General features: G+C 72.0%; 49 protein-coding genes, 1 tRNA gene and 2 pseudogenes (2 of these 52 running past the window's edge). 25 read left to right on the top strand and 27 right to left on the bottom strand.

Annotation, left to right across the window (positions count from 1 at the left end; translation table 11 throughout):
* A protein-coding gene (locus ACH4N1_RS05715) for a DUF6458 family protein (protein ID WP_366062451.1) crosses the window boundary here: on the top strand, positions 1-241 show its 3' portion. It extends 11 nt beyond the left edge of the window; only the last 241 of its 252 coding nucleotides appear in the window; its start codon lies off the left edge, out of view; the stop codon is at positions 239-241.
* Between the two features lie 13 nt (positions 242-254).
* Here ACH4N1_RS05715 and ACH4N1_RS05710 read toward each other — a convergent pair whose 3' ends face one another.
* Positions 255-2072 carry an NHL domain-containing thioredoxin family protein gene (locus tag ACH4N1_RS05710; protein ID WP_398094726.1) on the bottom strand — a complete coding sequence of 606 codons (1818 nt, stop codon included), beginning with the start codon at positions 2070-2072 and terminating at the stop codon, positions 255-257.
* 87 nt (positions 2073-2159) lie between these two features.
* Between ACH4N1_RS05710 and ACH4N1_RS05705 the strand changes: the two genes are divergently transcribed.
* Positions 2160-2654, top strand: coding sequence for an LURP-one-related/scramblase family protein (locus ACH4N1_RS05705; protein WP_398094724.1), 495 nt, complete (start codon positions 2160-2162; stop codon positions 2652-2654).
* Between the two features lie 192 nt (positions 2655-2846).
* Here the strand turns inward: ACH4N1_RS05705 and ACH4N1_RS05700 are convergent, their stop codons facing one another.
* The gene (locus ACH4N1_RS05700) at positions 2847-3674 is read right to left on the bottom strand and encodes a carbon-nitrogen family hydrolase (RefSeq protein WP_398094722.1); all 828 of its coding nucleotides are present in this window, start codon (positions 3672-3674) and stop codon (positions 2847-2849) included.
* Between the two features lie 178 nt (positions 3675-3852).
* Between ACH4N1_RS05700 and ACH4N1_RS05695 the strand changes: the two genes are divergently transcribed.
* Complete coding sequence (locus ACH4N1_RS05695) at positions 3853-4677, top strand: maleylpyruvate isomerase family mycothiol-dependent enzyme (RefSeq protein ID WP_398094721.1); 825 nt, start codon at positions 3853-3855, stop codon at positions 4675-4677.
* Positions 4678-4776: 99 nt separating this feature from the next.
* Here the strand turns inward: ACH4N1_RS05695 and ACH4N1_RS05690 are convergent, their stop codons facing one another.
* Entirely contained in the window at positions 4777-5679 is a 903-nt protein-coding gene (locus ACH4N1_RS05690; RefSeq protein WP_398094719.1) for a D-alanyl-D-alanine carboxypeptidase family protein, read from the bottom strand.
* Positions 5680-5908: 229 nt separating this feature from the next.
* On the opposite strand from ACH4N1_RS05690, the gene ACH4N1_RS05685 reads away from it, so the two are divergent.
* Both ACH4N1_RS05685 and ACH4N1_RS05680 read left to right on the top strand, forming a co-directional pair.
* The gene (locus ACH4N1_RS05685) at positions 5909-6571 is read left to right on the top strand and encodes a GntR family transcriptional regulator (RefSeq protein WP_398094718.1); all 663 of its coding nucleotides are present in this window, start codon (positions 5909-5911) and stop codon (positions 6569-6571) included.
* Complete coding sequence (locus ACH4N1_RS05680; RefSeq protein WP_398094716.1) at positions 6568-7881, top strand: nitrate/nitrite transporter; 1314 nt, start codon at positions 6568-6570, stop codon at positions 7879-7881. The genes ACH4N1_RS05685 and ACH4N1_RS05680 overlap by 4 nt, the downstream gene beginning before the upstream one ends.
* Positions 7882-8028: 147 nt before the next feature.
* Here the strand turns inward: ACH4N1_RS05680 and ACH4N1_RS05675 are convergent, their stop codons facing one another.
* The 3 genes from ACH4N1_RS05675 to pdhA (ACH4N1_RS05665) are packed head-to-tail and all read right to left on the bottom strand — an operon-like array spanning position 8029 to position 11765.
* Entirely contained in the window at positions 8029-9522 is a 1494-nt protein-coding gene (locus ACH4N1_RS05675) for a dihydrolipoamide acetyltransferase family protein (RefSeq protein WP_398094715.1), read from the bottom strand.
* A gap of 10 nt (positions 9523-9532) precedes the next feature.
* Positions 9533-10510, bottom strand: a complete 978-nt coding sequence (locus tag ACH4N1_RS05670; RefSeq protein WP_398094714.1) for an alpha-ketoacid dehydrogenase subunit beta — start codon at positions 10508-10510, stop codon at positions 9533-9535.
* Between the two features lies 1 nt (position 10511).
* Positions 10512-11765, bottom strand: a complete 1254-nt coding sequence (gene pdhA, locus ACH4N1_RS05665) for a pyruvate dehydrogenase (acetyl-transferring) E1 component subunit alpha (protein ID WP_366062462.1) — start codon at positions 11763-11765, stop codon at positions 10512-10514.
* A 733-nt stretch (positions 11766-12498) separates the two neighbouring features.
* Between pdhA (ACH4N1_RS05665) and ACH4N1_RS05660 the strand changes: the two genes are divergently transcribed.
* The gene (locus tag ACH4N1_RS05660; RefSeq protein ID WP_398094711.1) at positions 12499-13503 is read left to right on the top strand and encodes a phosphotransferase; all 1005 of its coding nucleotides are present in this window, start codon (positions 12499-12501) and stop codon (positions 13501-13503) included.
* Positions 13504-13594: 91 nt separating this feature from the next.
* Here ACH4N1_RS05660 and ACH4N1_RS05655 read toward each other — a convergent pair whose 3' ends face one another.
* Positions 13595-15211 (bottom strand): protein kinase, encoded by a 1617-nt coding sequence (locus tag ACH4N1_RS05655; protein WP_398094709.1) that lies wholly within the window; start codon positions 15209-15211, stop codon positions 13595-13597.
* A 345-nt stretch (positions 15212-15556) separates the two neighbouring features.
* Between ACH4N1_RS05655 and ACH4N1_RS05650 the strand changes: the two genes are divergently transcribed.
* Entirely contained in the window at positions 15557-17185 is a 1629-nt protein-coding gene (locus tag ACH4N1_RS05650) for a protein kinase (RefSeq protein WP_398094707.1), read from the top strand.
* Positions 17186-17282: 97 nt separating this feature from the next.
* Here ACH4N1_RS05650 and ACH4N1_RS05645 read toward each other — a convergent pair whose 3' ends face one another.
* Positions 17283-17831: a bacterial proteasome activator family protein gene (locus ACH4N1_RS05645; protein ID WP_366062467.1), complete on the bottom strand. Its 549-nt coding sequence runs from the start codon at positions 17829-17831 to the stop codon at positions 17283-17285.
* A gap of 696 nt (positions 17832-18527) precedes the next feature.
* Here ACH4N1_RS05645 and ACH4N1_RS05640 point away from each other — a divergent pair.
* Complete coding sequence (locus ACH4N1_RS05640) at positions 18528-18872, top strand: hypothetical protein (RefSeq protein WP_398094705.1); 345 nt, start codon at positions 18528-18530, stop codon at positions 18870-18872.
* A gap of 72 nt (positions 18873-18944) precedes the next feature.
* On the opposite strand, the gene ACH4N1_RS05635 is transcribed toward ACH4N1_RS05640, so the two are convergent.
* A complete protein-coding gene (locus ACH4N1_RS05635; protein WP_398094703.1) occupies positions 18945-19925 on the bottom strand; it encodes an NAD(P)H-quinone oxidoreductase in 981 nt (326 codons plus the stop codon).
* A 148-nt stretch (positions 19926-20073) separates the two neighbouring features.
* Here ACH4N1_RS05635 and ACH4N1_RS05630 point away from each other — a divergent pair, with 148 nt between their 5' ends.
* Positions 20074-21078 (top strand): ATP-binding cassette domain-containing protein, encoded by a 1005-nt coding sequence (locus ACH4N1_RS05630; protein WP_398094701.1) that lies wholly within the window; start codon positions 20074-20076, stop codon positions 21076-21078.
* Positions 21075-21923, top strand: a complete 849-nt coding sequence (locus tag ACH4N1_RS05625) for an ABC transporter permease (RefSeq protein ID WP_398094699.1) — start codon at positions 21075-21077, stop codon at positions 21921-21923. Before ACH4N1_RS05630 ends, ACH4N1_RS05625 begins: the two co-directional genes overlap by 4 nt.
* Before the next feature lie 90 nt (positions 21924-22013).
* Here the strand turns inward: ACH4N1_RS05625 and ACH4N1_RS05620 are convergent.
* A pseudogene (locus ACH4N1_RS05620) lies at positions 22014-22682 on the bottom strand (potassium channel family protein); the annotation flags it as partial.
* Positions 22683-22795: 113 nt separating this feature from the next.
* Between ACH4N1_RS05620 and ACH4N1_RS05615 the strand changes: the two are divergent.
* The gene (locus tag ACH4N1_RS05615) at positions 22796-23911 is read left to right on the top strand and encodes a potassium channel family protein (RefSeq protein WP_398094697.1); all 1116 of its coding nucleotides are present in this window, start codon (positions 22796-22798) and stop codon (positions 23909-23911) included.
* Between the two features lie 122 nt (positions 23912-24033).
* On the opposite strand, the gene ACH4N1_RS05610 is transcribed toward ACH4N1_RS05615, so the two are convergent.
* From ACH4N1_RS05610 to pdhA (ACH4N1_RS05590), 5 genes are all read right to left on the bottom strand, one after another.
* Positions 24034-25437, bottom strand: coding sequence for a molybdopterin molybdotransferase MoeA (locus ACH4N1_RS05610; RefSeq protein ID WP_398094696.1), 1404 nt, complete (start codon positions 25435-25437; stop codon positions 24034-24036).
* Positions 25434-26336: an NTP transferase domain-containing protein gene (locus ACH4N1_RS05605; RefSeq protein WP_398095253.1), complete on the bottom strand. Its 903-nt coding sequence runs from the start codon at positions 26334-26336 to the stop codon at positions 25434-25436. Before ACH4N1_RS05605 ends, ACH4N1_RS05610 begins: the two co-directional genes overlap by 4 nt.
* 177 nt (positions 26337-26513) lie before the next feature.
* Positions 26514-27917, bottom strand: a complete 1404-nt coding sequence (locus ACH4N1_RS05600; protein ID WP_398094694.1) for a dihydrolipoamide acetyltransferase family protein — start codon at positions 27915-27917, stop codon at positions 26514-26516.
* A complete protein-coding gene (locus ACH4N1_RS05595) occupies positions 27917-28921 on the bottom strand; it encodes an alpha-ketoacid dehydrogenase subunit beta (RefSeq protein WP_398094693.1) in 1005 nt (334 codons plus the stop codon). Before ACH4N1_RS05595 ends, ACH4N1_RS05600 begins: the two co-directional genes overlap by 1 nt.
* Positions 28921-30054 (bottom strand): pyruvate dehydrogenase (acetyl-transferring) E1 component subunit alpha, encoded by a 1134-nt coding sequence (gene pdhA / locus ACH4N1_RS05590; protein WP_398094692.1) that lies wholly within the window; start codon positions 30052-30054, stop codon positions 28921-28923. The genes ACH4N1_RS05595 and pdhA (ACH4N1_RS05590) overlap by 1 nt, the downstream gene beginning before the upstream one ends.
* A 277-nt stretch (positions 30055-30331) precedes the next feature.
* On the opposite strand from pdhA (ACH4N1_RS05590), the gene ACH4N1_RS05585 reads away from it, so the two are divergent.
* A complete protein-coding gene (locus ACH4N1_RS05585; RefSeq protein ID WP_398095251.1) occupies positions 30332-30811 on the top strand; it encodes an Lrp/AsnC family transcriptional regulator in 480 nt (159 codons plus the stop codon).
* Positions 30812-30813: 2 nt separating this feature from the next.
* On the opposite strand, the gene ACH4N1_RS05580 is transcribed toward ACH4N1_RS05585, so the two are convergent.
* Complete coding sequence (locus ACH4N1_RS05580; RefSeq protein WP_398094691.1) at positions 30814-31401, bottom strand: TetR/AcrR family transcriptional regulator; 588 nt, start codon at positions 31399-31401, stop codon at positions 30814-30816.
* Positions 31398-32912 (bottom strand): 3-hydroxyacyl-CoA dehydrogenase, encoded by a 1515-nt coding sequence (locus ACH4N1_RS05575; protein WP_398094689.1) that lies wholly within the window; start codon positions 32910-32912, stop codon positions 31398-31400. Before ACH4N1_RS05575 ends, ACH4N1_RS05580 begins: the two co-directional genes overlap by 4 nt.
* A gap of 160 nt (positions 32913-33072) precedes the next feature.
* On the opposite strand from ACH4N1_RS05575, the gene paaN reads away from it, so the two are divergent.
* Entirely contained in the window at positions 33073-34764 is a 1692-nt protein-coding gene (paaN, locus tag ACH4N1_RS05570) for a phenylacetic acid degradation protein PaaN (protein ID WP_398094688.1), read from the top strand.
* Positions 34765-34842: 78 nt separating this feature from the next.
* On the opposite strand, the gene ACH4N1_RS05565 is transcribed toward paaN, so the two are convergent.
* Genes ACH4N1_RS05565 through ACH4N1_RS05555 form a run of 3 tightly spaced genes read right to left on the bottom strand, consistent with a single transcriptional unit; the run spans position 34843 to position 37684 of the window.
* Positions 34843-35601, bottom strand: coding sequence for a TrmH family RNA methyltransferase (locus ACH4N1_RS05565; RefSeq protein ID WP_398094687.1), 759 nt, complete (start codon positions 35599-35601; stop codon positions 34843-34845).
* Positions 35598-36815, bottom strand: a complete 1218-nt coding sequence (locus ACH4N1_RS05560) for an HTTM domain-containing protein (protein ID WP_398094686.1) — start codon at positions 36813-36815, stop codon at positions 35598-35600. The genes ACH4N1_RS05565 and ACH4N1_RS05560 overlap by 4 nt, the downstream gene beginning before the upstream one ends.
* Positions 36812-37684, bottom strand: coding sequence for a DUF5819 family protein (locus ACH4N1_RS05555; protein ID WP_398094685.1), 873 nt, complete (start codon positions 37682-37684; stop codon positions 36812-36814). The genes ACH4N1_RS05560 and ACH4N1_RS05555 overlap by 4 nt, the downstream gene beginning before the upstream one ends.
* Positions 37685-38076: 392 nt before the next feature.
* Here ACH4N1_RS05555 and paaA point away from each other — a divergent pair, with 392 nt between their 5' ends.
* The 6 genes and pseudogenes from paaA to ACH4N1_RS05525 form a co-directional block, all read left to right on the top strand.
* Positions 38077-39117 (top strand): 1,2-phenylacetyl-CoA epoxidase subunit PaaA, encoded by a 1041-nt coding sequence (paaA, locus tag ACH4N1_RS05550; protein ID WP_398094684.1) that lies wholly within the window; start codon positions 38077-38079, stop codon positions 39115-39117.
* Entirely contained in the window at positions 39114-39401 is a 288-nt protein-coding gene (gene paaB / locus ACH4N1_RS05545; protein WP_398094682.1) for a 1,2-phenylacetyl-CoA epoxidase subunit PaaB, read from the top strand. The genes paaA and paaB overlap by 4 nt, the downstream gene beginning before the upstream one ends.
* Complete coding sequence (gene paaC, locus ACH4N1_RS05540) at positions 39398-40120, top strand: 1,2-phenylacetyl-CoA epoxidase subunit PaaC (protein ID WP_398094680.1); 723 nt, start codon at positions 39398-39400, stop codon at positions 40118-40120. The genes paaB and paaC overlap by 4 nt, the downstream gene beginning before the upstream one ends.
* Positions 40114-40635, top strand: coding sequence for a 1,2-phenylacetyl-CoA epoxidase subunit PaaD (gene paaD, locus ACH4N1_RS05535; RefSeq protein WP_398094679.1), 522 nt, complete (start codon positions 40114-40116; stop codon positions 40633-40635). The genes paaC and paaD overlap by 7 nt, the downstream gene beginning before the upstream one ends.
* Positions 40635-41696, top strand: coding sequence for a 2Fe-2S iron-sulfur cluster-binding protein (locus ACH4N1_RS05530; protein ID WP_398094677.1), 1062 nt, complete (start codon positions 40635-40637; stop codon positions 41694-41696). The genes paaD and ACH4N1_RS05530 overlap by 1 nt, the downstream gene beginning before the upstream one ends.
* Positions 41697-41880: 184 nt before the next feature.
* Positions 41881-42000: pseudogene (locus tag ACH4N1_RS05525) on the top strand (acyl-CoA dehydrogenase); the annotation flags it as partial.
* 57 nt (positions 42001-42057) lie between these two features.
* On the opposite strand, the gene ACH4N1_RS05520 reads toward ACH4N1_RS05525, so the two are convergent.
* From ACH4N1_RS05520 to ACH4N1_RS05500, 5 genes are all read right to left on the bottom strand, one after another.
* Positions 42058-42387, bottom strand: coding sequence for a rhodanese-like domain-containing protein (locus tag ACH4N1_RS05520; RefSeq protein WP_398095249.1), 330 nt, complete (start codon positions 42385-42387; stop codon positions 42058-42060).
* Between the two features lie 215 nt (positions 42388-42602).
* Complete coding sequence (locus ACH4N1_RS05515) at positions 42603-43400, bottom strand: J domain-containing protein (protein ID WP_398094675.1); 798 nt, start codon at positions 43398-43400, stop codon at positions 42603-42605.
* 36 nt (positions 43401-43436) lie between these two features.
* Positions 43437-43748 (bottom strand): hypothetical protein, encoded by a 312-nt coding sequence (locus ACH4N1_RS05510; protein WP_398094673.1) that lies wholly within the window; start codon positions 43746-43748, stop codon positions 43437-43439.
* Positions 43749-43952: 204 nt separating this feature from the next.
* Entirely contained in the window at positions 43953-45422 is a 1470-nt protein-coding gene (locus ACH4N1_RS05505; RefSeq protein ID WP_398095248.1) for a DUF2252 domain-containing protein, read from the bottom strand.
* A 398-nt stretch (positions 45423-45820) separates the two neighbouring features.
* A tRNA-Leu gene (locus ACH4N1_RS05500) sits at positions 45821-45904 on the bottom strand.
* Between the two features lie 422 nt (positions 45905-46326).
* Here ACH4N1_RS05500 and ACH4N1_RS05495 point away from each other — a divergent pair.
* The 6 genes from ACH4N1_RS05495 to pknB all read left to right on the top strand — a co-directional run bounded on the left by ACH4N1_RS05495 (position 46327) and on the right by pknB (position 54507).
* Positions 46327-47187, top strand: a complete 861-nt coding sequence (locus tag ACH4N1_RS05495; protein WP_398094672.1) for an FhaA domain-containing protein — start codon at positions 46327-46329, stop codon at positions 47185-47187.
* A gap of 10 nt (positions 47188-47197) precedes the next feature.
* On the top strand, positions 47198-47713 hold the full coding sequence (locus ACH4N1_RS05490) for an FHA domain-containing protein (RefSeq protein ID WP_073495160.1): 516 nt from the start codon (positions 47198-47200) through the stop codon (positions 47711-47713).
* 140 nt (positions 47714-47853) lie between these two features.
* Positions 47854-49407 (top strand): Stp1/IreP family PP2C-type Ser/Thr phosphatase, encoded by a 1554-nt coding sequence (locus tag ACH4N1_RS05485; RefSeq protein ID WP_398094669.1) that lies wholly within the window; start codon positions 47854-47856, stop codon positions 49405-49407.
* A gap of 27 nt (positions 49408-49434) precedes the next feature.
* The gene (locus tag ACH4N1_RS05480; RefSeq protein WP_398094668.1) at positions 49435-50886 is read left to right on the top strand and encodes an FtsW/RodA/SpoVE family cell cycle protein; all 1452 of its coding nucleotides are present in this window, start codon (positions 49435-49437) and stop codon (positions 50884-50886) included.
* A complete protein-coding gene (locus ACH4N1_RS05475; RefSeq protein ID WP_398094667.1) occupies positions 50883-52355 on the top strand; it encodes a peptidoglycan D,D-transpeptidase FtsI family protein in 1473 nt (490 codons plus the stop codon). Before ACH4N1_RS05480 ends, ACH4N1_RS05475 begins: the two co-directional genes overlap by 4 nt.
* Positions 52356-52524: 169 nt before the next feature.
* Entirely contained in the window at positions 52525-54507 is a 1983-nt protein-coding gene (pknB, locus tag ACH4N1_RS05470; RefSeq protein ID WP_398094665.1) for a Stk1 family PASTA domain-containing Ser/Thr kinase, read from the top strand.
* Between the two features lie 97 nt (positions 54508-54604).
* On the opposite strand, the gene ACH4N1_RS05465 is transcribed toward pknB, so the two are convergent.
* Both ACH4N1_RS05465 and ACH4N1_RS05460 read right to left on the bottom strand, forming a co-directional pair.
* Positions 54605-55372: a class E sortase gene (locus tag ACH4N1_RS05465; protein WP_398094664.1), complete on the bottom strand. Its 768-nt coding sequence runs from the start codon at positions 55370-55372 to the stop codon at positions 54605-54607.
* A gap of 29 nt (positions 55373-55401) precedes the next feature.
* On the bottom strand, positions 55402-56285 hold the 3' portion of the coding sequence (locus ACH4N1_RS05460) for a class E sortase (protein WP_398094663.1). It continues 145 nt past the right edge of the window; only the last 884 of its 1029 coding nucleotides appear in the window; its start codon lies off the right edge, out of view — the gene reads right to left on this strand; it ends in the stop codon at positions 55402-55404.

The raw sequence follows: 56285 nt of genomic DNA, 5'->3' as shown, positions 1-56285 counted from the left end.
CGGGTGCATCATCCTCATCGCCGTGGGAGCCATTCTCACATTCGCGACCGACTGGGACATGCAGGGCGTCAACGTCGACCTGGTCGGCGTCATTCTGATGATCGTCGGCCTGATCGGCGTGACGACCTTCAGCAGCATCGCCCGGCGTCGCCGCGTGATGGTCCCCCCGGCCTCGACGACCGTGGTCGAGACGGAACGGCACCACCACCGCGACGGATACGGCGACGGCTACGGCGTGTGACCGCTCTCCGGGATCAGGCGTCCAGGCCCGCCAGCACCAACGGCAGCCGGTCGGCGCCGCTCCCGGTGAGCGTCACCGGAACACCCCAGTCCTGCTGGTGGACATGGCAGGCGGGATACTCGACCGACGGGTCGTCGTCGCAGGACGCGGCCATCGCGGAGACGTGCAGGACCCCTTCGGCCACCGCCGGGTTCAGCTCGAGCGCGCGCGAGAGGTCGGTGCCCGCGCCCTCCCCGGCGAGCAGCAGCTCGGGCGGGGTCGCGGAGACCAGCAGGCGGGTGGCGGGGCCGTACCGGGTGTCGAGCTTCTGACCTGCGGGCGCCCGGAAGATCACGTCCAGCCGCAGGCCGCCCGGCGCCACCTCGGTGGCGGCGCGCCGCGTGCGGTGGGCGACGGCGTCGACCTCGACCGCCTCCTCGGGCAGCCGGAGCCGGGTCAGCCGGTGCCGCGCCGACTCCACGACGACGATGTCCTCCCCGACGAGGACGGCGCCGCTGGGCTCCCTCAGGTCGGTCGCCAGGGTGGTCACCTCTCCCGTCGCCGGGTCGTAGCGGCGCAGGGCGTGGTTGTAGGTGTCGCAGACGGCGACCGAACCGTCCGGCAGCGCGGTGACGCCCAGCGGATGCTGCAGGAGTGCCTGGCCGGCGGCGCCGTCCCGGTGCCCGAAGTCGAACAGGCCGGTGCCCACGGCGGTGCGGACGACGCCGTCCCGGTCCACCCAGCGCAGGGCGGAGGTCTCGGAGTCGGCCAGCCAGAGCCGGTCGGCGGTCGCCGCGAGCCCCGAGGGCTGTGCGAACCAGGCCTCGGCGGCGGGGCCGTCGACCAGCCCCTCGTTGGTGGTGCCGGCGGCGACGGAGACCGTCCGGTCGGCGGGGTCGTACGTCCACAGCTGGTGGATGCCGGCCATGGCGATCCACACCTTGCCCCGCCACCAGGCGACGTCCCAGGGGGAGGAGAGGTCGACCTCGCGCGCGGGGCCGGCGTCCGGCGCGCCCTGCATCCACTGCCGTCCGGTGCCCGCGAGGGTGGTGACGCGGCCGGATTCCGGGTCGAGGCGCCGCAGGGCGTGGTTGACCGTGTCGGCGACGACCACGGAGGAGTCGTCCAGCAGGGCCAGGCCCTGCGGCTCGTTGAAGGCCGCCGTCCCCGCCGGACCGTCGGCGAAGCCGCGCGCGCCTGACCCGATCCGCCGCACCACGCTCTCCCCGTCGGCCGCCAGCTCCACGAGCTGATGCCGTGTGGTGTCGCTGACCAGGAGGTTCCCGGACGGCAGCAGCACCGCCTTGCCGGGGAAGCGCAGATCCGTCGGCTCCGGCTCCGGCGCCACGTACGGTCCGTCGCCGCGCCGCAGCGTGCCCTTCGCGGCGTGCTCCGCCTCCAGCTCCGTCACGAGGCGCTCGATGGCGTGCACATGTCCCTCACCGGCGTGCTGGGCGACGACGTACCCCTCCGGGTCGACGACCACCAGCGTCGGCCAGGCCCGCACGGCGTACTGCTTCCAGGTGGCCAGCTCCGGATCGTCCAGCACGGGGTGCTCCACGCCGTACCGCTCCACGGCGTCGACCACGGCCCCGTGCTCCGCCTCGTGGACGAACTTCGGCGAGTGCACCCCGATGACGACCACGGTGTCCCGGTGCTTCTCCTCCAGCTCCCGCAGTTCGTCCAGGACGTGCAGGCAGTTCACACAGCAGAACGTCCAGAAATCCAGCACGAGAATGCGTCCCCGCAGGTCGGCGAGGCTGTACTGCCTGCCACCCGTGTTCAGCCAGCCGCCCCTGCCGACGAGCTCGGGGGCGCGGACACGGACACGGCGGGGTGCGGAGTCGGTCATGGATCAAGGGTGCCACCCGGCTGCGGCACTCGGCCCGTCGGGCTACTGACGGCGTTCCGCGCGGCCCCGCGGGGAAGCCGTAGTGCCATGAGATTCCTCGTGCGCGACCGCATCCTCGGCTTCGGCGACGACTACTGGATCGAGGACGACCGGGGCAACAAGGTCTTCCTCGTCGACGGCAAGGCGATCCGTCTGCGGGACACCTTCGAACTGAAGGACACCCAGGGGCGGGTCCTGATCGACATCCACCAGAAGATGTTCGCGCTGCGCGACACGATGGTGATCGAACGGGACGGCGAGCCCCTGGCCACCATCCGCCGCAAACGGCTGTCCCTGCTGCGCAACCACTACCGCGTCTCCCTGGCGGACGGCCGCACCGTGCTGGACGTCAGCGGCAAGATCCTCGACCGCGAGTTCGCCGTCGAGTACGACGGCGAACTGCTCGCCGTCGTCTCCCGGCGCTGGCTGCACGTGCGTGAGACGTACGGCGTCGACGTCGTCCGGGACGACGCCGATCCGGCGCTGCTGATCGCGGTCGCGGTGTGCGTGATCCACCTGGCGGAGAAGGAACGCGAGGACTGAGGGGACGGGAGGGAGGAGGGACAGGGGGACGGGAGAGCTGAGAAGGCCGGGAGGTACGGGGGCGGGAGGACCGGGAGGACCGAGGCGGTCGGGAGGGCCGACGCGGACCGGAGGGCCAGGGGTGGGGGCTGGGGGCGAGGGCTGGGGCGGGGGCGGGCCGAGGCGTCCGGGCCCCCGGGCTCGTCGGCGTCGTCAGCGGCGCGATGGCGGTGGCCGCAGCCCCAGCACCCGGTCCTTCAGGGCCGGGAACTGCTCCCTGGTCGCCGCGACCTTCGCCGGGTCGAACTCCACGGTGAGGACCTCCTCGCCGGGCCCGGCCTCGGCCAGCACCTCGCCCCACGGATCGACCACGATCGAGTGACCCGCCTGCGGAACCCCGGCGTGCGTCCCGGCCGTTCCACACGCGAGCACGAACGCCTGGTTCTCCACCGCCCGCGCCTGGGCCAGCAGCGTCCAGTGCGCCCTGCGGCGCTCCGGCCAGCCCGCGGGGACGACCAGGATCTCGGCGCCGGCGTCGACGAGACCGCGGAAGAGTTCGGGGAAACGGAGGTCGTAGCAGGTGGCCACGCCCAGGGTCGTGCCGGGCAGGCGTACCGTCACCAGGTCCTGGCCCGCGCCCATCAGCACGGCCTCGCCCTTGTCGAAGCCGAAGCGGTGGATCTTGCGGTACGAGGCGGCCAGCTCACCGGAGGGGGAGAAGACCAGCGAGGTGTTGTACAGGGCGCCCTGGCCCGCGGCGGAGCCGCCGTCGGAGGGAGCCCGTTCGGGGATCGAGCCCGCGTGCAGCCACACGCCCGCGTCGCTCGCCGCCTCGGCCATCGCCTCGTGCGTCGGCCCGTCCAGCGGCTCGGCCCGGGCGGCGAACTCCTCGTGGGCGAAGGCGCCGGTCGTCCACAGCTCGGGCAGGACCACCAGGTCGGCGACACCGGCCTGATCCCGCACCAGGGCCGCTACCCGGCCCCGCCGCGATTCAGCCGATTCACCCTCATCCACGGCGATTTGGAGCAGAGAGGCGCGCACACTACCACCGTCCTGGCATTCGAGCCGTCCATACGGGCCTACGATCGTCACACGAAAGCACTGCCGGGGTGCCTCACAGCAGCGTAACTTAGCGTTTCGAGACACCGCCGAGAGCCGCCTCCCGCTGGCAACGCCGCCATCACCCGCCCGTGTACCGACCGCCGAGGGGTCCCGTTCCGTGAGTCTGCATCCCACCCTCCAGCCCTACGCCGACGCCTGGACCCACTCCATCGAAGCGATATCCGAGCTGGTGCAGCCGCTTGTCGAGGGTGAGTGGAACAGGCGGACGCCGTGCCCCGGCTGGTCGGTCCGCGACCTCGTCTCGCACGTCATCGGCCTGGACAGCGAGATGTACGGCGACCCGCGCCCCATCCACACGCTCCCGCGCGACCTGTTCCACGTCACGAACGACTTCCAGCGCTACATGGAGATGCAGGTCGACGTCCGCCGCCACCACACGGCGCCGGAGATGACCTCCGAGCTGGAACTCATGATCATCCGCCGCAACCGCCAGCTGCGGAACGAGACGCGTCAGCCGGGCACCATGGTCCGCGGCCCCCTCGGCACCGAGCTGACCCTCGAGGAGTCGATGCGCAACCACGCGTTCGCCGTGTGGGTGCACGAGCAGGACCTGCGCGCCGCCCTCGGCCACCCCGGCAACCTCGACTCCCCCGGCGCGCACGTCGCCCGCGACGTGCTGCTCGACGCGCTGCCGGCCGTCGTCGCCGAGAAGGCCGACGCGCCGCGCAGCTCCGCGATCGTCTTCGACGTCCACGGGCCGGTCGAGTTCCTGCGCACGATCCGCGTCGACATCCAGGGCCGCGGCACGCTGGAGACGGCCCCCGCGCTCGGCCCGGCCGCCTCCTTCTCCCTCGACTGGGAGACGTACGTCCGCCTGGCCTGCGGCCGGGTCACCCCGGAGGCGGTGGCGGACCGCGTGAAGGCCGAGGGCGAGCCGGAACTGACGGCGGCGATCCTCAGGAACTTCGCGGTGACCAGGTAGCCGCCGGGGCGGCCGCGGACGAGGTGGCCGCCCGGCGGCCGCAGAGGAACGGGCCCGCCGTGGGGATCACGGCGGGCCCGTCGCACAGATGTGCCGGCGTCAGCTGATCTTGGCGTAGCCGTAGTTGATGAGCTTCTTCACGTCGTTCGTGCGGTTCACCGCGTCGGGGGCCGTGAGGACGGTGCCCACGACCGACTCGCCGTTGAGCGTGGCGGCGAAGATGAGGCAGTACTTGGCCTCGGTGCCGGAGCCGGTCTTGATGCCCAGCGTGCCGTTCCAGCCGAGCAGCGTGTTGGTGTTGGTCCAGGTACCCATGGTGCGGGTGGCGCCGGTCTTGGTGATCGTCTTCGCCGTGTAGGCCTTGGTCTTCACGACCGCCTTGAACGTGGAGCTCTTCATCACGCTGCGGGCGAGCTTGGTCAGGTCGCGCGGCGTCGAGTAGTTGGAGCCGTTGCTGAGGCCGTCGAACGAGTCGAAGTGCGTGTTCGTCATGCCCAGGTTCTTGGCCGTGGTGTTCATCTTGGCGATGAAGTTCTTGGTGCGGGCCGCGACGGTCGTGCCGGTGCCGAACTTGTCGGCGAGGACCATCGCCGCGTCGCAGCCGGACGGCAGCATCATCCCGTACAGCAGCTGACGGACGGTGACCTTGTCACCGACGATCAGCCTGGCCGACGAGGGGTAACCCTCGCGGACCATGTAGTCGCTGACCTCTTTCCTGACCGTGACCCTGGTGTCGAGGTTCAGGTTCGACTGCGAGAGCACGACCTTCGCGGTCATGACCTTCGTGGTGGAGGCGGTGAGCCTCTTGTAGTCGGGCAACTTGCCGTAGAGCGTCGCGCCGGTCGCGCTGTTCATCAGGTACGCGCCCTTGGCGGTGATGGTGGGCGTCGTGACAGCCTGCGCGGGCGCCGCGGTGAGGACGCCGGTCGCGAGCATCGTGCCGGCCGTGACGGCGACGGCTGCGGCCCTGCGAACCCGGAACCCCTTGATGGCGGTTATCAACTGAAATACCCCGATTACGTCGAATGCCCCTGCGGTGCGGCCGAGTTGGAGGGGAAAGCAGAAGGGGCCGCATGTGTGTGACACGTAAGTAGCACAGATGGTTGTGCGTCCGCTGCGAGGAATTCCGGACCCGCCCCTCACCCCGGTCCGCGCGGACACCGGACGGACGTCCGTTCCGCATGCTGGACCCGCCCCCGTCTTGCACACCTGTTGTATCTATGCTGTCCGCATGCCTTCCGCAGCGCCCCCGCCCGTCAAGCAGCCTCCCGCAGCCGAACGCGTCTACGCGCACGTCAAACAGGGTGTCCTGGAACGCCGTTACGAGGGCGGCGCCCTCCTCACCGAGGGCGAGCTGGCCGAGGCCGTCGGGGTCTCGCGGACACCGGTACGCGAAGCACTGCTGCGTCTGGAGGCCGAGGGGCTGCTCAAGCTCTACCCGAAGAAGGGCGCCCTGGTCCTGCCGGTCTCCGCACAGGAGATCAAGGACGTCGTGGAGACCCGGCTGCTGGTGGAGGAGCACGCGGCACGCAAGGCCGTCCCCGCCCCCGCCGGGCTGATCCGGCGGCTCGAGGAACTCCTGGCGCAGCAGAAGGCGCAGGCCGCCGCCGGTGACCTCGCCGGGGCCGCCGTCACCGACCGCTGTTTCCACGCCGAGATCGTCCGCAGCGGCGGCAACGAGATCCTGTCCCGGCTCTACGACCAGCTGCGCGACCGCCAGCTGCGGATGGGCGTCGCCGTGATGCACTCCCACCCCGACCGGATCGCCAAGACCCTCGCCGAGCACGAGGAGATGCTCCGGGCCCTGCGCTCCGGCGACGCGGAGGCGGCCGTGGGGATCGTTCACCGGCACGTCGGCTGGTTCTCGCACCTGGCACGGGGGGAGGTCCGATGAGCACCATCACCCTGCCGGGTGACCCTCCCCCGGAGGGGGCACCCCCAGGCGGACGGCGCGCGGCAGCCGTCTGGGGGATCGGCGTCTCCGTCTACTTCGTCGCCGTCATCTTCCGTACGTCCCTCGGGGTGGCCGGCCTCGACGCCGCCGACCGCTTCGACGTGAACGCCTCCGCCCTGTCGACCTTCTCGATCCTCCAACTGCTGGTCTACGCCGGCATGCAGATACCCGTCGGACTGCTCGTCGACCGGCTCGGCACCAAGAAGGTGCTGGCCATCGGCGTCGTCCTGTTCACCGCCGGACAGCTCGGCTTCGCCTTCTCCCCCACCTACGGCACCGCCCTCGCCTCGCGCGCGCTGCTCGGCTGCGGCGACGCGATGACGTTCATCAGTGTGCTGCGGCTCGGCACCCGCTGGTTCCCGGCCCGGCGCGGCCCCCTCGTCGCGCAGCTCGCGGGCCTGGCCGGCATGGCGGGCAACCTGGTCTCCACCCTGCTCCTGGCCCGGCTGCTGCACGGCATCGGCTGGACGGCCGCGTTCGCGGGCAGCGCGCTCGCCGGGGTCGTCGTCCTCGTCCTGCTCCTGCTGTTCCTGAAGGACCACCCCGAGGGCCACGAGCCCCAGCCGTTCCCGCACCGGGGCGCCGCCTACGTACGGCGGCAGGTCGCCGCGTCCTGGCGGGAGCCGGGGACACGGCTGGGCCTGTGGGTGCACTTCACCACCCAGTTCCCGGCGATGGTGTTCCTGCTGCTGTGGGGCATGCCGTTCCTCGTCGAGGCGCAGGGCCTCAGCCGCGCCACGGCCGGTGAACTGCTGACCCTGGTCGTCCTGTCCAACATGGCCGTCGGACTCGTCTACGGCCAGGTCGTCGCCCGGCACCACGGGGCGCGGCTCCCCCTGACGCTCGGCACGGTCGGGGCGACCGCGCTGCTGTGGGCGGCCACGCTGGCCTACCCCGGCGAGCACGCGCCGATGTGGCTGCTCGTCGCGCTGTGCACGGTGCTGGGCGCCTGCGGACCGGCGTCGATGCTCGGCTTCGACTTCGCGCGGCCCGCGAATCCGCCGGAGCGGCAGGGCACCGCGTCCGGCATCACCAACATGGGCGGGTTCGTCGCCTCCATGTCGACCCTGTTCGCGATCGGCGTCCTGCTGGACGCGACCGGCGACGACTACCGGATCGCCTTCTCCTCGGTGTTCGTGCTCCAGGCGCTCGGGGTCAGCCAGATCCTGCGGTTGCGCTCACGCGCGGCCCGCCGGGAGCGGGAACGCCTGGTCGCCAGCCGCGTGTCGTCCGTCCACGTGCCCGCGTGACCCGAACCGCCGGCGCGCCCTGCGGCTCCGGCCGGGCGTGCCGGCGGTTCGGGTCACGCGGGCACGCTCGCCGCCGTCTCCGCCTCCGCGGGAGGCCGCGCCCCCGTCGTTCGGGTGCGCGGCTCCTGCGGACGGGGTGTGCGCGGGTCAGCCCCAGGTGATCAGTCTCTTCGGCTGCTCCAGGACGGCCGCCACGTCGGCGAGCACCTTGGAGCCCAGTTCGCCGTCGACCAGGCGGTGGTCGAAGCTCAGCGCCAGCGTGGCGACCTGACGCGGCTTCACCTTGCCCTTGTGGACCCACGGCTGGAGCTTGATCGAGCCGACCGCGAGGATCGCGGACTCGCCGGGGTTGAGGATCGGCGTACCGGTGTCGACGCCGAAGACGCCGACGTTGGTGATGGTCACCGTGCCGCCCTGCATGGCCGCCGGGGACGTCCTGCCCTCGCGCGCCGTCGCCACCAGCTCGCCGAGCGCCTCGGCCAGCTGCGGCAGCGTCTTGTCGTGGGCGTCCTTGATGTTCGGCACGATCAGCCCGCGCGGGGTCGCGGCCGCGATGCCCAGGTTGACGTAGTGCTTGCGCACGATCTCCTGGTTGGCCTCGTCCCAGGACGCGTTGACGTCCGGGTTGCGCCTGATGGCGACCAGCAGGGCCTTGGCGATCAGCAGGAGCGGGTTGACCCGCAGGCCCTGCATCCCGTACTTGTCGGGGTCCCGCTTGAGTTCCTCGACGAGCTTCATCGTGCGCGTGACGTCGACCGTCACGAACTCGGTGACGTGGGGCGCCGTGAACGCCGAGCCCACCATCGCCGCCGCCGTCGCCTTGCGGACGCCCTTGATCGGGACACGGGTCTCGCGTGCCGTGTCGTACGAGGCGGCCGGGGCCTGGGCGGGGGCGGTGGCCGGCGCCGGGGCGGCCGCCGGCACGGGCTCCGGTGCCGTCGGCAGGGCCGGGGCCTGCGCGGAAGCCGCGGCGGCGTGGACGTCCTCGCGGGTGACGATGCCGTCCGGGCCGGACGGGACCACCGAGGCGAGGTCCACGCCCAGGTCCTTGGCCAGCTTGCGCACGGGCGGCTTGGCCAGCGGGCGGGACCGGTCGGCGGCCTGGCCCGGGGCGGCGGGAGCGGGGGCGGCCGGGGCGGGGGCGGCCGCGGGGGCCGTGCCGTGTCCGTTCAGTTCCGCCTGGACGGACACGGAGGCCGCCGCCGGCTCCTGGGCCGGGATCTCGGCGCCCTTGCGCGGACGGCGCTTGGTGGAGGACGCGGCCACGCCGTAACCGACGAGAACCGGCTGGCGGCCGGACCCCTCGGCCTTCGGCTCCTCGGGCTGCCGCTCCGCGGCGGGGGTGGGAGCGGGGGCGGGGGCGTCGGCCGGGGCCGACCCGCCCGACACGTCCACCGCGATGATCGACACGCCCACGTCGACCGTGGTGCCCTCGGGGAACCGCAGCTCCCGCACCACACCGTCGTAGGGGATGGGCAGTTCGACGGCCGCCTTGGCCGTCTCGACCTCGCACACCACCTGGCCGTCGGTCACCGTGTCGCCGGGCTGGACGTACCACTTGAGGATCTCGGCCTCGGTGAGTCCCTCGCCCACGTCGGGCATCTTGAACTCGCGCACGGACGCTTCCGTCATCGTCGTCACGACCCTCTCCTCAGTACGCCAGGGCGCGGTCGACGGTGTCGAGTACCCGGTCAAGACCCGGCAGGTACTCCTCTTCCAGACGCGCCGGCGGGTACGGGGCGTGGTAGCCGCCGACCCGGAGCACCGGGGCCTCCAGGTGGTAGAAGCAGCGCTCCGTGATCCGGGCCGCGATCTCCGCGCCCGAGCCGAAGAACACCGGCGCCTCGTGGACGACGACCAGACGGCGGGTCTTCTCCACGGAGGCCTGGACGGTGTCGAAGTCGAGCGGGGAGACCGACCGCAGGTCCAGGACCTCCAGGTTCTTGCCCTCCTCGGCGGCCGCGGCGGCGGCCTCCTGGCAGAGCTTGACCATCGGGCCGTAGGCGACGAGGGTCAGGTCGGTGCCCTCGCGGACGACCCGCGCCTTGTGCAGGGGGCCGGGGATCGCCTCGGGGTCGACCTCGCCCTTGTCCCAGTAGCGCCGCTTGGGCTCGAAGAAGATCACCGGGTCGTCGCTCTGGATGGCCTGCTGCATCATCCAGTAGGCGTCGCCGGCGTTCGACGGGGAGACCACCTTCAGGCCCGCCACGTGCGCGAAGAGCGACTCGGGGGACTCCGAGTGGTGCTCGACGGCGCCGATGCCGCCGCCGTAGGGGATGCGGACGACGACCGGCATCTTGACCTTGCCGAGCGCACGCGCGTGCATCTTCGCGAGCTGGGTGACGATCTGGTCGTAGGCCGGGAAGACGAAGCCGTCGAACTGGATCTCCACCACCGGGCGGTAGCCGCGCAGGGCCAGGCCGATCGCCGTGCCCACGATGCCCGACTCGGCCAGCGGGGTGTCGATGACGCGGGACTCGCCGAAGTCCTTCTGGAGGCCGTCCGTCACCCGGAACACGCCGCCGAGCTTGCCGACGTCCTCACCCATGACGAGTACCTTGGGGTCCGACTCCAGGGCCTTGCGCAGCGACTCGTTGATCGCCTTGGCCAGGGCCATCTTCTCCGCCATCTCAGTTGCCCCCCTCGGGAGAGTCCGCGAACGACGCCTGGTAGGCGGCGAACTGGGCCCGCTCCTCGTCGACGAGCGCATGCCCGTCCGCGTACACGTTCTCGAAGATGGCGAAGTGGTCCGGGTCCGGCATGGAACGGACCGCTTCGCGCACTCTCCTGCCCAACGCCTCGCTCTCGGCCTCGAGTTCCGCGAAGAAACCCTCGTCCGTGTGGTTTGAGGCCTCCAGGTACCGGCGCAGGCGCAGGATCGGGTCCTTCGCCTCCCAGGCCGCCCGCTCGTCGTCGTGGCGGTAACGCGTCGGGTCGTCGGAGGTGGTGTGGGCACCCATGCGGTACGTGTACGCCTCGACGAGGGTCGGCCCCTCGCCCCTGCGGGCCCGCTCCAGCGCCCACTTGGTGACCGCGAGGCAGCCGAGGACGTCGTTGCCGTCGACGCGGACGCCCGGGAAGCCGTAGCCCTGGGCGCGCTGGTAGAGCGGCACGCGGGTCTGCTTCTCGGTCGGCTCGGAGATCGCCCACTGGTTGTTCTGGCAGAAGAACACCACCGGCGCGTTGTAGACCGCGGAGAAGGTGAACGACTCGGCCACGTCGCCCTGGCTGGAGGCGCCGTCGCCGAAGTAGGCGATGACCGCCGAGTCCGCGCCGTCCTTGGCCACGCCCATCGCGTAGCCCGTGGCGTGCAGCGTCTGGGAGCCGATGACGATCGTGTACAGGTGGAAGTTGTTGCCGTTGGGGTCCCAGCCGCCGTTGTTGACGCCGCGGAACATGCCGAGCAGGTTCGCCGGGTCGACACCGCGGCACCAGGCGACGCCGTGCTCGCGGTAGGTCGGGAAGACGTAGTCGTCGTCGCGCAGGGCCCGGCCGGAGCCGATCTGGGCGGCCTCCTGGCCGAGCAGCGAGGCCCACAGGCCCAGCTCGCCCTGGCGCTGGAGGGAGGTGGCCTCGGCGTCGAAGCGGCGGGTGAGCACCATGTCGCGGTAGAGACCGCGCAGCTCCTCGGGCGTGATGTCGGCGACGTACGGGTCGTACTCGGCGTTCTTCACGCGCTCGCCCTCGGGCGTCAGCAGCTGCACGAGCTGGGGCTCGGCGGTGCCTTTCCCGGCGGCGGCGCGGCTGGTGCGGGTGGTGCGCTTGGTGCCGGTGGCCTTGGCCGCCGCGCCGGTGGCCTCGGCCGCCGTCCCGGTGCCGGTGGCGCCGGCCTTGCCTCCGGCGCTGCGTCGCGGCTTGCGCGCGGCAGTGCTCTCCACGGTCACGTGTGCTCCTCCGTCGGTCCGGCCCCCGGGGTTGCCGGGTGACCAGTGCGGCTCACCTGTTCCTCGACCCGTGCACGGGGTGGGTGCCCTCGGCCGGAACAGGCGTGACAGGTGCCCCGGCGAGCGCCCTGCAAGCCTCACGTTACCCAGTGCGACACATTTCTGTGAAACCCCCCTTGACCTGCGTTTTTGCTTGGATTTCCAAGTAAATCGGCAAAGTCCGGAAGGAGCCTGGTCACAGCCTTGCAGGAGGCCGGAGCAACGGCACGTTATCCCGCGCACCCAGGTCACGGGAAGAGTTTCCGTTCGGGAGTGCCTCCGCATGCATATGCGGACAAATAACCACAATTCTTCACGGTTCCCACCCAGGCACGCCTTCCGGAAGGCCGGCCACGGCACTCCGCAGGCCCGCACGCACGCCGTCCGCCGCCCCGCACGCACGCCGTCCGCCGCCCCGCACGCACGCCGTCCGCCGCCCCGCACGCACGCCGTCCGCCGGCCCGCACGCACGCCGTCCGCCGGCCCGCACGCACGCCGTCCGCCGCCCCGCGACGAGCGACCGCACGCGCGACGGGCGACACCCGCCGGGACCGCTTCGCCGCCGAGGCGCACCCCAAGCCGACCACCCGAGATCACTTGTGACAGTCGGTGACTTTCTGCGACAACGCCCAGCTCACAGCCTCGCCGCGTGCCCTACCATCGGCGCGTGCCGCGCTCCTGTGTACCACCCCTGATGACCCACGCGCCCCCCGTGAGCGCCCTGCTCCGGCGTTACGCCGCCGGCTCCGCGCTCGCCTGCGAGCCCGTCGACCAGGGGCTGCTGAACCGCGGCTACCGACTGCGCACCACCCGCGGCCGCTACTTCCTCAAGCACCACTTCGATCCCGACACCGCCGACCCGGCCTCGATCGTCCGTCAGCACCGGGCCACCCAGCGCCTCGCCGACCTGGGTGTCCCGGTCGCACCCCCGCTGCCCGGCCGCGACGGCCGCACGGTCGCCGTCGTCGGCGGCCACGCCTACGCCCTGCACCCCTGGGTCGACGGCCGGCACCGCCACGGCGCCCAGCTCACCCCCGGCGCGTGCGGGCGTCTGGGAGCACTGCTGGGGGTGGTCCACGCGAGCCTGGAACGCGTGATGCCGGCCCACGCGCGGGCCCGCGCCGCTCCCGCCGAGAGCCCCGCACCCGCCGACACCTTCGCCCTGATCGACGACCTCCTCGCGCGCGTGCACCGGCACCGCCCCGCCGACTCCTTCGACGGACTGGCCCGCCACCGGCTCCTGGAACGCCGCACCCTGCTGGAACGGCACGCCGACCGGCGTCCCCCGCACGCCGGCCCGGCCGGCTGGGTGCACGGCGACTTCCACCCGTTCAACCTGCTCTACCGCGGGGAGGCGCCCGCCGCCATCGTCGACTGGGACCGGCTCGGCGTGCAGCCCCGCGCCGAGGAGGCCGTACGGGCCGCCGCGATCTTCTTCGTCCGGCCCGACGGCACCCTCGACCTGCCGAAGGCGCGGGCCTACGCGCGCGCGTACCGGCGCGCCGCCGGGGCCACGTCCTGCGAGCTGGCGGCGGCCGTGCACCGGGTGTGGTGGGAGCGCCTGAACGACTTCTGGATGCTGCGCTGGCACTACGAGCGCGGCGACACCCGCGCCGACCCGCAGTTCCCGGCCGCCTCCGCGCTCGTGGTGTGGTGGACACGGGAGTACGACGCGGTGTGCGACGCGTTCACGGACTGAGGGTCGCGGGCGGGGAGCACCCGGAAACGGTCACGCGCGCGTGAGCCCCGCGAGAAGGAGCTCACGCGCGCGTGCCCGGCGCTGCGGTGGGTCAGCCGGTGGTCGTCCCGGCACTGCCGCCGGTGGTGACGCCGGAGACGGTGCCGCCACCCTGGGACGTGCCGCCGTCGGTCGTGCCGCCGTCGGTGGTGCCGGGATCGGTCGTCACCGGTGGGTCGCTCGACTCCTCCGGTGCCGGGTCGCTCGTCGCCGGTTCCGACGGCTCCTCCGACGGCTTGTTGCTGTAGCTCGGGGACGGCTCGTACGACGGCGTGTACGACGGCGTCCAGTTGGACCCGGAGTTCGAACCGGTGCTGCCGCCCTCGGAGGTGTCCTGCGACGCCTCGTCGGACGGCTCCTCGCTCGGCGACGCGCTCGTCTTGTCGTCCGAGGCGGACGGGGTGGCGCTCGGCGACGTCGAGGTCCCGCTGCCGCCGCCGCTGCCGTCGCCCTTGGTGTTCAGCGCGAGCGCGACGCCCGCGGCGATGGCGATCACCGCGAGGACGGCGAGGATCCACAGCTTGCCGCGGCCGTTGCCCTGGTTGCCGTGTCCCTCGAACCCGCCGTCGTCGCCGTTGCCGTAGCTCGCGGGCAGGATCGGCTGCGGGATCTGCGAGGTGTGGGAACCGGCGGTGCCCTGCGGCAGCACGCTGGTGCTCGCGAAGCCCGCCGCGGCGGCACCCGCGCCGGTGGCCGTCCCGACCGGACCGGTGTTCCAGGTGCCGGTGTGGGCGCCCTGTTCGTACAGCATCTGGAGCCCGTACTGGATGAGGCCGCGCATCTCCTCCGCGGTCTGGAACCGGTCGTCGGGGTCCTTGGCGAGAGAACGCATGACGAGGCCGTCGAGTTCCGGCGGGCACACGCCGTCCGAGGTCCGCGACGGCGGCACCGGGATGTCCTGCACGTGCTGGTAGACCACCGACAGCGGGGTCTCGCCGGTGAAGGGCGGCCGCAGCGCGAGCAGTTCGTACAGCAGGCAGCCGGTGGCGTACAGGTCGGAGCGGTGGTCGACGGCCTTGCCGAGCGCCTGCTCCGGGGAGAGGTACTGCGGGGTGCCCATCACCATGCCGGTCTGCGTCATCGTCGTCGACGCCCCGTGCAGGGCGCGCGCGATGCCGAAGTCCATCACCTTCACCGCGCCGTTGTCGGTGATGATCACGTTCGCCGGCTTGATGTCGCGGTGCACGATGCCGTGCTGGTGCGAGTAGGCGAGCGCCTCCAGGACCCCGGAGACGATGATCAGGGCCTGCTCGGGACCCGGCGCCTCGGCGTTGAGGAGCAGGTCGCGGATCGTCCGCCCCTCGACCAGCTCCATCACGATGTACGGCACGCTCTGGCCGCCGACGACGTCCTCGCCGGAGTCGTACACGGCGACGATCGCGTGGTGGTTGAGGCCGGCCACCGACTGGGCCTCGCGCGTGAAGCGGGCCTTGGACACCGGGTCCTCGGCGAGGTCGGCGCGCAGCAGCTTGACCGCGACGGTACGGCCGAGACGCACGTCCTCGGCGGCGAACACCTCCGCCATGCCGCCCCGCCCGAGTCTGCCGGTCAGCCGGTAACGGCCGTCTCCGACAAGCCCGCCGTTACCCCACATCTCCGGCGCATCTGACATACCGCCGCCAGTCGCCTCGGGGTCGGACGGGCCCTGAGCGCGCTGCTGCTGTGCCATCAGTCCTCGCCGTCGTTTCTGCCCGCGGTGCGCGCGGTGTTGTCACGGTCTCCGTCGGCCACGCTACAGCCTCCGCGCAAGCCGCCGGTCCGGGATCAGCCCGGGTATCGGACCCAGACGGATCGGCCATCAAACCCGCACTCCGCGCCGGCGTGCAAATTCTGTGCACCGGCGGTACGGCACCTGTAACGCTTCCGCGACTCTTCTTGCGCGTACGGTCACGGAACGGGCACCGAGCTTGACGTGTCGGTGCCCTGGGGCAGACTTGGCCGGGAATAGCACTTTCGATCAATGGGCAAGCCACGGCGAGCGGCAGCGCTGAGGGCCTGACGGGGGACGCAGAGAATGAGCCAGGACGGCGCGCAGGGCCGGTACGCGGGGCGGGCGCTCGCCGGCGGCCGCTATCAGCTGCGCGACTTGCTCGGCGAGGGCGGCATGGCCTCGGTCCACCTCGCCTACGACTCGGTGCTCGACCGGCAGGTCGCGGTCAAGACGCTCCACACCGAACTCGGCCGCGAACAGGCCTTCCGCGAGCGTTTCCGCCGCGAGGCCCAGGCCGTGGCCAAGCTCACCCACACCAACATCGTCTCGGTCTTCGACACCGGCGAGGACGACGTCGACGGCCTGACCACGCCGTACATCGTCATGGAGTACGTCGAGGGCCGCCCGCTCGGCTCGGTGCTCGACGAGGACGTACGGCGGCAGGGCGCGATGCCCGCCGACAAGGCCCTGAAGATCACCGCGGACGTCCTGGCCGCGCTGGAGATCAGCCACGAGATGGGCCTGGTCCACCGCGACATCAAGCCGGGCAACGTGATGATGACCAAGCGCGGCGTCGTCAAGGTGATGGACTTCGGCATCGCGCGCGCGATGCAGTCCGGGGTCACCTCGATGACGCAGACCGGCATGGTCGTCGGCACCCCGCAGTACCTCTCGCCCGAACAGGCCCTCGGTCGCGGCGTGGACGCCCGCTCCGACCTGTACTCGGTCGGCATCATGCTCTTCCAACTGGTCACCGGACGGCTGCCGTTCGATGCCGACTCGCCGCTGGCGATCGCGTACGCGCACGTGCAGGAGGAGCCGGTGGCTCCGTCCTCCATCAACCGCGCGCTGCCGCCGGCCGTCGACGCGCTGGTCGCCCGCGCGCTGAAGAAGAACCCGAACGAACGCTTCCCCACCGCCGTCGCCATGCGCGACGAGTGCCTGCGCGTCGCGACCTCCCTCCAGCCCGCGCCGCCGAGCATCGTGCCCGGCACCCCCGCGCAGAGCGGCTCGGGCGTCGGCTCCGCGGTGTTCCCGCCGGTCGGCCAGAACCCCCAGACCCCGGCGGGCAACGTCCAGACGCCGTACCAGCCGGCCCCGACGCCCAACCCGTACGGCACGCCCTCGACGCCCGCCCCGTCGTACGGCTATCCGCAGCAGGGCTACCGGACGCCCGCTCCGGCCTACGGCCACCAGCAGGGTCCGCAGACCCCGCCCGGGTACCCCGTGAACCAGCAGGCCTCGGGAGCGCCGGGCGGCGGGCGCAGGAGCAACGCGGGAGTGCTCGTCGGTTCGGCGATCGTGGCCGTCGCGACCGTCGGCGCCCTGATCGGCACCCTCGCCTCCGACGGCAGCGGTGGCGACGAGGGCGGCGAGCCCGTCACCATCGCCTCCGCCTCGTCGACGAAGGCCTCCGGTTACCGGGGGCCGGACACGTCCAGGACGATCGACACGACCGAGTGCACGGAGCCGCAGGAGTCGTACAACGACCCCGAGAAGATCCGGGTCCCCAGCTTCAAGTTCAAGAACATCGACTCGGTCAAGGCCTGCTTCCAGGCAGCCGGTTGGTCGATCAAGACGAAGGACCAGGACGAGAACACCTACGGCGACGGCACGGTCATGGACCAGTTCCCGTCCGCCGGGACGGACGTCGACCCGGAGGACATGCCGGAGATCGAACTGAGCGTCTCCACGGGCAACCCGCCGTCCTGACCCCCGCGCAACCGAGAAGGGCCCGGCGTCGGTCGCCGGGCCCTTCTCCTCGTCGGTACGGATGTGATCGGTTCGGACCGGATCCTCGGGCGGGGCCCTACAGGTAGGGGCCGCCCGAACGGCCGCCCGCGCGCGGGTCGTCGGGGCCCTCCGGACCGCCCACTCCCGGCGGCAGGGCGCGGCGCATCTGCTCCAACTGAGCCCGCGCGGCCATCTGCTGGGCGAACAGCGTGGTCTGGATGCCGTGGAACAGGCCCTCCAGCCAGCCCACCAACTGGGCCTGTGCGATCCGCAGTTCCGCGTCGCTCGGGGTCGACTCCTCGGTGAACGGCAGGGAGAGCCGCTCCAGCTCCTCGACCAGTTCCGGCGCCAGGCCGTCCTCCAGCTCCTTCACCGAGCTCGAGTGGATCTCCTTGAGACGGACGCGGCTGGCCTCGTCGAGGGGGGCCGCCCGCACCTCCTCCAGCAGCTGCTTGATCATGCTGCCGATCCGCATGACCTTCGCCGGCTGCTCGACCTGCTCGGTCACGGGGATCTCACGGGAGTCGTCGTCCGCGTCGATGCCACCGAGAGCCATGCCGTCCTGGCCTACGACCAGGATCTTCTGGGCGTTCTCCGGCGACCGTTCGTTCCTCGGCATCTCCATGCCGCCATTCTCTCGCACCCGTACACCTCATCACCGTGGCGCCCCCCGTGAAGGGCGATCCCCCGTTTTCCCGTTCAGCGCAGTCCGGAATGCGATGAGCAATCCGTCATGTGAGGCTTGTGGCCTCATTTTGTGACGAATTTCGCGAAGACTGAACACCGGGAGGGGGTCACGGGCGTGACTCCATGGCGGCGGGGGCTGTGCGGGGTGGGAGTGGGGACGGGGTTGCTGGTGGTCGTGCTGCCGTACGGGGGTGTGCGGGCGGACGCGGCGGCACCGGCGTACGGCTCCGGGACGGCGTACGGGAGCAGGGCGGCGGACGGGAACCGGTCGTCGGAGGGAAGCCGGTCGTCGGAGGGAAGCCGGTCGTCGGAGGGAAGCCGGTCGTCGGAGGGAAGCCGGTCGTCGGACGGGAGCAGGGCGGCCTCCGGCCGTGGCTCGACGCACGGTCCCGGAGAGACGCACGGTCCCGGAGGAACACACGGCCCTGGAGGGACGCACGGTCCCGGTCCGGGGCGCGAGACCGATCCGGCGCGCGGGACAGATCCGGGGCGCGGGACCCGTCCGGCGTACGGGCGTCCCGTCTCGACGCCCTCGCAGGCTGCCGGGCACGACCGCGTCCCGCCGTCAGCCGGCCAGCCGTCGTCCGTCCCCGTGGCGGCGTCCCCGACGGCGTCGCCATCCGCCTCGGCCTCGGTGCCCGACCGGGCCGGAAGCCGGGCCGGGGAGGGGCGGGCACGTCCCGGCCGCACCGAGGAGGAGGCCGGAACGGACCCCGAGGCGGTCGACGAGGACTCGGGCTCCGGTGACGAGGAGGGCTACGACGAGGAGCCGGCCGAGACGGCGGCCGGGGGGACGACCGCCCCGGACGAGGCCGGGCTCGTCCCCTCCCCGTCGTCGCGGGCCGTGCGGCAGGCCGAAGCCGCGGAGGAACGGCCCGTCGGACGGATGCTGCGGATCCTGCCCCTCGGCAGCGGTCTGGTCCTCATCGGCATGGGCCTCGGCCTCGCCTTCCTCGGCCTGCGGCTGCGCCGCGGTTAGGGCCTGTCGTGGGGATCGGGCCGGAGCCCGGCCCGATCCCCACGAGAAGCACCGAGGCCCTGCGGTGCCGGTTCAGCGGGCGACGAGCAGGACCTTGCCGACGTGCCCGCTGTCCTCGACGACCCGGTGCGCCGCGGCCGCGTCGCTCATCGGGAGTTCGCGGTCCACGACGGGACGGACCTGGCCGGCGGCGAGCAGCGGCCAGACGTGTTCGCGTACGGCCGCGACGATCGACGTCTTCTCGCCGAGGGGGCGGGCCCGCAGCGAGGTCGCGCTGATCGCGGCACGCTTGCCGAGGAGCGCGCCGATGTTCAGCTCGCCCTTGACGCCGCCCTGCATGCCGATGATCGCCAGCCGGCCGTTGACGGCCAGGCTCTGGACGTTGCGGTCCAGGTACTTGGCACCCATGTTGTCGAGGATGACATCGGCGCCGGCGCCGTCGGTGGCCTTCCCGATCTCGGCGACGAAGTCCTGCTCGCGGTAGTTGATCAGGATGTCCGCGCCCAGCTCGGCGCACCGTGCCAGTTTCTCCGCGCTGCCCGCGGTGACGGCGACCGTGGCGCCGACGGCCTTGGCCAGCTGGATCGCCATCGTGCCGATGCCACTGGAGCCGCCGTGCACCAGCAGCGTCTCGCCGGGACGGAGGTGGGAGATCATGAAGACGTTCGACCAGACCGTGCAGGCCACCTCGGGCAGCGCCGCGGCCCGCACGAGGTCGACCCCTTGGGGCACCGGCAGCAGTTGTCCGGCCGGTACGGCGACCTTCTCGGCGTATCCGCCGCCCGCGAGCAGAGCGCACACCTCGTCGCCGACGGCCCAGCCGGAGACGCCGGGGCCGAGCGCGGCGATCCGGCCGGAGCACTCCAGGCCGGGGTAGGGCGAGGCCCCCGGCGGCGGGTTGTAGAAGCCCTGCCGCTGGAGGACGTCGGCACGGTTGACGGCACTGGCCACCACCTCGACCAGGACCTCGCCCTCGCCGGGTACGGGATCGGGGACCTCGTCCCACACCAGCGCCTCGGGACCACCAGGTTCGGGAATCGTGATCGCATGCATGAGAGCGACGCTACCCCGCGGTGGCCGGTCGCGGCCGTCCCGCCCGCCGGGCCGGTCCGTGGCGAGAACCCGGTGCGCGACCGATGAGTTCGCGCGACGGTGGGGGTCTCCCCTGCATCACCCACATGCGCGGAAGGAACACCCCACCATGAGCCAGCACACCGCCGGCCTGGCGATCGAGACCGCGGGCCTGGTGAAGACGTTCGGCGGGACCAGGGCCGTGGACGGCGTGGACCTCGCCGTCCCCGCCGGCACCGTCTACGGCGTCCTCGGCCCCAACGGCGCGGGCAAGACCACCACCGTGAAGATCCTCGCCACCCTGCTGCGACCCGACGGCGGCCAGGCCCACGTCTTCGGCCACGACGTCGTCCACGAGGCCGACACGGTGCGCGGCCTGGTCAGCCTCACCGGGCAGTACGCGTCCGTGGACGAGGACCTCACCGGCGCCGAGAACCTGGTGCTGCTGGCCCGGCTCCTCGGGCACGCCAAGAAGGCCGCGCGCGAGCGGTCCGCGCAGCTGCTGGAGGCCTTCGGGCTCACCGACGCGGCCTCGAAACAGGTCAAGCACTACTCGGGCGGCATGCGCCGCCGTATCGACATCGCCGCGTCCCTCCTCAGCACGCCCGACCTGCTCTTCCTCGACGAGCCGACGACCGGGCTCGATCCGCGCAGCCGCAACCAGGTGTGGGACATCGTGCGAGCGGTGGTCGCGCAGGGCACCACCGTGCTGCTGACCACGCAGTACCTGGACGAGGCCGACCAGCTGGCGTCCCGCATCGCCGTCATCGACCGCGGCAAGGTGATCGCCGAAGGCACGAAGGGCGAGCTGAAGGCGTCCGTGGGCGCCGGGTCCGTCCATCTGCGGCTGCGGGACGCCGCACAGCGCCGACAGGCCGCCGAGGTGCTGAGCAGGGTCCTGGGCGCGCTGGTGCAGCACGACCCCGACCCGGTGGCCCTGACGGCCCGGCTGGCGGCGACGGCCGGCGACACGGCCGCCGAGCAGGCCGCCCGGGCCTTGGCCGAGCTGGCCAGGGCCGGTGTCACCGTCGACAACTTCTCGCTGGGCCAGCCCAGCCTGGACGAGGTCTTCCTCGCCCTCACCGGACACGACACCCAGGCGGACGACGCCCTGAACGACGAGGTGGCCGCATGAGCACCGCGACGACGAACGAGACCCGCGACCTCGCACCGGTCCGCGCCGACTCCCTCGCGGCACTGCTGGTCGCCGAAAAGCGCCCGCGGCGGCCGAGCGCCTGGTCGGCCTCCCTCACCTTCGGCTGGCGGGCCGGCCTCAAGATCAAACACGTGCCGGAGCAGCTGTTCGACGTCACGGCGTTCCCGATCATGATGGTGCTGATGTACACGTACCTCTTCGGGGGCGCACTGGCCGGGTCGCCCGAGGAGTACATCCAGTTCCTGCTGCCCGGCATCCTCGTGATGTCGGTCGTGATGATCACCATGTACACGGGCGTGTCGGTGAACACGGACATCGAGAAGGGCGTCTTCGACCGGTTCCGCTCGCTGCCGATCTGGCGGCCGTCGACGATGGTCGGCTACCTCCTCGGAGACGCCCTGCGCTACGCCATCGCGTCCGTGGTGATGCTCACCGTCGGCATGATCCTCGGCTACCGGGCGGACGGCGGGGTCCTCGGGGTCCTCGCCGGCGTCGCCCTGCTGATCGTCTTCTCGTTCGCGTTCTCGTGGATCTGGACCATGTTCGGTCTGCTGCTGCGCACCGAGAAGTCGGTGATGGGCGTCAGCATGATGGTGATCTTCCCGCTGACCTTCCTGTCCAACGTGTTCGTCGACCCGAGGACCATGCCGGGCTGGCTCCAGGCGTTCGTGAACAACAGCCCGGTCACCCACCTCGCGTCCGCGGTGCGCGGGCTGATGGCCGGCGACTGGCCGGCCGCCGAGGTCGCCTGGTCCCTGGGCTGGGCGGGAGTGTTCCTACTGGTCTTCGGGCCCGTCACGATGCGCCTCTACAACCGCAAGTAGCGGTTGGGCCCTACCACCCCGACTTGCGGTGGCGCCTCTCTCAGCCGCGGGCCGGGGTGTGCGGCCCGGTCAGAGGGGTGTCCGGCCCGGTCAGAAGCGCAGCGCCTTCGGCGGCTTCGGCGGCACACGCACGATGGTGACGAGACGGTCCGTCAACTCCAGCACTCCGATGGCCGGATCGTCGTAGGCCAGCACCCGGTGACCGCGCACGACGCTCACCACCAGGTCGTCCGTCTCGCGCGGGATGCGCCCCGCCTCGGCCTTGGTGACCGGCCGTTCGACGAGGTCGAGTCCACTGCCCTGGTGGATGAGGTCCTCCATCACCCGGCCCGCCGCGGGGCTGAGCACGGACAGGCCGAGAAGCCGCCCGGCCGCTCCCGCACTGGTGATGACCTCGTCGGCGCCGGACTGCTTCAGCAGCGGCGCGTTCTCCTCCTCGCGCACCGCGGCCACGATCTTCGCCCGCGGGTTGAGCTGGCGGGCCGTCAGGGCCACGAGCACGGCCGTGTCGTCGCGTTCCGTCGCGATGATGATCCGCCCGGCCCGCTGCACCTCCGCCCGCCGCAGGACGTCACTGCGGGTGCCGTCACCGACCACGCCCTCGTAGCCCTCGGCCGTCGCCGCCTCGATCATCCTGGCACCGGGATCGATCACGACGACCTGCTCCTTCCGCAGGCCCGCCGTGCAGGCGGTCCGGATCGCGGACCGGCCTTTCGTGCCGAATCCGACGACGACAGTGTGGTCGCGCAAGGGGGACCTCCGGGTTGCTGGGCGAAAGGTCAGTGGGCGAACGGGTGTCGCGTGCGATGGGCGCAACTCCGCCGGGAACCATGGTGCCCACCGATCGGATCACCACCACAGGGGGCCACGCGATGCGAGACCATGAACGACAGTCGGCCGGGCCGGGACGGCTCTCTCTCTTCCGGTCCCTGTGGTACCGCTCGCGCGCCGAAGCACGGGACGACGCCGAGGCGGGCCGCTCCATCACGATGCCGCTGCAGAGCGCCCTCCCCCCGCTCCAGCAGGTGCTGCGGCGCCTCGCCCTCGGTCTGCTGGTGCTGATGGTCACCACACTGATCGTCTACCTCGACCGAGGCGGCTACAACGACAACTCCGACGGCTCCGTCGACTTCCTCGACGCCGCCTACTACGCCACCGTCACCCTCTCCACCACCGGCTACGGCGACATCACCCCCGTCAGCGACTCGGCCCGACTCGTCAACATCCTCGTCATCACGCCGCTGCGCGTGCTGTTCCTGATCATCCTGGTCGGCACGACCCTCGAAGTCCTCACCGAGCGCACCCGTCAGCAGGTCCGCATCCACCGCTGGCGCAGCCGCACCCACCGGCATGTCGTGGTCGTCGGCTACGGCACCAAGGGCCGGCACGCGGTGAAGACGCTCGTCGGACAGGGCGTTCCCAAGGAGCAGATCGTCGTGGTGGACGCCCAGAGCAAGGCCGCGCACGCGGCCGGGGACGACGGGCTGGTGTCGGTGGTCGGGGACGCCACCCGTTCGGAGACGCTGCTCAAGGCCGAGGTCGCCCACGCCTCCCGGGTGATCGTGGCCCCGCAGCGCGACGACACCGCCGCCCTGGTCACGCTCACCGCCCGCCAGCTGAACAAGCGCGCCACGATCGTCGTCACCGCGAGGGAGGACGAGAACGTGCCGCTGCTCAAGCAGAGCGGTGCGGACACGGTGGTCACCAGCTCCAGCTCCGCCGGCCGGCTGCTGGGCGTCTCCATGGTCAGCCCGACCGTGGCCAGAACCCTGGAGGACCTCATGACGCTGGGCAGCGGCCTGGATCTCATCGAGCGCCCCGTCACCAGGCAGGAGGCGGGCAAGTCGCCGCGCGCGTCCACGGACCTGGTGGTGGCGGTCGTCCGCGGCAAGGACCTGCTGGACTTCGCCGACCCCCGCCTCACGCAGCTTCAGGCGGGGGACCGGGTGATCACGGTGAGCCGGGCGAAGGTGGTCGAGCAGTCGTGAACAGGGCGCCACGCTTCTGACGGCACCCTCTTTCACAGGGATGTTTCACGTGAAACAGGCCGAGGCGAGTCGTCCGGGTGTTTCACGTGAAACACCCGGACGACTCGCCTTCTTCAGGTGTTTCACGTGAAACAGGCGCCGACCCCGGCTGCCGCCCACGGCAGATCGAGCAGTTCCGTCTCCTGGCCGGCCCCCGCACCACCGGGCGGTACGACGGCGAGCGCGTCGGCCGCCGCGATACCCCGCAGCATCGCCGGGCCGTTGTAGTGCAGCGGTACAGCGTGATCGCCTCGCAGGACGACCGGGACGAGCCGGGTGTCCCTCGGATGACCGTGCGCCGCCTCCCGCAGGGGCAACGTGTACGGCTCCGGGGCGGGGCGGCCGGCGAGGGTGCGCAGCAGGGGCTCGGCGAGCGTGAGGAGCCCGGAGACGGCCGCGAGGGGGTTGCCCGGCAGGCCGACGAGGTACCGGCCCTCCGTGATCCCGGCCAGCAGCATCGGATGGCCGGGACGCACCTCGACCCCGTCGACCAGCAGTTCGGCGCCGATGCGGCACAGAATGGGGTGAACATGATCGACGGGCCCTGCGGCCGTCCCGCCGGTGGTGACGATCAGATCGGCCGTGGACGTGGTGAGAGCCTGGTGCAGGGCTTCCGCGTCGTCGCCGAGCCTGCGCAGCGCCACCACCTCGGCGCCCATCGCCCGCAGCCACGGCGGAAGCATCGGTCCGAGCGCGTCCCGGATGAGTCCGTCGTGCGGGCGGCCCTCGGTGAGCAGTTCGTCGCCGAGGACGAGCACCTCGACACGAGGGCGGGGGACCGCGGCGAGCGTGTCGTATCCGGCGGCCGCGGCGAGCCCGAGCACGGCCGGGGTCACCACCGCTCCGGAGGGGAGCAACTGGTCACCGCTGCGGCACTCCTGGCCGCGCGGACGGATGTCCTGTCCGTGCGGGAGATCCCGGTCGGGGTACAGACGGCCCTTCTCGTCGGTGCGGCCGTGCTCGCTGCGCAGCACCGCGGTCGTGTCCGAGGGGATCCGGGCGCCGGTGGCGATCCGGACGGCCTCGCCGTCGACGAGGCGTACGGGTCCGGCCCCTCCGGCCAGAACACCTTGGTCGCGTACGGCCCAGGGACCGGGCCCCGCGACCGCCCAGCCGTCCATCGCGGAGGTGTCGAAGGGGGGCAGGTCGGTCAGGGCGGTGAGGGGAGCGGCCAGGACGAGGCCGAGGGCGTCTTCCAGAGCCACGGAGACGGGCGTGCTGCGGGCGGCGAGGGAACGGGCGGCACGGCCGGCGCGGGCTCGGGCGTCGGCCCAGGGGGTGGCGACGGCCTTCCCGTGGCGTACTTCGCGGGCGGGGGCGGTGTCGGCGTGCGAGCCATGCCCCTCCCCGTGTGTGACCGCCGGGACGGGTGTGGCGCCGGCGGCCGGACGGGCGGGTCGGTTGCCGTGCTTCACGAGGGCGAGCACCTCCTCGACGTCGAGATCCTCTTCGGCGTCCTCACCGTCCCGGATGCCGGGGGCGGTCATCCTGCGTCCGGGCGGGTGTCGGGCGTGGCGTCGGGGGCCACGTCGGGCTGTCCCGGGGTGGACCCGGCACCGGGAGCGGCCCCACCGGTCCCGTCGGCCTCCTCCGCCCAGCGGATCGCCAGGGCGGTGGCCTTGCGGGTCGCCTCGGCGACGGCTTCCGGGCCTCCCCCGGCCCGCCCGGCGACGTAACCCACCAGGAAAGTGGTCAGGGGAGCCGCCGGCCGGGCCACTCCGTGGGCGGCGTCGCGGGCGAGGTCGAGCAGGGCACCGGTGTCGACCTCGAGATCGATGCCCAGCTCGTTCTTGACTGCGGAAATCCATTCGTCCAACACGTGGCCATGCTCCCTGATGCGTGCTCTGGCGGCGGCGATGTCGTCCCAGGTGTCGCAGTCGAAGGACGCGACGGGATCGGGGACGCGGGTGAGGTCGAGACCGGCGGTCAGCCGGCGCAGGGGCAGCCCCGTGAGGCCGCCGTGTTCCTCGCCGAGCGCCGAGAGTTCACGGCGCAGGGCGGACGTGCGGTAGGCGGCGACGAGCGGCTGGTCACGGCCGTCGGCGTCGGTGAGCAGCGCGCCCTCGGCACCCTCCGCGTTCAGGGCGGCCAGCAGCCGCCGGACGGTGTCCGCCGCGAGGAACGGCAGGTCGGCGGAGAGGACGACGACGGAGCCCGCGGTGACCTGGCGCAGCCCGGCGCCGAGTGCCGCCACCGGTCCCACGCCGGGCGGATCCTCGCGTGCCCAGCGCACGGGCCGGACGGTCGGCCGCGGGTCCGCGACGACGACCGTGGTCTCCGCGTCGGCGCAGGCTCCGAGCACCCGGTCGAGCAGGGCGCGCCCGCCCACCCGCACACCGGGCTTGTCGGCGCCGCCGAGCCGGCGGGCGCCACCACCGGCGAGCACGACGGCATCGTGGCCGTCGGCACGGCGGACGAGGGGGACGCCGACGCCCTGCTCGAAAGGCGCGGCGGCGTCCTGGGCGGGGCGATCGCCGGAGGTGACCGCCCGCGGCTCGTTCGGAGTCACCCCCCGAGTATGCGCGGCACTCCGATCACACGGAACGGCGGAGTGCCCACACGGTCACAGGGTGCGCAGCAGCACCGCCGGCTGTTCCACGCAGTCCGCCACGTAGCGCAGGAAGCCGCCCGCCGTGCCGCCGTCGCACACCCGGTGGTCGAAGGTGAGCGAGAGCTGGACGACCTGACGCACGGCCAGTTCACCCTCGTGCACCCAGGGCTTGGGCACGATGCGGCCGACACCGAGCATGGCGGCCTCGGGGTGGTTGATGATCGGCGTGGAGCCGTCGACGCCGAAGACGCCGTAGTTGTTCAGCGTGAACGTGCCGCCGGTCAGATCGGCCGGTGTGAGGGTGCCGGTGCGGGCCGCCTCGGTGAGCCGGGCGAACTCCGCGCCGAGTCCCTCGGTGTCGCGGGCGTGCGCGTCGCGGACGACGGGCACCACGAGACCCCGCTCGGTCTGGGCGGCGAAGCCGAGGTGGACGTGGTCCAGGCGGACGACCTCCCTGGCTTCCTGGTCGACGGTGGAGTTGAGCTCCGGGAAGCGGGCCAGGGCCGCGGTGCAGATCCGGGCCAGGAGCGCCAGGAGGGAGATCTTCGGCCCCCCGGCCGCGTTCATCGCCGTACGGGCACGCATCAGCTCGGTCGCGTCCGCGTCGACCCAGCAGGTCGCGTCGGGAATCTCGCGCCGGCTGCGGGAGAGCTTGTCGGCGACGGCCCCGCGGACGCCCTTGAGCGGGATGCGGGTGCCGGACGTGGCTGTGGTGGGGGCGGGGGTGACGACCGCCGCCTGTGAGGCCACACGCGGGTGCGGCTCGGCAGTCGCCGTCGTGGTCCGGCCCTGCGCGGCCGCGGCCCGCAGCGCGTACTCCACGTCGGCCCGCAGGATCAGGCCGTCAGGACCGGAGCCGGTCAGCTCCCTCAGGTCGATGCCGTTCTCACGGGCCAGCCTGCGCACGAGGGGGGAGATCACCGCCACGGGGCCGTCCGCCGTCTCGGCGGTCCGCGCTCCCCCGTTCGCCGAGGCCACCGTCGGCGCCACGGGCACGGGGGCGGGGGCCGGCCGGTCCGGCCGCACCCTGCGGCGGCGCGCGGGCGCCTCGGAGGTGCCGTACCCCACGAGGACGTTGCCCGAGCCCTGGGCGCCCGCGGCGGCCGACGCGCTCTGGGTGCCCTCGGTGACCGGGGCGTCCGGGCCGTCCGTCGCGTCGCCGGAGGCCGGTGCGCCCACGGCGACCGTGATCAGCGGGGCGCCGACGGGCAGTTCCGTACCCTCCTCGCCGAAGCGGGCGGTGACCACACCGCCGTAGGGGCAGGGGACCTCGACCATGGCCTTGGCCGTCTCGACCTCGACGACCGGCTGGTCGACGGCGACGACGTCACCGACCTCGACCAGCCAGCGGACGATCTCCGCCTCGGTGAGTCCCTCCCCGAGGTCGGGGAGCTTGAACTCCAGCACCTGTGCCATCAGCTCTCGGCCTCCCACTGCAGACGCGCCACGGCGTCCAGGATGCGGTCGACGCCGGGCAGGTGGTGGCGCTCCAGCATCGGCGGCGGGTAGGGGATGTCGAACCCGGCGACGCGCAGCACCGGTGCTTCCAGGTGGTGGAAGCAGCGCTCCGTGACGCGGGCCGCGATCTCCCCGCCCGGGCCTCCGAAGGAGCCCGATTCATGGACGACGACCGCCCGTCCGGTCCGCCGCACCGAGGCGGTGACCGTCTCGTCGTCGAACGGCACCAGGGAGCGCAGGTCGACGACTTCGAGGTCCCAGCCCTCGGCCCGGGCCGCCTCGGCGGCTTCGAGGCACACGGGCACCGACGGCCCGTACGTGATGAGTGTGGCGCTCCGGCCCGAGCGCCGCACCACCGCGCGGCCGATGGGTTCAACGGCTGCCGGCTCCTCAGGGTTCCAGGAGTCCTTCGACCAGTACAGGCGCTTGGGTTCGAGGATGACGACCGGATCGTCGGAGGCGATGGCGGCACGCAGCAGACCGTAGGCGTCGGCGACCGTGGCGGGCGTGACGACGTGCAGCCCGGGGGTGGCCATGTAGTAGGCCTCGGAGGAGTCGCTGTGGTGCTCGACGCCGCCGATGCCGCCGCCGTAGGGGACGCGGATCGTGACGGGCAGCGGCATGCGGCCGCGGGTGCGGTTGCGCATGCGGGCGACGTGGCTGACGAGCTGCTCGAACGCCGGGTAGGCGAAGGCGTCGAACTGCATCTCCACGACCGGGCGCAGGCCGTACATGGCCATGCCGACCGCGGTGCCGAGGATGCCCGCCTCGGCCAGCGGGGTGTCCGTGCAACGGTCCTCGCCGAACTCCGCGGCGAGTCCGTCGGTGACCCGGAAGACGCCGCCGAGGGTGCCCACGTCCTCACCGAGGACGTGCACGGACGGGTCGGCGGCCATCGCGTCGCGCAGGGCGCGCGTGAGGGCCTGCGCCATGGTGGCGGGCTTGACGGCGACAGTGGTCATCAGTGCGTTCCTCCCTGCTCCGCCTCGATCTCGGCCTGCAGCAGGGCGCGCTGTTCACGGAGTTGCGTGGTGGGCTCGGCGTACACATGGGCGAAGAGGTCCATGGGGTCGAGCGGGGCGTCCTGGTTCATGCGGGCGCGCAGGTCGGCGGCCATGGTCTCGGCGGCGTCCCGCGCCGCCTGCCTCGTCTCCTCGTCGAGCAGCCCGCGCGCGGTCAGCTCGTGCTCCAGCAGGTCGATCGGGTCGTGCCCGCGCCAGGTCTCGACCTCGGCGTCGCCGCGGTAGCGGGTCGCGTCGTCGGCGTTGGTGTGGGCGTCCACGCGGTAGGTGATCGCCTCGACGAGCGTGGGACCGCCACCCGCGCGCGCGTGCCGTACGGCGTCGGCGAGCACCTCGTGCACGGCGGCCGCGTCGTTGCCGTCGACCAGCCGGCCGGGCATGCCGTATCCGACGGCCTTGTGGGCCAGCGAGGGCGCGGCGGTCTGCTTGGCGAGCGGGACGGAGATCGCGAACCCGTTGTTCTGGACGAGGAAGACGACCGGCGCCCGCCAGACGGCGGCGAAGTTCAGCGCCTCGTGGAAGTCGCCCTCGCTGGTGCCGCCGTCGCCGACCATGGCGAGCGCCACCACGTCGTCGCCCTTGAGGCGGGCGGCGTGCGCGAGGCCCACGGCGTGCGGGAGCTGCGTGGCGAGCGGGGTGCTCAGGGGGGCCACGCGGTGCTCGTAGGGGTCGTAGCCGGTGTGCCAGTCGCCGCGCAGCAGCGTGAGGGCCTCCACCGGGTCCACGCCGCGGGCGACGACCGCGAGGGTGTCGCGGTAGCTGGGGAAGAGCCAGTCCTGTTCCTGGAGGACGAGGGCGGCGGCGACCTCGCAGGCCTCCTGGCCGGTGCTGGAGGGGTAGACGGCGAGGCGGCCCTGCTTGGTCAGGGCGGTGGCCTGCGCGTTGTACCGACGGCCGCGCACCAGCTGGGCGTAGAGCCTGCGCAGCAGCTCCGGGTCGGCCTGCGCGGCCGCCTCGGTGCCGAGGACGCGGTACGGCTCCGCGTCGGGCAGCAGCGGCGCGGGGTCGGTGCGGGGCTGCCAGGCGGGCGGCGGTGTCGGCCGGTATCCGCCCCGCTGCTCCATGACCGTCATGACGGCACCTCCTCGTGGGAGTGGCTACGGGGGACGGGTCGGCTGTGACCCGCCTCACCTACCGATTGTTCGGTCGTCGGCACATTTTGGCTACAGGGCCCCCCAGGCTGTGGACAAACGGTTCCTCACAACCTGAGATGGGTGCAGGACGTCCACGGCGAAGAGGCGGGGGGACATGGCAGCTGAACAAATGGCCGAAAGCGCCGAGAGCGCCGAGAGCCAGGACGGCAGCTCACCGCCGCGCGCGGAGACCACGGCCCCACCGCGCGCGGAGACGATGGCCCCGCCGCGCCCGGAGGCCAAGGCCCCGCCCCGACCGCTCGACGCCATCGACCAGGACATCCTCCAGATGCTCCAGGCGGACGGCCGGGCCTCGATACGGTCGGTCGCCGAGCGGGTCCACGTGTCGCGCGCCAACGCCTACGCACGCATCAACCGGCTCATCGAGGACGGCGTGATCCGCGGCTTCGGCGCGCGCGTGGACCATGAGCGCGCGGGCCACGGAACGTCCGCCTACGTCACGCTGAAGATCGTCCAGAACTCCTGGCGCACGGTCCGCGAGCAGCTCAGGCAGCTGCCCGGCGCCTCCCACATCGCCCTGGTGGGCGGCGACTTCGACGTCCTGCTGCTGGTGCACACGCCCGACAACAGGTCACTGCGCGAACTGGTGCTCACCCGTCTCCAGGCGATCCCGGAGGTGCTCAGCACGCGCACGCTGCTGGTGTTCGAGGAGGAGGACCTGGAGCCGCAGGGATGACCTCAGGCCCGCCGCAGCCCTGAGAACACCAGCCGGGCGACCGCGTCGCCCACCTCGCGCTCGCCCATGCCCCGCCCGTCCGGGCGGTACCACTCGACGATCGAGTTGATCATGCCGAAGACGAGCCTGGTCGCGAGCCGCACCTCCACGTCACCGCGTACGTCCCCGTCGGCGGCGGCCGCCCTCAGCAACGCGGCCACCCGGTGGTCGAAGTCGCGCCGCCGCTCCAGCGCCCACCGCTCGGTGGCGGTGTTGCCGCGCACCCGCAGCAGCAGCGTCACGTACGGCAGTTCGGAGATGAGCACCTCGACCATGCGCCGCACGACGTACTCCAGACGCTCCACCGCACGTCCCACACGCGCGTGCTCCTCGTCGAGGATCGCGAACAGTCCGTCCAGCGCCCGGCTCACCGCCCGCCGCAGCAGTTCCTCCTTGCCGCTGACGTGGTGGTATATCGACGACTTGGAGATGCCGGCCGCCTTGGAGAGGTGCTCCATGGAGGTGCCGTCGTAGCCGCGCTCGATGAAGACCTGCACGGCGACCGAGAGCAGGGTCTCCGGGGTGTACGTGTCGCGCTTGGCCGTGGTCATGGGGTGCCCTCCCGCTTGTCGGCGGAGTGTCCGTGGCGGTAGAGCGCCAGAGAGGGCGCGTAGCGGCCGGAGGGCTCACGCAGGTGCAGCTCCTCCAGGAGGTCGTGGGCCCAGACCCGGCCGAGCCTGCGGCTCCACTCGAAGGGGCCGAGCGGGTAGTTGACGCCCAGGCGCATCGCGGTGTCGACGTCCTCCTCGGTGGCGACGCCCTTGGCGACGGCGTCGTGCGCGAGGTCGACGATCCGCGCGACCGTACGGGCGACGATCATGCCGGGGACGTCGCCGATGACGCTGACGTCCTTGCCGAGCGCCTGGAAGAGGCCGACGGCCTCGGAGAGCGTCTGCTGGGGGGTGTCCTGGGAGGCGGACACGGCGATGCGGGTGGCCTTGCGGTAGTCCAGGGCGAGGTCGAAGTAGACGACGTCCCGGAACTCCACCGAGGTCTGGCCGTCGGCGAGGGCGAGCTGGCCGCCGCTCGGCAGCACCAGGCGGGTGCCGCCGTCCTCGTCCTCCTCGCGGACCTGGATGCCCGCCTCGCGGATCATCACCAGCAGCTCCGAGGCGGGTCCCAGGTCGCCCTCGGCGACCACGTACGCGGGCGGCCGGCGCTTCTCCGCGGTGTGCGGCTCGGCCCGCTCGGCGCCGTCGCGGTGGTCGAACCAGCCCTGTCCGGTCTTGCGGCCCAGGCGGCCGGACTCGACCAGGCGGCGCTGGGACAGCGAGGGGGCGAAGCGCACGTCCTGGAAGAAGGACTGCCACACGGAGTGCGTGACGGACTCGTTGACGTCCTGGCCGATCAGGTCGGTGAGTTCGAACGCCCCCATCCGGAAGCCGCCGGACTCGCGCAGGACCGCGTCGATGGTGGCCGGGTCGGCGCCCTGCGCCTCGTGGACCGCGAAGGCCTCGGCGTAGAAGGGCCGGGCGATGCGGTTGACGATGAACCCCGGGGTGTCGGCGCAGGCGACGGGCGTCTTGCCCCAGGCACGGGCGGTCTCGTACGCGCGCGTGGCCGACGAGACGTCGGTGGCGAACCCCGAGACGACCTCGACCAGCGGCAGCAGCGGCGCCGGGTTGAAGAAGTGCAGACCGACGAGACGGCCCGGGTTGCGCAGGGCGCCTCCGATGGCCGTCACCGACAGGGAGGAGGTGTTCGTGGCGAGCAGACAGTCCTCGCCGACCACGTCCTCCAGGGCGCGCATCAACTCCTGCTTGACGTCCAGCCGCTCCAGGACGGCCTCCACGACCAGCGCGCAGTCCGCGAGTCCGGCGAGGCCGTCCACGGGGGTGAGGCGGGCGCGGGCGGCGTCCCGCTCGGCGGCGGTGAGACGGTCCTTCTCGACGAGCCGGTCGAGACGGGCACCGATCGTGGCGGCCGCTTCTCCCGCGCGCCCGGCGACGGCGTCGTACAGCCGCACCGGGTGGCCCGCGGTCAGCGCGACCTGGGCGATGCCCTGGCCCATGGTGCCGGTGCCGACGACGGCCACGGGGCTGCTGAGGTCGAGTGCTGTCATGTGCGCGATCCTCCCGCACGGGGTTTTCCACAGATGCGGCGGACCCCCTTGTCCCGACCGATCGTTCGGTTACTCTAACCCTGACTGCCCGTTCCTGTCCCTGTTTCCGTCCAGGTCCAGAGCTCGACGAAGAGTTCTCCAGACGAGGAGTTGGTCCCGCATGGCCGCCGAACTCACCGCTCACGCCTTGATCGCCAAGCACCGGCCCACTCTCGACCAGGCCCTGGAAGCGATCCGCACCCGCGCGTACTGGTCCCCGCACCCCGAGCACCCCAAGGCCTACGGCGCCGACGGCAGCCTGGACGCGGCGGCGGGCAAGGCGGCCTTCGACGGCGTCCTGGGCACCCGCCTGGACCTCGGCCAGCCCGGCACCGACGGCTGGGTGGGCGGCGAGGTCTCGCCGTACGGCATCGAGCTGGGCGTCGAGTATCCGCACGCGGACATCGACGAGCTGCTGCCCGCCATGAAGGCCGGTCAGCGCGCCTGGCGGGACGCGGGGGCGGAGATGCGCGCGGTGGTCTGCCTGGAGATCCTCAAGCGCGTCAGCGACCGGACCCACGAGTTCGCGCACGCGGTCATGCACACCTCCGGCCAGGCCTTCATGATGGCGTTCCAGGCGGGCGGCCCGCACGCGCAGGACCGCGGCCTGGAGGCGGTGGCGTACGCGTACGTGGAGCAGGTCCGCACGCCCGAGACGGCGGAGTGGACCAAGCCGCAGGGCAAGCGCGACCCGCTGGCGCTGACCAAGCAGTTCACGCCGGTGCCGCGCGGGATCGCCCTGGTGATCGGCTGCAACACCTTCCCGACGTGGAACGGCTATCCGGGCCTGTTCGCCTCCCTCGCCACCGGCAACGCGGTCCTGGTGAAGCCCCACCCGCGCGCGGTGCTGCCGCTCGCGCTGACCGTGGCCGTCGCGCGCGAGGTGCTCGCGGAGGCGGGCTTCGACCCGAACCTGGTGGCGCTCGCCGCCGAGCGGCCCGGCGAGGGCATCGCCAAGACCCTGGCCACCCGCCCCGAGATCAGGATCGTCGACTACACCGGCTCGACCGCCTTCGGCGACTGGCTGGAGGCCAACGCCCGCCAGGCGCAGGTCTACACCGAGAAGGCCGGCGTCAACACGGTGCTCGTCGAGTCGGCCGCCGACTACCGGGGCATGCTGTCCAACCTGGCGTTCTCGCTCTCCCTGTACAGCGGCCAGATGTGCACCACCCCGCAGAACCTGCTGATCCCCCGTGACGGCATCCGTACCGACGAGGGGCCCAAGACCTACGACGAGGTCGTCGCCGACCTGGCCCGCGCGGTCGACGGCCTCCTCGGCGACGACGCGCGCGCGAACGCCCTGCTGGGCGCGATCGTCAACCCGGACGTGCAGGCCCGCCTGGAGGCCGCGGCCGGTCTCGGCGAGGTCGCCCTGGCCTCCCGCGAGGTGAGCAACCCCGAGTTCCCGGGCGCCGTCGTGCGCACCCCGGTGATCGTCAAGCTCGACGGGGCCAAGCCCGAGGACGAGGCGGCCTACATGAGCGAGTGCTTCGGACCGGTCTCCTTCGCCGTCGCGGTCGACTCGGCGGCGGACGCCGTCGAGCTGCTGCGGCGCACGGTCCGCGAGAAGGGCGCGATGACGGTCGGCGCGTACACGAGCGACGAGGAGGTGGAGCGGGCCGTCCAGGAGGTCTGCCTCGAGGAGGCGGCGCAGCTCTCGCTCAACCTCACCGGCGGGGTGTACGTCAACCAGACGGCCGCCTTCTCCGACTTCCACGGCTCGGGCGGCAATCCGGCGGCCAACGCCGCGCTCACCGACGGCGCGTTCGTGGCGAACCGCTTCCGCGTGGTCGAGGTCCGCCGGGAGGCCTGAGGACCCGCGCGGGACCTGGTTCCCTTCGTGTGGATCAGGCCGGGCTCGCGGAGCCTGGCCTGATCCACACGAAAGAACCTAAGCGCGCGGGGCGCCCCCGGTCGCGCTCCAGTGGTACAGCGTCATGGCCACACTGGTCGCGAGGTTGTAGCTGGAGACCTGGGGGCGCATCGGAAGGGCCAGCAGGTGGTCGGCCCGCGCGCGCAGCACCCCGGACAGCCCGCTGCGCTCCGAACCGAAGGCGAGGACGGCGTCGTCCGGGAGCTTCACGCCCCGGATGTCCTCCCCTTCCGGGTCGAGCGCGAACACCGGCCCGGCCGGCAGCTCGTCGGCGGTCAGCCGCTCCACGGCGGTCGCGAAGTGCAGGCCGGCGCCGCCACGCACCACGGTCGGGTGCCAGGGGTCGAGCGTGCCGGTGGTGACCACGCCGGTCGCCCCGAAGCCGGCGGCCAGCCGGATCACGGCACCCGCGTTGCCGAGGTTGCGCGGATCGTCGAGGACCACGACGGGCGCCGGGCGGGGCGTGCGGGACAGCACCCGCAGATTGGCCTCGCGGGACGGCCGTACCGCCAGGGCGGCCACGGCGGTGGGATGCGGCCGCGGCACCAGCGAGGCGTAGACCGCCTCCGGCACCTCCGTCAGGAGCGCCTCCAGTGCCACCCTCACGTCGGGGGCGAGATCGTCGGCGAGGGCGAGCGCCGCCCGCCGGTCCACGGCGACCGCCACCGGCACGTCGGCCCCGAAGCGCACGGCGTGCTTCACGGCGTGGAAGCCGTCGAGCAGCACACAGCCGTCGGCGAGCCGGCGCCACCGGCCGAGCGGATCGGGATCGGTCATGCCGGGAAGCCTACGCGGCTGGGCTCGGCGTCCCCCGGCTCGTGCGCCCTCCGCTGCTCGGGCACCGCGGCACCGCGCCGCGGCAGCAACGCCTCCCACACGCGCGCGGCCCAGCCGCCCAGCCTCCGCAGGAACGACGTCGGCAGGAAGACCGCGTCCGTCGCGATCATCGCCAGGGAGAAGAACGGCAGCCCGAGGAGCACCGCGATCGCGGTGTGCTCGGCGATCATGGCGACGAGCAGGACGTTCTTCACCCGCCGGTTGAACAGGGTGAACGGGAAGGCGACCTGCACGATGACCGTCCCGTACGTCACGAGCATCACCATGGTGCCGCTGGACGACAGCAGATCGCCGAGCGCCGGCCAGGGGGAGAAGTAGTCCAGGTGCAGCGGGTAGTAGGCGGCGGTGCCGTCCTGCCAGCGCGAGCCCTGGATCTTGTACCAGCCGGCCGTCGCGTAGATCAGACAGGCCTCCGCCATGATCACCAGCAGGGCGCCGTTGTGCAGGACGTCGGTGATCACGTCGAGCAGGATCCGGGGCTGCGCGGACGTCACGAGGCGCCCGACGGCCCACCGCACGCCCAGCGCGGCCCACACCGTCCACAGGATCAGCGGCACGGTCCAGTCGCCGTCGAGCCGGCCGCCCGCGGTCACCGCGACCAGCACCACGCCGGACACGCTCCACAGGGCGGGCCCGACCCGGTCGGTGACGCGCTCCCCACGCGCGCGTGCCTCGGCCGCGCGCCGCTCCCGCCGCGCGTCCAGCGACCAGACCCGGCCGCAGCGCAGGAAGACCAGGTACATCGACATCAGGTGCAGGACGTTGTCGCCGCCGTCGCCCACGAAGACGCTGCGGTTCTGCAGCGAGAGCACGCCCACCATGAACAGCACCGACATGGTGCGGGTGCGCCAGCCCAGCAGCAGCAGCAGGCTCGACAGGACCGACAGCGCGTACACCGTCTCGAACCAGCCCCGGCCGTCCGACCACATCAGGGCCGTGAAGGCGCCGTTGTCGTCGATGAGCCGCCGGGCCAGCTCCCAGCTCCACGGGCCGTCGGGACCGTACAGCTCCGCACGGTGGGGAAGCTCGCGCAGCAGGAACAACAGCCAGGTCAGGCTGAACCCGATGCGGACCACGGCGCTCTGGTACGGCCCGAGCGCCGAGCCGGTGACGCGCGCGATCACGGCGGACACCGACAGGGAGAACCGGTTCACCGCATGCCTCCCTCGGTGTCACCGGCGGCCAGTGGCCACCAGGGCAGCACCCGGTAGACCGGCGTCGACGAGACCTTGTCGGTGCTCCAGGACGGCGCCGGCACGTTGGTGGTGCGGGAGCGGACCTGGACGCGTTCTATGGTGCCGCCCCGGCCGGCCGCCTCGCCGCGTTCCAGCCGCAGCACGACGATGTTGCAGAGGTAGGTCTCGGCGAGAGTGCTGCGCGGGCCCGTCGAGCGGTTGTCGGAGTCGTGCGAGCCGGCGTAGAAGTCCCAGGCGCGGCGCAGCTCGTTCTGCTGGGTGTGGCTCGGCACCAGGTTGCCGTCGATGCCCCGGCCGTCCTGGGCGGACAGGTCGAACCAGCCGGTGGTGCGCGCCGTGCCGTCGGCGGTGCGGACGTCGGCGCGGACCTGGACGGCGATGTTCTGCTGGAGCGGGTTGGGCGCGAAGAGCTTCCAGTTCTGCTCGAACTCCGGGTAGACGTATTCGTCGATCGCCTTGCCGTGCGCCTTGGTGACCGTGTTGGACGGCGCGACATGGAGGAACACCATGCCGACGTGGACACAGACGGCGACCGCGACGACGGCGAGCGCCAAGGCGGCGACGACCTGGTAGCGCGGGGAGAGGGCGGCAACGCCGCCCCGCGGCTCGGCTCCGGCCGGGGTCCCGTCCTGCACGGCCCCGGGCCGGACGCCGGGCGGATCGCCCTGAACGTCCTCGGATCGGACGTCTGCCAGGCCGCCCCGAGCGTCCTCGGTCCGGACGCCGGGCAGGTCGTCCCGCACCCGCCGCTCCTCCGCCGACGCCTCCGGCCCGCGTGGCGCATCGGCCTCCCGCGGGGGGCCGGCGCCTCCGTCGTACGCGTTCATTCCGCCCCGTTCCCCGATTCCGGTCCGTCTTCCGCCTGCTCGCCGGGCCACGGCGACCCGTTCGTACCCGCCGGCGCGTCCACGTCGACCCGCTTTCGCGCACCGCGTGCGCGGGCACGGGTCGGGACAGCCTTTGTACGGCTGTCGCACAGTCGTCGCACGGAACGGTACTCAGCCCGACCCGGCCCGCGCAGCCCTCCCCCCGAGCGGGGCCGGTCCGGTACGCCGCGAGGCCCCGCCGCCGACGGGCCTCCCGAGTTTTTCCACAGGAACGCCCGCAGGTTGTCCACAGCGGTTGACACCTTACGACGGCCGTCTCACCATGGAATCGCACGGACCGAACGATCGGTCGGGAGACGGCTCGGAGAGAGCCCGAGGTCGAGGGGGACCGCATGGCGACAGCAGCCGCGCACCAGACGGCCCGCACACAGCGGTACGGCGGCCGGGAAACCGCCGACGGCGAGCAGGACGCCTGGGAGCGCGCCTTCGACGCCGCGGTGGCCGCCGACGAACGCATCGAGCCACGCGACTGGATGCCCGACGCCTACCGCGCGACGCTGGTCCGCCAGATCGCCCAGCACGCCCACTCCGAGATCATCGGCATGCAGCCGGAAGCCAACTGGATCACGCGCGCGCCCTCCCTGCGCCGCAAGGCCATCCTCATGGCGAAGGTCCAGGACGAGGCGGGCCACGGCCTGTACCTCTACAGCGCGGCCGAAACGCTCGGCACGAGCCGCGAGGAGCTGCTGGACAAGCTGCACACCGGTCGCCAGAAGTACTCCTCGATCTTCAACTACCCCACCCTGACCTGGGCCGACGTCGGCGCGATCGGCTGGCTGGTGGACGGCGCCGCGATCACCAACCAGGTCCCCCTGTGCCGCTGCTCCTACGGCCCGTACGCACGCGCGATGATCCGCGTCTGCAAGGAGGAGTCCTTCCACCAGCGCCAGGGATACGAACTGCTGCTGGCCCTCAGCCGCGGCACCCCCGAACAGCACGCGATGGCCCAGGACGCGGTGGACCGCTGGTGGTGGCCCTCGCTGATGATGTTCGGCCCGCCCGACGACGAGTCCGCGCACTCCGCGCAGTCGATGGCCTGGAAGATCAAGCGGCACTCCAACGACGAACTGCGCCAGCGCTTCGTCGACATCTGCGTCCCGCAGGCCGAGTCCCTGGACCTCACCCTCCCCGACCCGGACCTGAAGTGGAACGAGGAGCGCGGCCACCACGACTTCGGCCCGATCGACTGGACGGAGTTCAAGGAGGTCCTCAAGGGCAACGGCCCGTGCAACGAGCAGCGGCTCAGCCAGCGCACCCGGGCACACGAAGAGGGCGCCTGGGTCCGGGAGGCCGCCGCGGCCCACGCGGCCAAGCACAGCCGGGAAAAGAACGAGAGCCGCGAGAACCGTGGGACGGGAGCGAAGCAGGCATGACGAACACCGACTGGCCCCTGTGGGAGGTCTTCGTGCGCTCCCGCCGCGGCCTCTCCCACACCCACGCCGGCAGCCTGCACGCGCCGGACGCGGAATTCGCCCTGCGCAACGCCCGTGACCTGTACACCCGGCGTGGCGAGGGCGTCTCGCTCTGGGTCGTGCCGTCCGCCGCCGTCACCGCCTCCTCACCGGACGAGAAGGACCCGTTCTTCGACCCGGCCGCCGACAAGGCGTACCGGCACCCGACGTTCTACGAGATCCCGGAGGGGGTGAAGCACCTGTGACCACGACCGCGCGCACCAACATCGCCGCTCTCGCCCTCGGCGACGACGCCCTGGTGCTCTCCCACCGCCTGGGGGAGTGGATGGGCCACGCGCCCGTGCTGGAGGAGGAGGTCGCTCTCGCCAACATCGCCCTCGACCTGCTGGGCCAGGCCCGCATCCTGCTGTCGATGGCCGGCGACGAGGACGAACTGGCCTACCTCCGCGAGGAACGCGCCTTCCGCAACCTCCAGTTGGTGGAGCAGCCCAACGGCGACTTCGCCCACACCATCGCCCGCCAGCTGTACTTCTCCACCTACCAGCACCTGCTCTACGACCGACTGGCCGCCGGAGAGGGACCGTTCGCGGGGCTCGCGGCCAAGGCCGTCAAGGAGGTCGCCTACCACCGCGACCACGCCGAGCAGTGGACCCTGCGCCTCGGCGACGGCACCGAGGTCAGCCACGAGCGGATGCGACGGGCCTGCGACGCCCTGTGGCGGTTCACCGGCGAGATGTTCCAGCCGGTGGACGGCGTCGACACCGACCCGGCCGGCCTGGAGACCATCTGGCTGGAGTCGGTCGGAGCCGTGCTGCGCCGCGCCGGACTGGAGCTGCCCCAGGGGCCGCGGACCGGAGCATGGCGCGCGGGCGCGGGCCGTCAGGGCCTGCACACGGAGTCCTTCGGACGGATGCTCGCCGAGATGCAGCACCTGCACCGCAGCCACCCGGGGGCGTCATGGTGACCCTCACCCCCCTGGAGGCGGAACTCCTCGCGGTCGCCGGTTCGGTGCCCGACCCCGAGCTGCCCGTGCTCACCCTCCAGGAGCTGGGCGTCCTGCGCGCGGTCCATGTGCGCGACACGGACGCCGTCGAGGTCGAACTGACCCCGACCTACACCGGCTGCCCGGCCGTGGAGGCGATGTCCACGGACATCGAGCGGGCACTGCGCGACCACGGCGTCCGCGAGGTCACCGTGCGCACGGTACTCACCCCCGCCTGGTCGACGGACGACATCTCCGCCGAAGGCCGTCGCAAACTACGGGAGTTCGGCATCGCGCCGCCGCGCGCGCAGGGCCCGGCCGGACCGGTCGGCGTCACCCTCGGACCGACCCGCACCGCCGAGCAGGACCCGGTCCGCTGCCCCCACTGCGGCTCTGCCGACACCGAACTGCTCAGCCGTTTCTCCTCCACCGCCTGCAAGGCGCTGCGGCGCTGCCTGGCCTGCCGTGAACCCTTCGACCACTTCAAGGAGTTGTGATGGCCCGCTTCCACCCGCTCCCCGTGGCCGCGGTGGACCGGCTCACCGACGACTCCGTGGCCCTGACCTTCACCGTCCCCTCCGCACTGCGCGAGGAGTACCGGCACGCGCCGGGCCAGCACCTCGCCCTGCGGCGCAGGGCCGACGGGGCCGAGATCCGGCGGACGTACTCGATCTGCTCGCCCGCGCCGGAGCCCGCCGGGGAGGGCCCGCGCACCCTGCGGGTGGGCGTGCGACTGGTCGAGGGCGGCGCCTTCTCGACCTACGCGCTCAAGGAGATCAACGTCGGGGACGAACTGGAGGTGATGACACCGGCGGGCCGGTTCACCCTCGATCCCGCCCCCGGTCTGTACGCGGCGATCGTCGGCGGCAGCGGCATCACCCCGGTGCTGTCGATCGTCTCCACCCTGCTGGCGCGCGAACCCGAGGCCCGGTTCTGCCTGATACGCAGCGACCGTACGGCAGCGTCGACGATGTTCCTGGAGGAGGTCGCCGACCTCAAGGACCGGTATCCGCAGCGGCTGCACCTGGTCACCGTGCTCTCCCGGGAGGAACAACAGGCCGGGTTGCCGTCCGGGCGGCTGGACCGGGAGCGCCTGACCGGGCTGCTGCCGGCGCTGCTGCCCGTGGCGGACGTGGCGGGCTGGTTCCTGTGCGGGCCGTTCGGCCTGGTGCAGGGCGCGGAGCGGGCCCTGCGGGAGCTCGGCGTCGCCCGCGCCCGCATCCACGAGGAGATCTTCCACGTGGACGTCACAGCCCCCGCCTCCACCTCCCCCGCCCCGGCGCACAGCACGGTCACCGCCCGGCTCGACGGCCGCGGTGGCAGCTGGGCCGTGGCGGACGGCGAGTCGGTCCTGGAGACCGTGCTGCGCAACCGGCCCGACGCGCCCTACGCCTGCAAGGGCGGGGTGTGCGGAACCTGCCGGGCCTTCCTCGTCGCCGGCGAGGTGCGGATGGACCGCAACTTCGCGCTGGAACCGGAGGAGACCGAGGCCGGCTATGTACTGGCGTGCCAGTCGCATCCCCTGACCGAGGCGGTGGAGGTGGACTTCGACCGGTGAGCCGGGAAGGACACGGCGACGGCCGGAGCACGGCGCCCGGCCGCTCCCGTCCTCTTCTCCTGCAACCCGTTCCGTCCTGGCGGGTCGTCAGCCCTGCCGGCCCGTCGGCGGGACAGACCGTGGACTTCGGCTTCCCGGAGGGGCAGCGGGCGGCGGCCGAGGCCGCGTGAGGCGTCTTCGCCGCGTCGGCTGTCCGCTGCACCGCTGCCGCGCGTGGGCCGAACACCCGGAGCTCCCCCCTGGGCCCGCGGCGGCGCACGAGGAGGTCCTGGGCGACCTGTCGGCCGCCCGCACCCTCGGCTGAAGCCCCACCCGCCCGCAGCCGCACGGACCCGCAGGTCCGGGCGGTGCGGCTGCGGGACTACAGGACGAAGCCGGGCTGCCCGTCGTCGGTGACGACCGGGCGGCCCACGGCCGACCAGTGCTGCATGCCGCCGTCCACGTTCACCGCGTCGATGCCCTGCTGCGCGAGGTACATGGTGACCTGGGCGGAACGGCTACCGGAGCGGCAGATCACATGGACCCGCCCGTCCTGCGGAGCCGCCTCGGTCAGCTCGCCGTAACGCGCGACGAACTCGCTGATGGGAATGTGCAGTGCCCCTTCGGCATGACCCGCCTTCCACTCGTCGTCCTCCCGGACGTCCAGCAGGAAGTCGCCGTCCTTGAGGTCCTCGACCCCGACCGTGGGCACACCAGCTCCGAAACTCATGCCCCCGACGCTACCGGACGCCCCACACCTCCCGACGGCCCCGCCGCAGCTCCGATGCGCCCGCCGCAGGACTCCACCCCGGGACCCCGCCTCGGACACCCGGCGACCAGACCCCGGTGCCGACCGGCAGGGCCCGCCGCGGACCCGGACCACCGCCCCGAACCGAAAGCCCCTCAGCCCCTCAGCCCCTGGGCATCTCAGCCGGTCAGCTCCGCCAGCTCGGCCTCCCGCTTCGCCACCTCGGCCAGGAGCTGCTCGGCGATCTCCTCCAGAAGCCGGTCGGGGTCGTCTGGCGCCATCCGGAGCATCGCGCCGATCGCGCCCTCCTCAAGCTCCCGGGCCACCAGCGCCAGCATCTCCTTGCGCTCGGCGAGCCACTCCAGCCGGGCGTACAGCTCCTCGCTGGGGCTGGGCCGCCGCTCCTCGGGGGCCGGGCCGGCCGCCCACTCCTCGGCCAGCTCCCGCAGCACGGCCTCGTCGCCCCGGGCGTAGGCGGCGTTGACCCGCGTGATGAACTCCTCACGCCGCGCCCGCTCCGCATCCTCCTGCGCCAGGTCGGGATGGGCCTTGCGGGCCAGCTCCCGGTAGAGCTTGCGGGCCTCGTCGCTGGGCCGCACCCGCTGCGGCGGCCGCACCGACTGGTCCGTGAGCATGGCCTCGGCCTCCGGGAACAGGCCGTTGCCGTCCATCCAGCCGTGGAAGAGCTCCTCGACCCCGGGCATCGGCATGACCCGGGCCCGCGCCTCGTCCGCCTTGCGCAGGTCCTCCGGATCACCGGTGCGGGCGGCCGTGGCCTCGGCGATCTGCGCCTCCAGCTCATCGAGCCGGGCATACATCGGACCGAGTTTCTGGTGGTGGAGCCGCGAGAAGTTCTCGACCTCGACGCGGAAGGTCTCCACCGCGATCTCGAACTCGATCAGCGCCTGCTCAGCGGCCCGTACGGCCTTCTCGAGCCGCTCCTCGGGCCGCGACTGCTCAGCTTCGGGGGTCGTCACCCGACCAGCGTAGGCCACCCCTGAGGGGGAGCTCCCTCAGTCCCGGTGCTCCGGGCGGTCCGCCGCCACCCGCTCCGCCTCCGGATCCCGGCAGACCACGAGGAGCGTGCCGGGGCGGCAGGCCAGTTCGTGGGTGCGGCCGCCGGGGTGCGGGAGGATCTCGTCGAGCATCACCGCGCCGACCTCGTCGAGAGCGCAGCCGTCGAGGACGTCGGCCTGGAAGCGGGAGACGCCCCGGTAACGGACGACGAGGTCCGCGTCGTGCTTCCAGCAGTCGTGCCGGAAGCGGATCTCCAGGCCCGCGTCCCCCTCCGGCGGGCCTCCACCGGCCGGAGATCCTTCACGCACCGTCCGCCCGGGAAGGCGTGGTGATCCGGATCGGTGGCGAACGCGCGCGCCCCGGGAGGCAGTTGCCCGCCCGGTACCGGCAACCGCTCCAGGTACGGCCTCGGATCGAGGACCCCGGTGAGGTCGCCGACCCGGCCGTCCAGCTCGACGTACTTCACCGAACGCCCCTCATGCCGCCTTCACCGAACGCCCCTCATACGGCGCTCACACCCCCGTCTCCGCCGCGATCCTCCCCGTCCGTACCGCCGTCACCAGGTCCGCGTGATCCGCCTCCGTGCGGTCGGCGTAGGCCATGGCGAAGGCGGCCACCGCCTCGTCCAGTTCCTCGTTCTTGCCGCAGTAGCCGGCGATGAGCCGCGGGTCGGCACTGTGCGAGTGGGCACGGGCCAGCAGGGCACCGGTCATGCGGCCGTAGTCGTCGACCTGGTCGGCGGCGAGAGCGGCGGGGTCCACGCTGCCTTTGCGGTTGCGGAACTGCCGGACCTGGAAGGGCCGGCCCTCGACCGTGGTCCAGCCCAGCAGGGAGTCGCTGACCACCTGCATGCGCTTCTGCCCGAGGACCACCCGCCGCCCCTCGTGCTCGACGGCCGGAGGCTCGAAACCGGCGCTCACCAGATGCGGCACCAGCACCGAGCGCCGCGCCTCCTTCACCTGGAGCACGAGCGGCTCGCCCCGGTGGTCCAGCAGCAGGACGACGTAGGACCGGGTGCCCACGCTGCCCGTGCCGACGATGCGGAAGGCCACGTCGTGCACCGCGTGCCGGGCCAGCAGGGGCAGCCGGTCCTCCGGCAGCGTGGTCACGTACTGCTCGAGGGACGCGGCCACCGCGGCGGCCTCCGCGTCGGGGACGCGCCGCAGCACCGGCGCCGCGTCGACGAAGCGGCGCCCGCCCTCCGGAGTCGGCTCGGTCGACTTCGCGGCGAACCGTCCGCTCGTGTTGGCCCGCGCCTTCTCCGAGACCCGCTCCAGCGTGCCCAGCAGGTCGTGGGCGTCGGCGTGCGAGACGAGTTCCTCGTCGGCGATGGCGTTCCACGCGTCCAGCACCGGAAGCCGGGCCAGCAGGCGCATGGTGCGGCGGTAGGCGCCGGCCGCGTCGTGCGCCGCCCGGCGGCAGGTGTCCTCGTCGGCGCCGGCCTCCCGGCCCGCGAGCACCAGGGACACGGCCAGCCGCTTGAGGTCCCACTCCCAGGGGCCGTCGACCGTCTCGTCGAAGTCGTTCAGGTCGATGACCAGGCCGCCGCGGGCGTCGCCGTACAGCCCGAAGTTGGCCGCGTGCGCGTCGCCGCAGATCTGTGCCGTGACGCGGGTCATCGGGGTACGGGCCAGGTCATGGGCCATGAGGCCCGCCGAACCCCGCAGGAACGCGAACGGTGTGGCGGCCATCCGCCCCACCCGTATAGGCGTGAGTTCGGGGAGGCGTCCCCGGCCGGACTCCTCGACCGCGGTCACCGCGTCGGGGCGGGAGGGGTCCAGGTCGAGCCCGGCGTGCGCCGCGCGCGGCACCTGGCGGCGCAGGGCCTTGCCCTCCTCCTTCGGCGAGCCCGAGGCGGGCCACTCGGCGAACCCCCGCGTCCGGGGAAGGCGCGGCCCCTCACCCCGGATCACCCGCGCACCCTCACCCGCGCCCCCGTCCGCGCTCGCACTCGCGCCCACTCCGGCACCGGCCTCCGTCACCACGACCGCCTCCCCCGCACCCCGACGAACATCAACTCCTGCAGACCGTACCGCCGACGGCCGAAACCCGTCAGACCCTGTGGACAACCACCCGGGCCCCGCCCCGCCCGCACGCGACGCCGTCCCTCTCACCCGTACAGGACGCCCCGTCGACCACGACTGCCCGCCCCGTCCACCAGGTCCGCCCCGTCCGCGCCCGCTCGCCCCGCCACACGCCGCCCCACGCCCCCGTGAGATACCTCACGCGCGTGAGCTGCATTCACGCATCCGGACACCCCCGCCTGCACGTCCGCACGCGTCCGGGCCTCCCCGCCCCCGCGTCCACGCATCCCGCACGCATCCACACCCCGGACATGCGAAAGCCCCGCAGATCCGAAGATCTGCGGGGCTTTCAGCTGTGCGCGAGGGGGGAGTTGAACCCCCACGCCCTTGCGGGCACTGGAACCTGAATCCAGCGCGTCTGCCTATTCCGCCACCCGCGCATTGGGTGTGTCATCAGGGTGTTGGCCTCGCGGCCCGGCGCCTTCCGACATGCAGAACATTAGCACGTGGGCCAGGGTGCGTTCACATCCCTTCTTCCGGGGCAGAGGTCACCGCGAGAGGTCCGCGGCAACCTCCCTACGTCTCGGCGACGACCGGTTCACGTATCAACCTCGTACCTATGACGGCCGTCTCCCCGGTAGGCGGGCGAGCTCCACAGTCAGGTGCGGGACACTGGTCCTCGGCCGCCTCTACGATCCTGGGCAGAAGGACGAGCGAAGGACGCGCGGAGGACGCCGTCGACACCGGTCGGCGGAGCCGACAGGGGGAACCGGCCGATCGACCGGCGCGTGGATACGATCAGTAAGCAGTACCAGGTAGGCAGCAGGACACGGGACGCAAGTCACGACGGAGGAGGTGCCCCATGGGAGTCCTGAAGAAATTCGAGCAGCGTCTCGAGGGTCTGGTCAACGGCACCTTCGCCAAGGTGTTCAAGTCCGAGGTGCAGCCCGTGGAGATCGCGGGAGCGCTCCAGCGGGAGTGCGACAACAACGCGACCATCTGGAACCGCGACCGGACCGTCGTACCCAACGACTTCATCGTGGAGCTGAGCACGCCGGACTACGAGCGGCTCAGCCCCTACTCCGGCCAGCTCGGCGACGAACTGGCCGGCATGGTCCGCGACTACGCGAAGCAGCAGCGCTACACCTTCATGGGACCGATCAAGGTCAACCTGGAGAAGGCGGACGATCTCGACACCGGTCTGTACCGCGTGCGGAGCCGCACCCTCGCTTCCTCCACCAGCGGCCCGCAGGCGCCCGAGCGCGCGCCCGGCGGCCGCCCCGGCGGGTACGGCGGGGGTGCGGCGGCCGCGCCCCCCATGCCCGCCGCACCCCCGCCCGCCGCGTCCGGCGGCCGCCCCGGCGGGTACGGCTACCCGCCCGCGGCCGGCGGCCAGCGCCCGGCGGGCGGCGGACTCGCGGGTGCCCCGGCGCCCGGCTCCCGGACCCGCCACTGGATCGAGATCAACGGCACCCGTCACCAGATCTCCCGTGCGACCCTCGTGCTGGGCCGCAGCACCGAGGCCGACGTGCGGATCGACGACCCCGGCGTCTCCCGCCGGCACTGCGAGATCCGGACCGGAACGCCCTCGACGATCCAGGATCTCGGGTCCACCAACGGCATCGTGGTGGACGGGCAGCACACCACCCGCGCTACGCTCCGCGACGGCTCGCGGATCGTCGTGGGCAGCACCACCATCATTTACCGGCAAGCCGAAGGGTGAAGCGGGGGCAATGTCAGAGCTGACCCTCACGGTCATGCGGCTGGGTTTCCTGGCCGTACTGTGGCTGTTCGTGATCGTGGCCGTGCAGGTCATCCGCAGCGACCTGTTCGGTACGCGTGTCACCCAGCGCGGTGCGCGCCGGGAGGCGGCCCGACCGCAGCAGGCCCAGCGCCAGGCGCCTCCGCAGCAGCGCCAGCAACCCGCCGCGGGCGGCGGACGCAGGGGGCGCAACGCCCCGACGAAGCTGGTCGTGTCCGAGGGCACCCTCACCGGCACGACCGTCGCGCTCCAGGGCCAGACCATCAGCCTGGGCCGCGCGCACGACAGCACCATCGTGCTGGACGACGACTACGCCTCCAGCCGCCATGCCAGGATCTACCCGGACCGCGACGGCCAGTGGATCGTCGAGGACCTGGGCTCCACCAACGGCACGTACCTCGACCGAACGCGGCTGACGACTCCCACACCGATCCCGCTGGGCGCGCCGATCCGTATCGGCAAGACCGTCATCGAGCTGCGGAAGTAGTGCTACATCATGAGTGAGCGCGAGCGGAGCGAGCACGCCAGGCCGGCCGGCACCCAGGGCCCCGGCGCGCTCTCGACCGGAGGGTGGGCAGTGTGGCTCGACACGACCGGCTGTACCCGGGGCCGACGGGCGAGGTGCGCATGAGTCTGTCACTGCGCTTCGCCGCCGGATCGCACAAGGGCATGATCCGGGAGGGCAACGAGGACTCCGGTTACGCCGGTCCGCGCCTGCTCGCCATCGCCGACGGCATGGGCGGCGCCGCCGCCGGTGAGGTCGCCTCCTCCGAGGCCATCTCCACCATCGTCGCCCTCGACGACGACGTGCCCGGCTCCGACGTCCTCACCTCGCTCGGCACGGCCGTGCAGCGCGCCAACGACCAGCTGCGCTCGCTGGTCGAAGAAGACCCCCAGCTCGAGGGCATGGGGACCACGCTGACCGCGTTGCTGTGGACCGGCCAGCGGCTGGGGCTCGTGCACGTCGGCGACTCGCGCGCCTACCTGCTGCGGGACGGCGTACTGAGCCAGATCACGCAGGACCACACCTGGGTGCAGCGCCTCGTCGACGAGGGCCGGATCACCGAGGAAGAGGCCACCACCCACCCGCAACGCTCACTGCTGATGCGGGCGTTGGGCAGCGGGGAGCACGTGGAGCCGGATCTGTCGATCCGCGAGGTGCGGGCCGGCGACCGCTATCTGATCTGCTCCGACGGCCTGTCCGGCGTCGTCTCGCACCAGACGCTCGAGGACACCCTCGCCAGCTACCAGGGCCCGCAGGAGACCGTGCAGGAGCTGATCCAGCTCGCGCTGCGCGGCGGCGGCCCCGACAACATCACCGTGATCGTCGCCGACGTGCTGGACCTGGACACCGGCGACACCCTCGCCGGGCAGCTGTCCGACACCCCGGTCGTGGTCGGCGCCGTCGCCGAGAACCAGAACCAGCCGCACGTCAACGGCATCATGCAGACCCCGGCCGGCCGCGCCTCCGGCCTCGGCCGACAGGGCCGCGGCCAGGGCGGCGGCGAGTTCGGCCCGCCCGGCTCCGGCGACGTCACCGGCTTCATCCCCACCGACGGCTTCGGCGACTACACCGACGACGACTTCGTCAAGCCCCACAAGGGCCGCCGGTGGCTGAAGAGATCCCTGTACGGCGGTCTCGCCCTCGCCGTCATCGGCGGCGGGCTGTACGCCGGCTGGCGCTGGACCCAGACCCAGTACTACGTCGGCACCAAGGGCGAGCACGTCGCGCTGTACCAGGGCATCAGCCAGGACCTGGCCTGGGTCTCGCTCTCGAAGGTCGAGAAGGACCACCCCGAGATCGAACTCAAGTACCTGCCGCAGTACCAGCAGAAGCTGGTCGAGGCGACGATCGCCGAGGGCAGCCGGACCACCGCCCAGAAGAAGATCGACGAACTGGCCGTGCAGGCGTCCGCGTGCCGCAAGCAGGCGGAGGCGGCCACCGCGACCGCCGCGACCCCCAGCAAGGCCGGATCCACGACCGGTGAGGGCGAGGCCGACGGCACCGCGGGAACCACTCCCGTCTCCCTCACGTCCAAGGCATCGCCGACCCCGACCCCGTCGGGATCGGCGCCGTCCCCGTCCGCGTCTCCGTCCACATCAGCGACCGCCACTCCCGGCCCCGGCCCCACCCTCTCGGAGGATGAGCAGAAGGTCGTCTCGCTGTGCGGTAAGCAGTAGGCAAGCCGTGAGAGGCCCCGTCACACGATGAGCAGTACAACCAACACGTCGACGCACCACACGTCCACGATCGGCTCGATCGGCACCCCGAGCCGGCGCAACACCGAGCTGGCGCTCCTGGTGTTCGCCGTCCTCATCCCGGTGTTCGCCTACGCCAACGTGGGCCTCGCCATCAACGAGCAGGTGCCGGCCGGCCTGCTCAGCTACGGCCTGGGCCTCGGCCTGCTGGCCGGCGTCGCCCACGTGGTCGTCCGCAGGTTCGCCCCGTACGCGGACCCGTTGATGCTGCCGCTGGCGACGCTGCTGAACGGCCTCGGGCTCGTGGCGATCTGGCGGCTGGACCAGTCGAAGCTGCTGCAGTCCATCAACCAGGCCGGCAACGCGGCACCACGCCAACTGATGTACACGGCGTTGGGCATCGCCCTCTTCACCGTGGTGCTGATCTTCCTCAAGGACCACCGCGTCCTGCAGCGCTACACCTACATCTCGATGGTCGCCGCGCTGGTCCTGCTGCTGCTCCCGCTCGTCCCGGGCCTCGGCGCCGACCTCACCTACGGCGCCAAGATCTGGGTCAGCGTCGCCGGCTTCACCATCCAGCCCGGTGAGTTCGCCAAGATCGTGCTGGCGGTCTTCTTCGCCGGCTACCTGATGGTCAAGCGCGACGCACTCGCTCTCGCCAGCCGCCGCTTCATGGGCATCTACCTGCCGCGCGGCCGCGACCTCGGCCCGATCATCGTCGTCTGGATGATCTCGATCCTCATCCTGGTGTTCGAGACCGACCTCGGAACGTCGCTGCTGTTCTTCGGCATGTTCGTCATCATGCTGTACGTCGCCACCGAGCGGACCAGCTGGATCGTCTTCGGTCTGCTGATGTCCGCGGCCGGCGCGGTCGGCGTGGCCAGCTTCGAACCGCACGTCCAGACCCGTGTGCAGGCCTGGCTCGACCCGATGCGCGAGTACCAGCTCAGCCGCGCCGGAACCAGCGACGGCATCGTCCACTCCGAACAGGCCATGCAGGCCCTGTGGGCCTTCGGCTCCGGCGGCACCCTGGGCACCGGCTGGGGCCAGGGCCACTCCGAACTGATCCGGTTCGCCGCCAACTCCGACTTCATCCTCGCCACCTTCGGCGAGGAACTCGGCCTGGCCGGCATCATGGCACTCCTTCTGCTGTACGGCCTGGTCGTGGAACGCGGCGTGCGCACCGCCCTCGCCGCCCGCGACCCGTTCGGCAAGCTGCTCGCCATCGGCCTGTCCGGCGCCTTCGCGCTCCAGGTGTTCGTTGTCGCCGGCGGTGTCATGGGCCTCATCCCGCTCACCGGTATGACGATGCCGTTCCTCGCCTCCGGCGGTTCCTCCGTCATCGCCAACTGGGCGCTGATCGGCATCCTGATCAGGATCAGCGACACCGCGCGCCGTCCGGCCCCGGCCCCCGCATCCAACCCCGACGCCGAGATGACCCAGGTGGTCCGCCCGTCATGAACAAGCCCCTGCGCCGGATCGCGATCTTCTGCGGACTCCTGGTCCTCACCCTGCTGCTCCGCGACAACTACCTCCAGTACGTCAAGGCCGACACCCTGGCCTCCGACACCGACAACCGCCGCGTCAACATCACCCGCTACGCCACCCCGCGCGGCGACATCATCGTCGGCGGCAAGGCCATCACCGGCTCCGTCGAGACCACCAGCGGCGACTACAAGTACAAGCGCACCTGGACCAACGGCGCCATGTGGGCGCCGGTCACCGGCTACTCCTCGCAGGCCTTCGGCGCCAACCAGCTGGAGAGGCTCGAGGACGGCATCCTCACCGGCAACGACGACCGGCTCTTCTTCCGCAACACGCTCGACATGATCACGGGCAAGAAGAAGGAGGGCGGCAGCGTCGTCACCACCCTCAACGCCGCCGCGCAGAAGGCCGCCTACGAGGGACTGGGCGACAAGAAGGGCGCCGTCGCCGCGATCGACCCGGCCACCGGCAAGATCCTGGCGCTGGTCTCGACGCCGTCGTACGACCCGTCGAAGTTCGCCGGATCCTCGGACAAGGACGCCGAGGCCTGGAGCGCGGTCCAGAAGAAGAACAACCCCGACGACCCGATGCTGAACCGGGCGCTGCGCGAGACCTACCCGCCGGGCTCCACCTTCAAGGTCGTCACGGCGGCCGCGGCGCTGGAGAACGGCGTGGCCTCCGGCATCGACGACGCCACCAAGACGCCGGACCCGTACCAGCTGCCGGGCACCACCACCGACCTCACCAACGAGCACGGCGAGTGCGAGAACGCCAGCCTGCGGTACGCGCTCATGGTGTCCTGCAACACCGTCTTCGCGAAGCTGTCCGACACCGTCGGCAACGAGAAGATGATCGAGCAGGCGCAGAAGTTCGGCTACAACAACAAGGAGCTGGACACCCCGGTCCGCGCCTCCGAGAGCGTCTACCCCGAGGACAACAAGCCGCAGAACGCCATGGACGGCATCGGCCAGGCCTCCAACCGGGCCACCCCGCTCCAGATGGCGATGGTCGCCTCGGCCGTCGCCAACGACGGCAAGCTGATGAAGCCGTACATGGTCGACCAGCTCAGGGCCGCGAACCTCGACACCATCGAGACGACCGAGCCGCAGGAGCTGTCCCAGGCGGTGTCCTCGGAGACCGCGCAGAAGCTCCAGCAGATGATGGAGACGGTCGTCAACGACCCGCAGGGCACCGGCGGCAAGGCGAAGATCTCCGGCGTCACGGTCGGCGGCAAGACCGGTACCGCCCAGCACGGCCTGAACAACAGCGAGAAGCCGTACGCCTGGTTCATCTCCTACGCGAAGCTGGCCGACGGCAGCTCGCCGGTCGCCGTCGCGGTCGTCGTCGAGGACGGCGCCGCCAGCCGTGACGACATCAGCGGTGGCGGTCTCGCCGGCCCGATCGCGAGGGACGTGATGAAGGCCGTCATCGACAGCAAGAAGTGACCCCCATCACGTCGCCCACACATCGGTGCACGTTGCGATACCGGTCCGGTATCGGGTGACGGGCTTGGCCAAGTCACACAGCGCCGTCCGGGTACGGTATGCCCGGGCGGCAGCCGCCGACCGCACACGTGTGCCGGTCGGGACCGACGGAGAGGGCTGGTAGGTAGCTATGGAAGAGCCGCGTCGCCTCGGCGGCCGGTACGAGCTGGGCCACGTGCTCGGCCGTGGTGGCATGGCCGAGGTCTACCTCGCGCATGACATCCGCCTCGGCCGCACCGTGGCGGTGAAGACGCTGCGCGTGGACCTCGCGCGCGATCCTTCCTTCCAGGCCCGGTTCCGCCGGGAGGCCCAGTCGGCCGCCTCGCTCAACCACCCTGCGATCGTCGCGGTCTACGACACGGGCGAGGACTACATCGACGGGGTCTCGATCCCGTACATCGTCATGGAGTACGTCGACGGCTCCACGCTCCGCGAGCTGCTCCACTCCGGCCGCAAGCTGCTGCCGGAGCGGACGCTGGAGATGACCATCGGCATCCTCCAGGCCCTGGAGTACTCGCACCGCGCCGGCATCGTGCACCGCGACATCAAGCCGGCGAACGTCATGCTGACGCGCAACGGCCAGGTCAAGGTCATGGACTTCGGCATCGCCCGCGCCATGGGCGACTCCGGCATGACGATGACGCAGACCTCGGCCGTGATCGGCACCGCCCAGTACCTCTCCCCGGAGCAGGCCAAGGGCGAGCAGGTCGACGCCCGCTCCGACCTGTACTCCACGGGCTGTCTGCTGTACGAACTGCTGACCGTACGGCCGCCGTTCGTCGGCGACTCCCCGGTCGCGGTCGCCTACCAGCACGTCCGCGAGGAGCCCCAGGCGCCCAGCGTCTTCGACCCCGAGATCACGCCCGAGATGGACGCGATCGTGTTGAAGGCCCTCGTCAAGGACCCCGACTACCGCTACCAGTCCGCCGACGAGATGCGCGCCGACATCGAGGCCTGCCTCGACGGCCAGCCCGTCGCGGCCACGGCGGCCATGGGCTCGGTCGGCTACGGCGGCTACCCGGACGACCAGCCGACCACCGCGCTGCGCTCCACGGACGGCGGCGCCACCTCGATGATGCCCCCGGTGAACCCGGACGGCGGCGGCTTCGGCTACGACGACCGCCCGGACCGGCGCCGCCAGAAGAAGTCCAACACCTCGACGATCCTGCTGATCCTCGCCGCCGTGCTGGTCCTGGTGGGCGCGATCCTGATCGGGAAGTGGGTGTTCAGCGGTGGCGGCACGGGCAACGACACGGTGACCGTGCCCACCCTCATCGGGAAGACCCAGGCCGAGGCCACCCAGCAGCTGACCAACATCGACCTCAAGGTCGGCACCGTCACGCAGAAGCCCTGTGAGGACCAGGCCAAGGGCAACATCTGTGACCAGGACCCGGATCCCAAGGCCGAGGTCGACAAGGAGTCCGCCGTCAACCTGGTGGTGTCCACGGGGGCGCCGAAGGTCGCGGTGCCCAGTGTCCTCGGCAAGAGCCTCGACGACGCCAAGTCGATCCTGGAGGGCGACCAGTACCAGCTGGTCGTCGACACCAAGAACGAGATCTCCACGGAGGAGCCCGGCACCGTCCTGGACCAGGACCCGAAGCTGGGTTCCGAGGTCGAGAAGGGCTCCAAGGTCACTCTCACCATCGCCAAGGCGGAGGACAAGGCGACCGTCCCCGACGTCCTCAACCAGAGCTGTGACCAGGCCAAGGCCCAGATGCAGGCCAACAACCTGGTCGGCAACTGCACCGAGGTCGAGACCCAGGACCAGAACCTGGTCGGCAAGGTCATCTCGACCACACCGTCGGCCAACTCGAAGGCCACGAAGGGCTCCCAGGTCCAGATCCAGATCGGCAAGGCCCCCGAGAACCAGCAGACGCAGGTTCCGGGCAACCTCCAGGGCATGAAGCTGAAGGACGCCAAGAAGGCGCTCCAGGACGCGGGCCTGAACGTCGGCAACGTCACCGTCAACGACGACAACGCCACCGTCATCAACTCCGACCCGGCGCCCGGCAGCACCGTGAACAAGGGCCAGACGGTCAACCTGGTCACCATCGGTGGCGGGGGCAACGGAGGGAACGACGGCGGGGGCGGTTTCTTCGGCGGGGCCGGATAACCGCCGCACCACGCGAAAGGCCTCGGGCCCTGCCGGACGGACGATCCGGCAGGGCCCGAGGCCTTTGCTCATGGCTCAGCAGGGCCGGGGCCCGGCCTCAGCGCAGCTCCGCCGGCGGTGTCCGCTCCGCGTCCACCTTCTCCACGCGGTCCAGTTCGCCCCACACCACGTACCGGTAGCGGCTCGTGTAGACGGGGGTGCAGGTGGTCAGGGTGATGTACTTGCCGGCCTTCTTCTTCCCGGACTCCTTCGGGACCGCGCCGAGGACCTCGACGTTGTACTTCGAGGTCTCGGGCAGGACGGCGTACACCTTGTAGACGTACCAGTTGTCCTTGGTCTCGAAGACGATCGGGTCGCCCTCGTCGAGCTTGTCGATGTTGTGGAACTTGGCGCCGTGGCCGTCGCGGTGGGCGGCGAGGGCGAAGTTGCCGTCCTTGCCGCTGGTCGGGAGCGTGGCCTTGACGGGGTCGGTGTAGTAGCCGGCGACGCCGTCGTTGAGGATCTTCGACGTGGTGCCCTTCTCGACCAGGACCTCGCCGTCGCCCAGGGCGGGCACGTGCAGGAAACCGATGCCCTCCTTGGTGTCGAGCGCGCCCGGACCGGCCTCCTGCGCCCAGGTGTCGCGGACCTTGTCGCCCTGCCGGCCGGCCTTGCGGTCGGCGACCACGTTGGTCCACCACAGGGAGTAGACGACGAACAGGCCGAGCACCAGCCCGGCCGTGATGAGGAGTTCACCGAAGAAGCTGACCGCCTGCGCGATCCGTCCACCGCGCCGCCGCGGGGTCGGGGGCGGGGCGGCGGCGTCCCGCATGCCGCTGTGCTCCTGGTGACCGGTGTGCTCGGTGTCGCCGGTGGTCGCTGCCACGTTCACTCTGCCCCTACTCGACTGCACGCCTACTCGACGAGCGCATCCGGCTTGCCCTTGCTGCGCGGCCGTTCCTCGACCATCTTGCCCCAGACGATCAGCCGGTACTTGCTGGTGAACTCCGGCGTGCACGTCGTCAGCGTGATGTACCGGCCCGGCCCGGTGAATCCGGATCCCGGCGGCACGGGTTCGAGGACGCTCACGTTGCTCGGCGAGGTCACCGGGAGCATCGACGCCATCTTGTAGACGTAGTACTCGTCCTGCGTCTCGACGACGATCGCGTCGCCGGGCTGGAGCCTGTTGATGTACCGGAACGGCTCGCCGTGCGTGTTGCGGTGGCCGGCGAGCCCGAAGTTGCCGGTCTTCGCGTCGGGCATGGCCGTCTTCAGCGCGTCCTCGCCGTAGTGCCCGACCATGCCCTTGTCGAGCACCTTCTTGTTGCTGATGCCCTCGGCGATCGGCACCACCACGTCCAGCTTCGGGATGTGCAGGATGGCGAAGCCCTGTCCCGGCGAGAAGGTGCCGGGGTTGCGCCTGCCGCTCGCCCAGTCGTCCTGGAGGCTGCTGGCCTCCTTGTCCGCCTGCGCGTGCGCCCGGACGTTCGTCCACCACAGCTGGTAGGTGACGAAGAGGAGCATCAGCACACCGGTGGTGATGAACACCTCGCCGACCGCCCGGCTGGCGACGACCGCCGCGCTCGGCTTGCGGGCCCGCGCCTGCCGACGGGCCTCCACCCGTGAGAGGGGCCGCGCCGCCGTTCCCGACGGACCCTCGGCGCCTCCAGCGCCACCAGCGCCGCCCTGGCTGCCGTGGTCACCGTGAACCCCGTGGCGCCCGTGACGGCCCTTGGCGGCCTTCCTGCGGGCCGCACGGCCGCCCGCCGGGGTTCCCGTGACAGGAGGGGCCGTCGAGG

This window comes from Streptomyces sp. NPDC017202 (genome assembly GCF_044331705.1).
Classification (GTDB): Bacteria; Actinomycetota; Actinomycetes; order Streptomycetales; family Streptomycetaceae; genus Streptomyces.
This window is presented reverse-complemented; position numbering and strand designations above follow the sequence as displayed.

What these genes read in the sequence shown, in the direction of transcription:
- ACH4N1_RS05710 (WP_398094726.1), bottom strand. Translation starts at nt 2,072, where the DNA reads ATGACCGACTCCGCACCCCGCCGTGTCCGTGTCCGCGCCCCCGAGCTC.
- ACH4N1_RS05705 (WP_398094724.1), top strand. Translation starts at nt 2,160, where the DNA reads ATGAGATTCCTCGTGCGCGACCGCATCCTCGGCTTCGGCGACGACTAC.
- ACH4N1_RS05685 (WP_398094718.1), top strand. Translation starts at nt 5,909, where the DNA reads ATGCCTTCCGCAGCGCCCCCGCCCGTCAAGCAGCCTCCCGCAGCCGAA.
- ACH4N1_RS05680 (WP_398094716.1), top strand. Translation starts at nt 6,568, where the DNA reads ATGAGCACCATCACCCTGCCGGGTGACCCTCCCCCGGAGGGGGCACCC.
- ACH4N1_RS05670 (WP_398094714.1), bottom strand. Translation starts at nt 10,510, where the DNA reads ATGGCGGAGAAGATGGCCCTGGCCAAGGCGATCAACGAGTCGCTGCGC.
- ACH4N1_RS05660 (WP_398094711.1), top strand. Translation starts at nt 12,499, where the DNA reads ATGACCCACGCGCCCCCCGTGAGCGCCCTGCTCCGGCGTTACGCCGCC.
- ACH4N1_RS05655 (WP_398094709.1), bottom strand. Translation starts at nt 15,211, where the DNA reads ATGGCACAGCAGCAGCGCGCTCAGGGCCCGTCCGACCCCGAGGCGACT.
- ACH4N1_RS05650 (WP_398094707.1), top strand. Translation starts at nt 15,557, where the DNA reads ATGAGCCAGGACGGCGCGCAGGGCCGGTACGCGGGGCGGGCGCTCGCC.
- ACH4N1_RS05645 (WP_366062467.1), bottom strand. Translation starts at nt 17,831, where the DNA reads ATGGAGATGCCGAGGAACGAACGGTCGCCGGAGAACGCCCAGAAGATC.
- ACH4N1_RS05635 (WP_398094703.1), bottom strand. Translation starts at nt 19,925, where the DNA reads ATGCATGCGATCACGATTCCCGAACCTGGTGGTCCCGAGGCGCTGGTG.
- ACH4N1_RS05630 (WP_398094701.1), top strand. Translation starts at nt 20,074, where the DNA reads ATGAGCCAGCACACCGCCGGCCTGGCGATCGAGACCGCGGGCCTGGTG.
- ACH4N1_RS05625 (WP_398094699.1), top strand. Translation starts at nt 21,075, where the DNA reads ATGAGCACCGCGACGACGAACGAGACCCGCGACCTCGCACCGGTCCGC.
- ACH4N1_RS05615 (WP_398094697.1), top strand. Translation starts at nt 22,796, where the DNA reads ATGCGAGACCATGAACGACAGTCGGCCGGGCCGGGACGGCTCTCTCTC.
- ACH4N1_RS05610 (WP_398094696.1), bottom strand. Translation starts at nt 25,437, where the DNA reads ATGACCGCCCCCGGCATCCGGGACGGTGAGGACGCCGAAGAGGATCTC.
- ACH4N1_RS05600 (WP_398094694.1), bottom strand. Translation starts at nt 27,917, where the DNA reads ATGGCACAGGTGCTGGAGTTCAAGCTCCCCGACCTCGGGGAGGGACTC.
- ACH4N1_RS05595 (WP_398094693.1), bottom strand. Translation starts at nt 28,921, where the DNA reads ATGACCACTGTCGCCGTCAAGCCCGCCACCATGGCGCAGGCCCTCACG.
- pdhA (WP_398094692.1), bottom strand. Translation starts at nt 30,054, where the DNA reads ATGACGGTCATGGAGCAGCGGGGCGGATACCGGCCGACACCGCCGCCC.
- ACH4N1_RS05585 (WP_398095251.1), top strand. Translation starts at nt 30,332, where the DNA reads ATGGCCCCGCCGCGCCCGGAGGCCAAGGCCCCGCCCCGACCGCTCGAC.
- ACH4N1_RS05580 (WP_398094691.1), bottom strand. Translation starts at nt 31,401, where the DNA reads ATGACCACGGCCAAGCGCGACACGTACACCCCGGAGACCCTGCTCTCG.
- ACH4N1_RS05575 (WP_398094689.1), bottom strand. Translation starts at nt 32,912, where the DNA reads ATGACAGCACTCGACCTCAGCAGCCCCGTGGCCGTCGTCGGCACCGGC.
- paaN (WP_398094688.1), top strand. Translation starts at nt 33,073, where the DNA reads ATGGCCGCCGAACTCACCGCTCACGCCTTGATCGCCAAGCACCGGCCC.
- ACH4N1_RS05565 (WP_398094687.1), bottom strand. Translation starts at nt 35,601, where the DNA reads ATGACCGATCCCGATCCGCTCGGCCGGTGGCGCCGGCTCGCCGACGGC.
- ACH4N1_RS05555 (WP_398094685.1), bottom strand. Translation starts at nt 37,684, where the DNA reads ATGAACGCGTACGACGGAGGCGCCGGCCCCCCGCGGGAGGCCGATGCG.
- paaA (WP_398094684.1), top strand. Translation starts at nt 38,077, where the DNA reads ATGGCGACAGCAGCCGCGCACCAGACGGCCCGCACACAGCGGTACGGC.
- paaB (WP_398094682.1), top strand. Translation starts at nt 39,114, where the DNA reads ATGACGAACACCGACTGGCCCCTGTGGGAGGTCTTCGTGCGCTCCCGC.
- paaD (WP_398094679.1), top strand. Translation starts at nt 40,114, where the DNA reads ATGGTGACCCTCACCCCCCTGGAGGCGGAACTCCTCGCGGTCGCCGGT.
- ACH4N1_RS05530 (WP_398094677.1), top strand. Translation starts at nt 40,635, where the DNA reads ATGGCCCGCTTCCACCCGCTCCCCGTGGCCGCGGTGGACCGGCTCACC.
- ACH4N1_RS05495 (WP_398094672.1), top strand. Translation starts at nt 46,327, where the DNA reads ATGGGAGTCCTGAAGAAATTCGAGCAGCGTCTCGAGGGTCTGGTCAAC.
- ACH4N1_RS05490 (WP_073495160.1), top strand. Translation starts at nt 47,198, where the DNA reads ATGTCAGAGCTGACCCTCACGGTCATGCGGCTGGGTTTCCTGGCCGTA.
- ACH4N1_RS05485 (WP_398094669.1), top strand. Translation starts at nt 47,854, where the DNA reads ATGAGTCTGTCACTGCGCTTCGCCGCCGGATCGCACAAGGGCATGATC.
- ACH4N1_RS05480 (WP_398094668.1), top strand. Translation starts at nt 49,435, where the DNA reads ATGAGCAGTACAACCAACACGTCGACGCACCACACGTCCACGATCGGC.
- ACH4N1_RS05475 (WP_398094667.1), top strand. Translation starts at nt 50,883, where the DNA reads ATGAACAAGCCCCTGCGCCGGATCGCGATCTTCTGCGGACTCCTGGTC.
- pknB (WP_398094665.1), top strand. Translation starts at nt 52,525, where the DNA reads ATGGAAGAGCCGCGTCGCCTCGGCGGCCGGTACGAGCTGGGCCACGTG.